Origin of the sequence: Aeromonas sp. R2-1 (genome assembly GCF_040908425.1) — a bacterium.
Classification (GTDB): domain Bacteria; phylum Pseudomonadota; class Gammaproteobacteria; order Enterobacterales; family Aeromonadaceae; genus Aeromonas; species Aeromonas caviae.
Window position 1 is genome coordinate 1 of record NZ_JBFODR010000048.1, and the last position, 54943, is coordinate 54943.

56 protein-coding genes, 1 other RNA gene and 1 pseudogene are annotated in these 54943 nt (G+C 60.0%); 38 read left to right on the forward strand and 20 right to left on the reverse strand.

The genetic code is table 11. The annotated features are described in order from the left end of the window. The 3 genes and pseudogenes from AB5Y80_RS17025 to AB5Y80_RS17035 form a co-directional block, all read left to right on the forward strand. Positions 1 to 191, forward strand: a pseudogene (locus AB5Y80_RS17025) (hypothetical protein); the annotation flags it as partial. Beyond that, entirely contained in the window at positions 188 to 610 is a 423-nt protein-coding gene (locus AB5Y80_RS17030; protein ID WP_368173212.1) for a hypothetical protein, read from the forward strand. The pseudogene AB5Y80_RS17025 and the gene AB5Y80_RS17030, both read left to right, overlap by 4 nt. 14 nt (positions 611 to 624) lie before the next feature. Further along, positions 625 to 1305, forward strand: a complete 681-nt coding sequence (locus AB5Y80_RS17035; protein WP_368173235.1) for a TIGR02642 family protein — start codon at positions 625 to 627, stop codon at positions 1303 to 1305. A gap of 1299 nt (positions 1306 to 2604) precedes the next feature. Here the strand turns inward: AB5Y80_RS17035 and umuC are convergent. Together umuC and umuD are read right to left on the reverse strand one after the other, a co-directional pair. Further along, entirely contained in the window at positions 2605 to 3885 is a 1281-nt protein-coding gene (gene umuC / locus AB5Y80_RS17040) for a translesion error-prone DNA polymerase V subunit UmuC (RefSeq protein WP_368173236.1), read from the reverse strand. Continuing rightward, a complete protein-coding gene (umuD, locus tag AB5Y80_RS17045) occupies positions 3882 to 4304 on the reverse strand; it encodes a translesion error-prone DNA polymerase V autoproteolytic subunit (protein WP_368173237.1) in 423 nt (140 codons plus the stop codon). The genes umuC and umuD overlap by 4 nt, the downstream gene beginning before the upstream one ends. Positions 4305 to 4427: 123 nt before the next feature. Here umuD and AB5Y80_RS17050 point away from each other — a divergent pair, with 123 nt between their 5' ends. The 25 genes from AB5Y80_RS17050 to AB5Y80_RS17170 all read left to right on the forward strand — a co-directional run bounded on the left by AB5Y80_RS17050 (position 4428) and on the right by AB5Y80_RS17170 (position 26708). Continuing rightward, entirely contained in the window at positions 4428 to 4622 is a 195-nt protein-coding gene (locus tag AB5Y80_RS17050; protein ID WP_201894766.1) for a DUF3283 family protein, read from the forward strand. 1 nt (position 4623) lies between these two features. Beyond that, a complete protein-coding gene (locus tag AB5Y80_RS17055; protein ID WP_368173238.1) occupies positions 4624 to 5079 on the forward strand; it encodes a hypothetical protein in 456 nt (151 codons plus the stop codon). Between the two features lie 137 nt (positions 5080 to 5216). Continuing rightward, entirely contained in the window at positions 5217 to 5531 is a 315-nt protein-coding gene (locus AB5Y80_RS17060; RefSeq protein ID WP_045789814.1) for a phage holin family protein, read from the forward strand. Beyond that, positions 5531 to 6013 (forward strand): TIGR02594 family protein, encoded by a 483-nt coding sequence (locus tag AB5Y80_RS17065; RefSeq protein WP_368173239.1) that lies wholly within the window; start codon positions 5531 to 5533, stop codon positions 6011 to 6013. The genes AB5Y80_RS17060 and AB5Y80_RS17065 overlap by 1 nt, the downstream gene beginning before the upstream one ends. A gap of 53 nt (positions 6014 to 6066) precedes the next feature. Further along, a complete protein-coding gene (locus tag AB5Y80_RS17070; protein WP_042880547.1) occupies positions 6067 to 6291 on the forward strand; it encodes a hypothetical protein in 225 nt (74 codons plus the stop codon). Between the two features lies 1 nt (position 6292). Then, positions 6293 to 6523 (forward strand): hypothetical protein, encoded by a 231-nt coding sequence (locus tag AB5Y80_RS17075; protein WP_096119258.1) that lies wholly within the window; start codon positions 6293 to 6295, stop codon positions 6521 to 6523. 233 nt (positions 6524 to 6756) lie between these two features. Further along, the gene (locus tag AB5Y80_RS17080; RefSeq protein WP_368173240.1) at positions 6757 to 7626 is read left to right on the forward strand and encodes a terminase; all 870 of its coding nucleotides are present in this window, start codon (positions 6757 to 6759) and stop codon (positions 7624 to 7626) included. A 35-nt stretch (positions 7627 to 7661) separates the two neighbouring features. Then, positions 7662 to 8309: a hypothetical protein gene (locus AB5Y80_RS17085; RefSeq protein WP_368173241.1), complete on the forward strand. Its 648-nt coding sequence runs from the start codon at positions 7662 to 7664 to the stop codon at positions 8307 to 8309. Positions 8310 to 8360: 51 nt separating this feature from the next. Then, positions 8361 to 10058 (forward strand): terminase, encoded by a 1698-nt coding sequence (locus AB5Y80_RS17090; protein WP_368173242.1) that lies wholly within the window; start codon positions 8361 to 8363, stop codon positions 10056 to 10058. Then, the gene (locus tag AB5Y80_RS17095; protein WP_368173243.1) at positions 10058 to 12184 is read left to right on the forward strand and encodes a portal protein; all 2127 of its coding nucleotides are present in this window, start codon (positions 10058 to 10060) and stop codon (positions 12182 to 12184) included. Before AB5Y80_RS17090 ends, AB5Y80_RS17095 begins: the two co-directional genes overlap by 1 nt. Before the next feature lie 239 nt (positions 12185 to 12423). Continuing rightward, positions 12424 to 13350, forward strand: coding sequence for a hypothetical protein (locus AB5Y80_RS17100; RefSeq protein WP_368173244.1), 927 nt, complete (start codon positions 12424 to 12426; stop codon positions 13348 to 13350). Positions 13351 to 13421: 71 nt separating this feature from the next. Further along, positions 13422 to 14639 (forward strand): DUF4043 family protein, encoded by a 1218-nt coding sequence (locus AB5Y80_RS17105; RefSeq protein WP_323918929.1) that lies wholly within the window; start codon positions 13422 to 13424, stop codon positions 14637 to 14639. A 65-nt stretch (positions 14640 to 14704) separates the two neighbouring features. Further along, positions 14705 to 15094 (forward strand): hypothetical protein, encoded by a 390-nt coding sequence (locus AB5Y80_RS17110; protein ID WP_323918927.1) that lies wholly within the window; start codon positions 14705 to 14707, stop codon positions 15092 to 15094. A 66-nt stretch (positions 15095 to 15160) separates the two neighbouring features. Continuing rightward, on the forward strand, positions 15161 to 15598 hold the full coding sequence (locus AB5Y80_RS17115; protein ID WP_319881570.1) for a hypothetical protein: 438 nt from the start codon (positions 15161 to 15163) through the stop codon (positions 15596 to 15598). A gap of 1 nt (position 15599) precedes the next feature. Continuing rightward, positions 15600 to 16181, forward strand: coding sequence for a hypothetical protein (locus AB5Y80_RS17120; protein WP_239053184.1), 582 nt, complete (start codon positions 15600 to 15602; stop codon positions 16179 to 16181). Between the two features lie 15 nt (positions 16182 to 16196). Beyond that, on the forward strand, positions 16197 to 16874 hold the full coding sequence (locus AB5Y80_RS17125; RefSeq protein ID WP_201891290.1) for a DUF6682 family protein: 678 nt from the start codon (positions 16197 to 16199) through the stop codon (positions 16872 to 16874). 11 nt (positions 16875 to 16885) lie between these two features. Next, positions 16886 to 18628, forward strand: a complete 1743-nt coding sequence (locus AB5Y80_RS17130; protein ID WP_368173245.1) for a hypothetical protein — start codon at positions 16886 to 16888, stop codon at positions 18626 to 18628. Next, entirely contained in the window at positions 18625 to 18939 is a 315-nt protein-coding gene (locus AB5Y80_RS17135; protein WP_368173246.1) for a hypothetical protein, read from the forward strand. Before AB5Y80_RS17130 ends, AB5Y80_RS17135 begins: the two co-directional genes overlap by 4 nt. A gap of 58 nt (positions 18940 to 18997) precedes the next feature. Next, positions 18998 to 20659: a hypothetical protein gene (locus AB5Y80_RS17140; protein ID WP_368173247.1), complete on the forward strand. Its 1662-nt coding sequence runs from the start codon at positions 18998 to 19000 to the stop codon at positions 20657 to 20659. Continuing rightward, positions 20659 to 23652: a DUF1983 domain-containing protein gene (locus tag AB5Y80_RS17145; protein WP_368173248.1), complete on the forward strand. Its 2994-nt coding sequence runs from the start codon at positions 20659 to 20661 to the stop codon at positions 23650 to 23652. Before AB5Y80_RS17140 ends, AB5Y80_RS17145 begins: the two co-directional genes overlap by 1 nt. A gap of 80 nt (positions 23653 to 23732) precedes the next feature. Beyond that, entirely contained in the window at positions 23733 to 24008 is a 276-nt protein-coding gene (locus AB5Y80_RS17150; protein WP_234929247.1) for a hypothetical protein, read from the forward strand. A gap of 76 nt (positions 24009 to 24084) precedes the next feature. After that, entirely contained in the window at positions 24085 to 24651 is a 567-nt protein-coding gene (locus AB5Y80_RS17155; RefSeq protein ID WP_323931826.1) for a hypothetical protein, read from the forward strand. 9 nt (positions 24652 to 24660) lie between these two features. Next, positions 24661 to 25041: a hypothetical protein gene (locus tag AB5Y80_RS17160; RefSeq protein WP_324046026.1), complete on the forward strand. Its 381-nt coding sequence runs from the start codon at positions 24661 to 24663 to the stop codon at positions 25039 to 25041. Continuing rightward, positions 25041 to 25298, forward strand: a complete 258-nt coding sequence (locus AB5Y80_RS17165; RefSeq protein ID WP_045525832.1) for a hypothetical protein — start codon at positions 25041 to 25043, stop codon at positions 25296 to 25298. Before AB5Y80_RS17160 ends, AB5Y80_RS17165 begins: the two co-directional genes overlap by 1 nt. A gap of 9 nt (positions 25299 to 25307) precedes the next feature. Then, entirely contained in the window at positions 25308 to 26708 is a 1401-nt protein-coding gene (locus AB5Y80_RS17170; protein WP_368173249.1) for a hypothetical protein, read from the forward strand. A gap of 21 nt (positions 26709 to 26729) precedes the next feature. On the opposite strand, the gene AB5Y80_RS17175 is transcribed toward AB5Y80_RS17170, so the two are convergent. Further along, on the reverse strand, positions 26730 to 27116 hold the full coding sequence (locus AB5Y80_RS17175) for a type II toxin-antitoxin system YafO family toxin (protein ID WP_324055959.1): 387 nt from the start codon (positions 27114 to 27116) through the stop codon (positions 26730 to 26732). Positions 27117 to 27576: 460 nt separating this feature from the next. Here AB5Y80_RS17175 and AB5Y80_RS17180 point away from each other — a divergent pair, with 460 nt between their 5' ends. Together AB5Y80_RS17180 and AB5Y80_RS17185 are read left to right on the forward strand one after the other, a co-directional pair. After that, positions 27577 to 34926, forward strand: a complete 7350-nt coding sequence (locus tag AB5Y80_RS17180) for an LPD38 domain-containing protein (RefSeq protein ID WP_368173250.1) — start codon at positions 27577 to 27579, stop codon at positions 34924 to 34926. A gap of 449 nt (positions 34927 to 35375) precedes the next feature. Beyond that, complete coding sequence (locus tag AB5Y80_RS17185) at positions 35376 to 35528, forward strand: hypothetical protein (RefSeq protein ID WP_324040911.1); 153 nt, start codon at positions 35376 to 35378, stop codon at positions 35526 to 35528. Between the two features lie 33 nt (positions 35529 to 35561). Here the strand turns inward: AB5Y80_RS17185 and AB5Y80_RS17190 are convergent, their stop codons facing one another. After that, positions 35562 to 35924, reverse strand: coding sequence for a transcriptional regulator (locus AB5Y80_RS17190; RefSeq protein ID WP_324040910.1), 363 nt, complete (start codon positions 35922 to 35924; stop codon positions 35562 to 35564). Between the two features lie 361 nt (positions 35925 to 36285). On the opposite strand from AB5Y80_RS17190, the gene AB5Y80_RS17195 reads away from it, so the two are divergent. After that, the gene (locus tag AB5Y80_RS17195; RefSeq protein WP_275424087.1) at positions 36286 to 36408 is read left to right on the forward strand and encodes a hypothetical protein; all 123 of its coding nucleotides are present in this window, start codon (positions 36286 to 36288) and stop codon (positions 36406 to 36408) included. Positions 36409 to 36616: 208 nt separating this feature from the next. On the opposite strand, the gene ssrA is transcribed toward AB5Y80_RS17195, so the two are convergent. Both ssrA and smpB read right to left on the reverse strand, forming a co-directional pair. Then, positions 36617 to 36976, reverse strand: a transfer-messenger RNA (tmRNA) gene (gene ssrA / locus AB5Y80_RS17200). 122 nt (positions 36977 to 37098) lie between these two features. Next, positions 37099 to 37587, reverse strand: coding sequence for an SsrA-binding protein SmpB (smpB, locus tag AB5Y80_RS17205; protein ID WP_010673973.1), 489 nt, complete (start codon positions 37585 to 37587; stop codon positions 37099 to 37101). Between the two features lie 248 nt (positions 37588 to 37835). Between smpB and AB5Y80_RS17210 the strand changes: the two genes are divergently transcribed. Both AB5Y80_RS17210 and AB5Y80_RS17215 read left to right on the forward strand, forming a co-directional pair. Next, positions 37836 to 38270: an SRPBCC family protein gene (locus AB5Y80_RS17210; RefSeq protein WP_010673974.1), complete on the forward strand. Its 435-nt coding sequence runs from the start codon at positions 37836 to 37838 to the stop codon at positions 38268 to 38270. Further along, positions 38263 to 38619 carry an RnfH family protein gene (locus AB5Y80_RS17215; RefSeq protein ID WP_039039886.1) on the forward strand — a complete coding sequence of 119 codons (357 nt, stop codon included), beginning with the start codon at positions 38263 to 38265 and terminating at the stop codon, positions 38617 to 38619. Before AB5Y80_RS17210 ends, AB5Y80_RS17215 begins: the two co-directional genes overlap by 8 nt. A gap of 67 nt (positions 38620 to 38686) precedes the next feature. On the opposite strand, the gene AB5Y80_RS17220 is transcribed toward AB5Y80_RS17215, so the two are convergent. The 3 genes from AB5Y80_RS17220 to yiaY all read right to left on the reverse strand — a co-directional run bounded on the left by AB5Y80_RS17220 (position 38687) and on the right by yiaY (position 41050). Beyond that, complete coding sequence (locus tag AB5Y80_RS17220) at positions 38687 to 39322, reverse strand: NAD-dependent epimerase/dehydratase family protein (RefSeq protein ID WP_368173251.1); 636 nt, start codon at positions 39320 to 39322, stop codon at positions 38687 to 38689. Between the two features lie 105 nt (positions 39323 to 39427). Further along, positions 39428 to 39766 carry an outer membrane protein assembly factor BamE gene (locus AB5Y80_RS17225; RefSeq protein WP_029314185.1) on the reverse strand — a complete coding sequence of 113 codons (339 nt, stop codon included), beginning with the start codon at positions 39764 to 39766 and terminating at the stop codon, positions 39428 to 39430. Positions 39767 to 39898: 132 nt separating this feature from the next. Next, positions 39899 to 41050: an L-threonine dehydrogenase gene (yiaY, locus tag AB5Y80_RS17230; RefSeq protein WP_182721794.1), complete on the reverse strand. Its 1152-nt coding sequence runs from the start codon at positions 41048 to 41050 to the stop codon at positions 39899 to 39901. Positions 41051 to 41442: 392 nt separating this feature from the next. On the opposite strand from yiaY, the gene udp reads away from it, so the two are divergent. After that, the gene (gene udp / locus AB5Y80_RS17235) at positions 41443 to 42198 is read left to right on the forward strand and encodes a uridine phosphorylase (RefSeq protein WP_010674037.1); all 756 of its coding nucleotides are present in this window, start codon (positions 41443 to 41445) and stop codon (positions 42196 to 42198) included. Between the two features lie 107 nt (positions 42199 to 42305). Here udp and AB5Y80_RS17240 read toward each other — a convergent pair whose 3' ends face one another. After that, entirely contained in the window at positions 42306 to 43070 is a 765-nt protein-coding gene (locus AB5Y80_RS17240) for an RluA family pseudouridine synthase (protein ID WP_368173252.1), read from the reverse strand. A gap of 161 nt (positions 43071 to 43231) precedes the next feature. Between AB5Y80_RS17240 and rihA the strand changes: the two genes are divergently transcribed. Continuing rightward, complete coding sequence (gene rihA, locus AB5Y80_RS17245; RefSeq protein WP_203762469.1) at positions 43232 to 44167, forward strand: pyrimidine-specific ribonucleoside hydrolase RihA; 936 nt, start codon at positions 43232 to 43234, stop codon at positions 44165 to 44167. A 29-nt stretch (positions 44168 to 44196) separates the two neighbouring features. Next, the gene (locus tag AB5Y80_RS17250; RefSeq protein WP_029314217.1) at positions 44197 to 44673 is read left to right on the forward strand and encodes a hypothetical protein; all 477 of its coding nucleotides are present in this window, start codon (positions 44197 to 44199) and stop codon (positions 44671 to 44673) included. A 97-nt stretch (positions 44674 to 44770) separates the two neighbouring features. Here AB5Y80_RS17250 and AB5Y80_RS17255 read toward each other — a convergent pair whose 3' ends face one another. From AB5Y80_RS17255 to AB5Y80_RS17265, 3 genes are all read right to left on the reverse strand, one after another. Continuing rightward, entirely contained in the window at positions 44771 to 45067 is a 297-nt protein-coding gene (locus AB5Y80_RS17255) for a helix-turn-helix domain-containing protein (protein WP_039039881.1), read from the reverse strand. After that, entirely contained in the window at positions 45064 to 45594 is a 531-nt protein-coding gene (locus AB5Y80_RS17260; protein ID WP_039039880.1) for a DUF1523 family protein, read from the reverse strand. Before AB5Y80_RS17260 ends, AB5Y80_RS17255 begins: the two co-directional genes overlap by 4 nt. 178 nt (positions 45595 to 45772) lie before the next feature. Beyond that, entirely contained in the window at positions 45773 to 47395 is a 1623-nt protein-coding gene (locus AB5Y80_RS17265; protein ID WP_219596750.1) for a methyl-accepting chemotaxis protein, read from the reverse strand. Positions 47396 to 47559: 164 nt separating this feature from the next. Between AB5Y80_RS17265 and AB5Y80_RS17270 the strand changes: the two genes are divergently transcribed. Further along, a complete protein-coding gene (locus tag AB5Y80_RS17270) occupies positions 47560 to 48192 on the forward strand; it encodes a LysE family translocator (RefSeq protein WP_039039878.1) in 633 nt (210 codons plus the stop codon). Positions 48193 to 48318: 126 nt separating this feature from the next. Here AB5Y80_RS17270 and AB5Y80_RS17275 read toward each other — a convergent pair whose 3' ends face one another. The 7 genes from AB5Y80_RS17275 to AB5Y80_RS17305 all read right to left on the reverse strand — a co-directional run bounded on the left by AB5Y80_RS17275 (position 48319) and on the right by AB5Y80_RS17305 (position 54325). Beyond that, positions 48319 to 49422: a beta-N-acetylglucosaminidase domain-containing protein gene (locus AB5Y80_RS17275; protein ID WP_045525256.1), complete on the reverse strand. Its 1104-nt coding sequence runs from the start codon at positions 49420 to 49422 to the stop codon at positions 48319 to 48321. A gap of 45 nt (positions 49423 to 49467) precedes the next feature. Beyond that, positions 49468 to 51195 carry a potassium/proton antiporter gene (locus tag AB5Y80_RS17280; protein WP_039039876.1) on the reverse strand — a complete coding sequence of 576 codons (1728 nt, stop codon included), beginning with the start codon at positions 51193 to 51195 and terminating at the stop codon, positions 49468 to 49470. Between the two features lie 267 nt (positions 51196 to 51462). After that, on the reverse strand, positions 51463 to 51609 hold the full coding sequence (locus AB5Y80_RS17285; RefSeq protein ID WP_010674048.1) for a hypothetical protein: 147 nt from the start codon (positions 51607 to 51609) through the stop codon (positions 51463 to 51465). Further along, positions 51609 to 52295 (reverse strand): M15 family metallopeptidase, encoded by a 687-nt coding sequence (locus AB5Y80_RS17290; RefSeq protein ID WP_368173253.1) that lies wholly within the window; start codon positions 52293 to 52295, stop codon positions 51609 to 51611. Before AB5Y80_RS17290 ends, AB5Y80_RS17285 begins: the two co-directional genes overlap by 1 nt. Positions 52296 to 52324: 29 nt before the next feature. Next, positions 52325 to 53452, reverse strand: a complete 1128-nt coding sequence (dapE, locus tag AB5Y80_RS17295) for a succinyl-diaminopimelate desuccinylase (protein WP_010674050.1) — start codon at positions 53450 to 53452, stop codon at positions 52325 to 52327. 22 nt (positions 53453 to 53474) lie between these two features. Continuing rightward, complete coding sequence (locus AB5Y80_RS17300) at positions 53475 to 53825, reverse strand: ArsC family reductase (RefSeq protein ID WP_039039874.1); 351 nt, start codon at positions 53823 to 53825, stop codon at positions 53475 to 53477. 362 nt (positions 53826 to 54187) lie between these two features. Further along, entirely contained in the window at positions 54188 to 54325 is a 138-nt protein-coding gene (locus AB5Y80_RS17305; protein WP_191967224.1) for a hypothetical protein, read from the reverse strand. A gap of 213 nt (positions 54326 to 54538) precedes the next feature. Between AB5Y80_RS17305 and AB5Y80_RS17310 the strand changes: the two genes are divergently transcribed. Then, entirely contained in the window at positions 54539 to 54901 is a 363-nt protein-coding gene (locus AB5Y80_RS17310) for a hypothetical protein (protein ID WP_368173254.1), read from the forward strand. Positions 54902 to 54943: the final 42 nt, after the last annotated feature.

Sequence of the window (54943 nt, forward strand, 5' to 3'; positions counted from 1 at the left end):
TGGCCCAGCGCGCCGAGCACACCCGGGTGCTACCGCTTTGCCCGCGACATCATCGTGCCTGCTACCCCACAGGGTTCCACGCCGCCCCGCGTTCCTGGCAGCAAGAGCACGGCAGCGAGGAGACCCTGCTGGAGCAGGTGGCCAGAGAAGTCACCGAACTGCGAAAGAACACCATCGGGAGGGCTGCATGATCCACCTCACCGCCCTCGATGCGGCCCGGTTGCTGGGTCGCAGCCCGAAGGTCAGGAGCGCAGCCAAGCTGGTGCGCAAGGCCCAGCAGGTCACTTCCCTGCACGACAAGGTGCTGGCCCAGCTTGTTGGTTTCCCTGACCCGGCCACCGAGCTGTTGTTCCACCCCAAGCGCAAATGGCGCTTCGACTACGCCTGGGAGGAGCAGAAGCTCGCCCTCGAAATCCATGGCGGGATCCACTCCGGTGGCCGGCACACCCGGGGGAGGGGGTTCGTAGAGGACCGGACCAAGATGAACGAGGCCACCTTGCTCGGGTGGACCGTGCTGGAAGTTACCCCGGAACACATCAAATCCTGCCAGTTGCGCGCTTGGCTGCTCGCCGCTTTCAATCAGGACCCAGACCAGAGGACCAAACCATGACCCACGCTATCGAAATGGCTCTGCGCCTTTTCTCGCCGAAAGGTGCACTACATGAACCCTCGTCCGGTCGCTCCAGCACGCTGGGGAGAGAGGAGTTTCTGGGAGCCCTGCAGGTGGCCGCAAAGAGCAACCCGCAAGGGCTCCAGTTCCTCATGGCCGACCACCTGGGGGACGAGCAGGCACTGGCTTCGCTGCTGACGCACTTCAGCACCACGCTGGGCTGCGAAGAGGCCGGTGGTATGGCCATGGCTATCCTGCTGCGCCGCCCCCTGTCTGAGCAGCTGGAGCACTTGGTGCTGTCTCACCCGCACTATGACAAGGAGCGCCGCCGGGCCGCCGTGGTGATGGAGAAGGCCAAGCGAGCTCACCGCGGTGGCAATGGCCACGAGTACCAGCGCCTTCTGGCCGAGCGGAACGCGATCTTGTCTCTCGCCCACGACCACTGTGTCGCCGAGATGCTGCAATCCGGCCGCTGCCCGCACTGCAAAGGGACTGGTATCCGCCCCCGCAAGGGTGACGAGTGCCCGAAGTGCCACGGCACCGGGCGAGTGGTACCCCATGCCGATATGGTCGCGCGCCGGTTCGGGCAGGAGATGCGCCGGTTCGTTGAAAAAGCGGTCGATGAAGTGATCCACCAAGCGTCAGACTTGTCCAAACTCATGGATCGGCAGGTGATGGAGATGCGAGCGGCATAGACTGGTTTCATACACCATGTGGGCTTGAGTATGTTATTTCCATACGTGAACCGAGAAGGTGTATGATGAGAATGAGATAATAAGATTTTGATTTATATGCTTTTTGTGCTTTCCGTGAGACGAGCGACAGTGTTTATTACGCAATAATTTTATTGACGTTACGGATAGCATTGGCCATGATTCACCTGCAACTCGACACCAATGGTTACCAATCCGATAGCCGTCGGTGCTAAAGAAAAAGGGCCCGAAGGCCCTTGGTTACAGCTGGTAGTATCGGACTTTGATGGCTTCTGGGTCGTTACCCCAAGAGCTATCTGGTAAGTAAGGCTGCACTACCGCAACCACAATTGATATTAGCGTTCCCACAAAAACCTCGGCCAAGGTTATGTGGAGCTTTGTTAAGAACCACCTTATCAGTTTCTGAAAGGTGGTTTTTTCATTTTGGGTTGGATTGCAGTGTCGGCCGGGTGGCCGTTTTGGTTGTGGCATGGGGAACCCCCTTTGTTTGCCGGGTTGTGGGCGGTGAGACGCCCGTGATGCGTCTATCTGTTGTTCTGCTCTTCGACATGGCTTTTCCCTCTTGGTAGTGACGGTAACGACACAATAATGTAGTGCCTTTCTCTCTTCGAAATACACGATAGTGAGGTCTGTACGGCATTGCAATCTGTGGATAACGCATTGGCTGTGGATAAAGAGTGGGTATCGGGTTGGGGGTTAGTGGGCACTCACTGTGAGTGGGTTTACACCAGATTGATTCGGTAAATGCAAGTCTGACTTTTATGTGCAGTAATTTTATTGAACATTTTTTGCTTGCAAATACCGTGTGGTTTTCGTAGCGAAATCACTCTGCGTGCCCTGTTACGTAAGGGATTCAGGGAAAACGAGTCCATTGTCAGCTAATCTGCTTTCTGTGAACTTAGCTGCGTCTCGGAGTCTGGGTCAGATTCGGGACCTTGACATCCCTCATTCATTAGGCTGCGCTCATGGAAAGCAAGTTGATACCTACCGCTCTTCAAGTCGCTGGTTGGGGGATCCTCCACGGCGATTTCTTTGACTTCCACGAGGTGGCCGAACGGTTGGGCATCCCTGTTGAGGTGGCCCGCGAGGCCGTCATTTATCTCCGGTCACTCCGCTATGTGGAGACGCAGGCGGAGTCGAGAAGCTGCAAGCGTGAGGCGGGCAAGAGAAGCTCAAAGCGTGTGTTTATCAAGGTCCTGGCGATCCACCCCGAGCCACCGGTGCTATCCCACCCCCTCAAGTTGAATGTACTGCGCTCAAAGCTGGCTCGCCTTTCCAAGGCTATGCCTTCACCTCGGGGAGCTCGTTGATGCAGGTGGTGTAGCGGGGGCTAAGCTGTTCCCTCTTCATCATCCACTCCCGGGTATCCCGGCCCCTGGCCGCGAAGTAGACCTTTCCCAACCGCCCCTGGTTGATCTTGTCGATGACCTGCATCAGTGCCTCGCTGCGGGGGGATTGCTGCTCCGCTGCGAATAGGTCGCCCTGCTGCATGTTGGCGGGGGTGAAGTCGGCCAGCATGACGCCCCCTTTCTGGTATCGCTGCTCGTCGCGCCAGATGCGCGGGAGCAGTTCCGGGATCAGAGCCAGCAGCGCCCGGGTGTCATGGGTGGGCATGGCCAGCTTGGCGCTCACCTGGTTGCCGTAATAGGGCTCCCGGTCGCTGAACGGGCTGGTGCGAATGAACAGGGTCACGTGCCGACAGCACATCCCCTCCCCCCGCAGCTTCTCGGCAGCCCGCTCCATGTAGCCCGCCAGCGCCTGGTGCATGGGGCCTATCTGGGTGATGCGCTCCCCAAACGAGCGCGAGCAGATGATCTGCTGCTTGGCCTGGGCCTCTTGCTCCAGCTCGGCGCAGGGGATCCCCCGTAGCTCCTGCACGGTACGCTCCACAACTACGCCATAGCGGCGCCGCAGTGCCTTGGGATCGGCTGCGACCAGTTCGGCCACCGTCTTGATGCCCTGAGCCTCCAGCTTGGCCGACAACAGCCTGCCAATGCCCCATATCTCGTCCACCGGGGTGATCGCCATCAGCCGAGCACGCCGCCCTTCATCTCGCAGATCCACCACACCACCGGTGGCGGGCCACTTCTTGGCGGCGTAGTTGGCGAGCTTGGCGAGGGTCTTTGTGGGGCCGATGCCGACCCCCACGGTCAGCCCGGTCCACTGCTGCACCCGCTCGCGAATCTGGCGGCCATAGGCCACCAGGTCGCCCGCCCAGGACTCGCTCAGCTCGATGAAGGCCTCGTCGATGCTGTAGACCTCCACAGCCGGGGCCATCCCCTCCAGGATGCTCATCACACGACTCGACATGTCACCGTAGAGGGCGTAGTTGGAGCTGAACCATACCCCGCCCATGGCCTCGAAGAACTGGCGGATCTGGAAGTAGGGCACGCCCATCTTGATGCCGAGCGCCTTGGCCTCTGCAGAACGGGCAACGACGCAGCCGTCGTTGTTGGAGAGCACGACGATAGGCCGCCCCTTTAAATCAGGCCGGAACAGCCGCTCGCAGGAGGCGTAGAAGTTGTTCACATCGACCAGGGCAACGGCGCAGCTCTTGTTCATGGCGCGGGCATCTTGTGGATGACGAAGGTAACCACACCGAAGATCTCCAAGTGCTGTCCGTCACTGAAGTAGATGGGGCGATAGGCAGGGTTCCCTGGGAGGAGGCAGACTGAGGGGCTGAGCTGGAGCTGCTTCACAGTGAACTCGCCATCTACGGCCGCAACAACCACGCTGCCATGCGCTGGCTTGCTGCTGCGGTCTACGACCAGCATGTCACCATCGTGGATCCCGTGCTCTACCATGCTGTCCCCGGCAGCCCGAACGTAATAAGTCGCGGCCGGGTGCGCTATGCAGAGCTGGTTCAGGTCGATGGTCTGTTCCACATAGTCCTGGGCGGGCGACGGGAAGCCGCAGGCGGCAGGGGAGAGGAACAAGGGGATTTCCAACGCCGGGGCGTCGAGGTCGGGAACTGCAAACATGGTTTTGGGCTCGTAGTGCTGTATATAAATACAGTATAGCGATGCCCGTGGTGAAGATCACCGTGGAGCGATTGACTCCGGATTCAGGTAATATCGGCAGGTGCCCTATGCGTGGAGTCGCCAATGTCATTCAATCTGTGCTCCCTGCCGAAAGAAGAGCAGGAGAAGGTCGAGGTAGAGAAGGCCGCCGCCTATGCGGTGTGGAAGGAAAGGAACCCTGAGATCAAGCAACCCGCCGAGAGCGAGGCCGGGAACTACAAGGGGGAGATGCAGGCCTACTTCCTGCAGCAGGTCGAGCGGTACCGAAAGGTGAAATAAAGTGCGTATGACTCAGGAAACTGAAGGGCTGAATGCGTTGGTAAAAAGGGCAAGTGATAAACATCACAAGCCTTACTATGACTGGATACGAAATGTCATCACCCTATCCGTCGCGGCATTGACCAGCCTGGTCGCACTTCAGCAAAGCTACATCCCCAAAGAGCCGAAGTTCATCTGGATGCTGGCGCTGTGCTGGATAGCCTTGTTGTGCACGATCCTCTCTGGAATTTATGCTCTAAGGTCAGAATTCATGTCTTATCTTGACTCGATTGATACCTTAAACAGGATGCGCAAAGAGAAAGGAGAGGCAAGGGCGATACAGGAGATTCAGAGAACAGGTTTAACTGCAAAGCCGAATCGTTGGCATCGCCTAGCAGTAATGATCATGCAGTGGTCATTTGTGATAGCACTATTCGGACTTAGCATGTTTGCAGTATTGAACCTCCCCATGCAGTAATGTCCGACAGGCGCGCGCTGGTTGAATCCCCGGCGCCCCAGCGTTAGTATTGCTCAAAGATGGCCAGAGTCTCCGTGACCCTGGCCTTTTTCATTTCTGGCCCGCCTCGTGCGGGCTTTGTCGTTTCTGGAGGGGCGATGACGCCTGACAAGGATCCACAGAACTACAGCGTGCTCGCCTATCTGGCATTCGGCGGGCTGAGCGTATGGGGAGGGCTTGTGACCTACATACAGACGGTGAAACGCGAGGGAAGGCAGTTCCGATGGGCCGAGGCGCTGCTGCAGGTGGTGGTGTCAGGGTTCGCCGGGATGTTGACCATGCTGCTGAGCTGGTACATCGCAGCCCCGCTCCCGTTGTGCGGCTTCATGGCTGGCCTGGCTGGCTTGATGGGGTCGAAAGCACTGGAGCTGTACGAACGCCGGGCAACCGGCTGGATGGGAGGGAGGGAGTGATGGTGAAAATGCGCTGGGTAGATGAAGCCCGTAGGCATATCGGGTTGACGGAGATTAAGGGGCCCCAACACAACCCCGAGATCGTGGCGATGTGGAAGGCCATCAAGAGGGGTGGCATCCGTGATGATGAAACCCCGTGGTGTGCCGCCTTTGTTGGATCGTGCCTGGAGCGGGTCGGTATTCAGTCCACCCGGTTCGAGGGTGCGCGTTCCTATGCCTCCTGGGGGGAGAAGCTGGAAAAGCCGGTGGCAGGCTGCGTAGTGGTGTTCTCCCGGGATGGTGGCGGACACGTTGGGTTCGTAGTGGGGCAGGACAAGGCAGGCAATCTGCTGGTATTGGGCGGCAACCAAGCTGACGCGGTGAACGTGAAGGCGTTCCCTCGCTCCCGGGTAACCGCATACCGCTGGCCCGCCGGTGAGCCGAAGCCTGTGGGGGAATTGCCTGTGATGGCTGCGGCAGAGTTCTCGAAGTCCGAGGCATAGGCGCAAGCCTTGCCAATATCGCCGGGTAACCGGTAACAGCAGAGGAGAGTGCGATGGAACACATCGTTGAGGTGGTCATCAACTGGATTGTCATCCTGATGGCTGTAGTGGGCGGCGCGTCCATGGTGGTGCAGGGGCTGGCCAAGATCGCGGCCGTCACCCCGTCCACCCGGGACGATGAGGTGATCGGGAAGGTGCAGGCCTTCTTGGTTGGCCTGACCAAGGTGCTGGACAAGCTGGCTATGAACCTGCCGGCTGAGAAAGCCAGGAAGCAATAACATGAACAGCTTGCTCCAACTGCTCGACATTCTAACGGCCCTTCTGGGCCGTTGGCTTAAGCGGGAGAGGGCAAGGGAGGTGCAGGAAAGCCATGACAAGAATCATGCGGACCCACAGGGGCGTTTTGCTGAGCGTTTTGGTGCTGCTTCTGGCCAGTTGCCAGACAGCTCCAAGCCAAACAGCGAACTGCCCGCCACCCACACCCAGGCTGACATGGAACCCCGCCGCTAATGGCGGGGTTTGTCTTTCTGGGGAATCCACAGCCGACCTACTGGACTATCTCGATGCACTGGAGCGATGCGGTGGTTAATGGCATTACCGTGACCGGGGTTGTTACTCAGGTGAGGGAGTATGACGGGAGTCAGGCCCTGGTCACCCTGAATACTGGCGTCTCCGTCGTAGTACCGGCTACCCATGAGCCTGTACCTGGTGATGCCATCGTCGAAGGCGAGTTATCTCTCTAAATGGCAAAGACCGACTGGGCACAGCTCAATGCAGAGTTCCTGCAGGAGCATGAAGCGACAGGCATCAGTGCGAAAGACTGGTGTGACAGCCGCGGCCTGAACTACAACTCGGCGCGTCGCTATTTGAAATCCCGGGGGCAATCCCCTGCGCAACCTGACAAATCTCGCGTAGCTGCGCAATCTGCGCATTCCGAAGTGCGCAAAACTGCGCAATCTGCGCAAAGTGCGCAAGCCAAGGGGAATGAGGCCAAGGCCAAAGGGGGAGAGCGAAGAGAGGAGAAGTCCTCCGCATCCACTCGCACCCCGGCAGACTCATCCCAGAACCCGAAAACAAACGGCCGGGACAGCAGCGGCCGCTTCACCGAGGGCAACCCTGGCAACCCCAACCCGGTCACGAAGTGGAAGCCCGGCGACCGCCCGGCGCTGACCCATGGCGGATATGCCAAGTTCCTTGATGCTGAGGAGCTGTTCGACCAGGCCCGCGAGCTGCAATTACGCGACGAGCTGGACTTCACCCGGGCTCGCGTCATCTCCGTCACCAAGCTGCTCAAGGGGCTGCAGCAGGACCTGGTCACGGCCAGCGAGATGACCGACAGGATCGCGCTCTACGACAAGATCCTGAAAGCCGAGCAGGCCCTCGACCGCAACATCCAGCGGATTGAGTCCATCGAGCGGACCCTGAGCGCCTTGCGCATTGACGAGGTGAGCGTGCCGAAGATTGAGGAAGATACTCGGCGCATCCGGGCTGCGGCCCGCAAGCTGACCGCCGAAGCCGATAGGCTGGAGAAAGATGGCGGTAGCGAGTCCACGCCTGTCAGTGAGATGGTCTCCGAGCTGCAGGGGATGGGGACTGGCGGGTTGATGTCGTGATAAAGTACACAAAAAATACTTTAGGTTTAACTGATATGGCTGAAAAGAACCAAAAAGACGTTGAGGATAGCAATGAGGTTGAGCGTCTTTATAGAAGAAACTCACTATTCGCGGCTAGCGTGATATCCATATATTCGATTGCAGGTGGCAAACTAGATAATGATGTTTCAGTTGGGTTCACCAAGGTCAGCTTTAGCAACCCTCATGCTTTAGAATATTCATTGGTTGTGGTTGCTGTTTATTTTTGTTGGCGCCATTGGCTTGTTAGTAAAGAGCTTCGTGCAAGATTTATAGAGAATGCATTTAACTCAGTCAGTGAACCCAAATGGATTGAGGTTATACTTTTTGACAAAATCAGGTCGTTGATTGAACAGGATGGTAGACGCATTCTGGATGAATCCATTGCGTTAAATAACCCATTCAAGCGACGACTAAAGGATGTTGGGTTTTTGCATTTTAAGTATGCTTTTTCATTTACGGATGATTTTAGCGATAGAATCGATAAAGTTTTTGAGATTAATGTTTATGAACACCCATTGGTATTTTTAGTTTTAAATATTAAATATAGATTTGCATGCCTAAAAAACTCTCTAAATGACACTCATTTTGGTGATGGAGTAATACCGATTTTAATGATGATCGTAGCGTTGATACTATATAGCCTAAATCTAACTCTACGATAGAGTTTATAACTAACCCGCCTCGGCGGGTTTTTTATTGCCTGAGATCCACTGATGACCGAACTCGACACCTCCGCCATGACTGAGCAGGAGCAGATGGCCTACATCCGCTCGAAGCTCAGCGATAAGTGGTGGCGAATGAACAACCTCTACATGATCGAGAACGAGCAGGGCCAGTTGGTGCGCTTCCGGCTGCGCCCAGCGCAAGAGCTGCTGTTCAAGACCATGTGGTGGCTGAACATCATCCTCAAGGCGCGCCAGCTTGGGTTCTCCACGGCCATCGACATCTATCTGCTGGACGAGGCGCTGTTCAACAAGAACCTCAAGTGCGGGATCATCGCCCAGGACCTGACGGCCGCCGGCGAGATCTACCGCACCAAGATTGAAGTCCCGTTCGATAACCTGCCCAGCTGGCTCAAGGCCCAATTCAAGGTGGTGACCCGGCGCGGCGGGGCGAATGGCGGTCACATCCTGTTCCGGCACGGCTCCAGCATCCAGGTGGCCACTTCCTTCCGGTCCGGTACAGTCCAGCGCCTGCATGTCTCCGAGCACGGGAAGATCTGCGCCAAGTACCCGGAGAAGGCCAAGGAGGTGCGAACCGGTACCCTCAACGCAATCCACCCAGGCGCTATCGCATTTATCGAGAGCACAGCGGAAGGTGTTGGTGGTGACTTCCACTCCATGAGCATGAAGTCGCTGGAGCTGTCTCGCTCAACTGGCGAGCTGACCCAGCTGGATTGGAAGTTCCACTTCTTCGCCTGGTGGCAGGATCCCAAGTATCGCGCCGACGTCCCCGCTTCCGGTGTGGTGATGAGCAAGGCACAAGCGGAATACTTCGCCGCGGTGGAGAAGGCGATGAGCTGCACCATCAGCGACGAGCAGCGGCAGTGGTACGTGCTGAAAGAAGGCACGCAGCGTGGGGAGATGAAACAGGAGTATCCCAGCACGCCGCTGGAAGCGTTCCTGACCTCCGGGCGCCGTGTGTTCGACCCCATCGCCACCATGGAGGCTGAGGGCGATTGCATGGCCCCGCTCATCGTCTACGACATCGACCCTGTGACCGGAAAGCGCGAGAAGGCTCGCAAGCCGGAGAAGCTGGACGAGCAGGGGCAGCGCTCGCTCGAGAACATGCTGCTGGTCTGGGAGCTGCCAGACCCCGACGAGGATTACGCCATCGGCGCCGACGTGGCGGAAGGGCTGGAGCACGGCGACCGTTCAAGCCTGGATGTCACGGCCAAGAGCGACGGCCGGCAGGTGGCCCACTGGTTCGGGCATCTCGACCCGGGGCTGTTTGCCCAACTGCTTGCCCACGTTGGCAGGTTCTACGGCACCGCAGAGCATGGCCCGGCCTACATCGGCCCTGAGCGCAACAACCACGGCCACGCTGTGCTGCTCAAGCTCCGTGAAATCTACCCGACCCGACGCATCTACACCCAGGAGCACATCGACCGGGACCGCGACGACGAGACCCCGCGCCTCGGCTGGCTCACCACTCGACAGTCCAAGCCGATCCTGGTTGATGGCCTCAAGGCCCTGCTGCGTGCCGGGCAGTCCGGGATCCGCTGGATCGGTACCATTTCCGAAGCCACCACCTACGTCTACGACAAGAGCGGCAGCATGAACGCCCAGGACGGCTGTTTTGATGACCAGCTCATGAGCTACATGATTGCCCAAGAGATGCGTGCCCGGATGCCGGCCCGCATCGTCAAACCTGAATCCTTCCGCAAACCCAAGCACTGGATGGCCAACTGATGATCAACGCCCAACCCAAGGCCCCTGAAAAAGGCGGCCTCGATACCCCGCGCCTGCTCAAACTGATGAGCGATATCAATGGCCAGCCGGACTGGCGAAGCCTTGCCAATCGGGCGTGCGCCTACTACGACGGCGATCAACTGCCTCCCGAGGTGGTGAGTGTGCTCAAGGCACGGGGCCAGCCCATCACCATTCACAACCTGATCGCGCCGACCATTGACGGCGTGCTAGGTATGGAGGCCAAGAGCCGCACCGATCTGATGGTGATCGCCGATGACCACGACGACGAGCTGGAGCAACTGGCCGAGGCCGTCAACGCCGAATACGCCGATATGTGCCGCCTTGGCGGACTGGACCGCGCCCGGGGCGAGGCCTACGGCGGCCAAATCAAGACCGGCCTGGGCTGGGTTGAGGTGTGTCGCCGTGATGACCCGTTCGGCCCACGATACAAGTTCAGCAACGTCCACCGCGACGAGGTCTATTGGGACTGGCACAGCCGGGAGCCTGACCTGAGCGACTGCCGCTGGCTGATGCGACGCCGCTGGGTTGATCTGGATGAGGCCAAGACCATGTTCCCGAGCAAGGCACAGGTGCTGCAGTGGGGCGTCAACGACTGGGAGGGGGTCGTGAGCCTGACCTCCATCGAGGGGCTGGACCCCAATCTGGTCAGCGCCTATGACGAGTGGAGCCAGTTCAGCGGCAAGGAGATCGAGTGGTGCAGCCGGGAGCGGGATCGGGTGCTTCTGCAGGTGGTCTACTACCGCACCTACACCATGCGTCAGGTGCTGATGCTGGACTCCGGTCGGGCACTGGAGTACGACAAGGCCAATCAACTGCACCTGGCTTCTGTGGCCATGGGGCGCGCCAAGCTGGAGCGCTGCCCGGTGGCCGTGATCCGGGAGTCCTGGTTCGTCGGCCCCCATCATCTGGTTGATCGACCCTGCTCTGCGCCCCACAACATGTATCCGCTGGTGCCGTTCTGGGGGTACCGCAAAGACCGCACCGGTGAGCCCTATGGGTTGATTGTTCGAGCCATGCCGGCGCAGGACGAGGTGAACCTGCGGCGCATCAAGCTGACGTTCCTGCTGCAGGCCAAGCGCGTCATCATGGACAAGGACGCTACCAACATGAGCCAGAGTCAGGTGCTGGAGCAGGTCGAGCGCCCTGATGGCTACATCGAGCTCAACCCGGATCGCGCCAACAAGACCAGCGTGAGCGATGCCTTCAAAGTGGAGCAGGACTTCAACGTGGCGGCCCAACAGTTTCAGGTGATGCAGGACTCGGTGAAGCTGATCCAGGACACCATGGGGGTTTATGCCGCTTTCCTGGGGCAGGGCTCCACCGGGCAGTCCGGCGTGGCGATCAGCAACCTGGTGGAGCAGGGGGCAACCACGCTTTCCGAGATCAACGACAACTACCGGATGGGCTGCCAGCAAGTGGGGCAGTTGGCGCTGGCGTACCTGCTGGAAGACATGGCCAACAAGCGCAACTACAAGGTGACCGTGAACCGGGAAGACCCCCGCCGCCGCAAGGCTGTAGTGGTCAATGTGGAGCAGGAGGATGGCAAACTCACCAATGATGTGACCCGGCTGCGGGCACATATCGCACTGGCGCCGATCCAGCAGACTGCCGCCTACAAGCAACAACTGGCCGAGCGGATGACCCAGGCCATGTCCCAACTTCCGCCCGCGGCGGCAGGTGCTTGCTTTGACCTGCTGGTCGAGCTGATGGATGTCCCGCGCAAGGCAGAGTTCGTGGAGCGGATCCGCAATGCCCTGAACATCCCAAAAGACCCGGACGAGATGAGCGACGAGGAGCGCGCGGCCGCCGAGCAGCAGGCTCAACAGGCCCAGATGCAGCAGGAGCTGGCCATGCGCGAGATGCAGGCCAAGCTGGCAGAGCTGGAGGGCAAGGCAGCCAAGTGGCAGGCAGAGGCCCAGCGCATCGCCAAGCTGACCGACTCCATCCGGTTCGAGGATGCCCTCAAGCAGGCCCAGACCGGCAAGACGCTGCAGGAGATGGAACGGCTCGCCGCCGAGCAGCAGAGCATCCAGGGGGAGCAGGCCGTGCTGCAGGCACAGCTGTTGGACACCATCCAGCAGCAGATCGACGCCATCGCGCTCTGATAGTTGCTTTCCTCACCGCCCAGCGTTACGATTTCCCCAACATGGCCCAGTCTCTCGAGATTGGGCCTTTTTCATTTCTGAGCCCAGTGCCGTGCTGCGCCAGAGCTCGAATGCGACGATGAATGAACCCGCCTTGTGCGGGTTTTTTTGTGCCCAGCTCCAGCCGGGGAGGGCTTTCACTGAGAGCTTTCCCCCGCTTGGGCAGCGATACCACCCACTGAAAACCCACGAGGACAACCATGGATACGAGCATCGACAACCTGACCGGAACTGAAAGCCTGGACGAACTGGAAGCCATGCTGGAAGCGAACGAGCGTGAGCCCGATAGCGAGCTGGATGATGGCACTGGCACCAAGCAAACGGACGTACAACCCGCGCCGTCGGCGGGCGAGGTGGCAGCCGGTAACGAACAAGCCAGCACCGAGCAGGGCGGTGAAGGGGCCGCGGAGCCTGAGAAGGTGATCCTGGCCAAGAGCGGTCAACACACCATCCCGTATGAAGTGCTGGAGCAGGCGCGCAATGAAGCCAAGCAACTGCGTGAGCAACTGGCTCAGTCGCAGCAGGCCCAAGCCGAGCGGGACAAGCTGCAGGCGCTGATGGAGAAGCACGGGATCAACCCCGATGTTGACCCTGACGACATCAGCCAAGAGGAGCTGGCACAACTGGCACAGGACTACCCGGATCTGGGCAAGTCCATCGCAGCCATTGCCAGCAAGCTCCAAAGGCTGGAGCAGCAGGCTGCACCGCGGCCGGTTCACCTCGCCATTAATCCGGTTCAGGCCGCACTGCAGGCGGTACCTGACCTGATGAGCTGGCGGGAGAAAGACCCGGACCGATTCGACTTCGCCATCATCGTCGATGAGAAGCTCCAGGCTGACCCCGCGTGGCAAGGCAAGTCGCTGGATGAGCGATTTGCAGAGGCGGCACGCCGCACCAAGCTGGCCTTTGGTGACGAGGTTACCCCTCCCACCAAGGCACCCGGCAAGGAGGCGGATAAGCCTGCCGATTTCATCCCGTCCAGCCCTTCGGCACTCGGCCAGACCCATCATGCCGCCCCCACTGGAGTGGAGCGCTTTGGCGCCATGTCTCAGACCGAACTTATCGGCGAGATGGGCGCCATGACAGACGCCCAAATGGATGCGCTGCTGGAGCAGGCCGGGTACTAACCCACCACCCATTTCAATAAGCCAACCCCGACCACTGTGTCGGGGTTTTTGTTTTCATGTAGGAGAGGACCATGACCCAAGTCACCTCGGCGCAAGCCAACAAGATTTTGCAGGCCGCACTCTTCACGGCGGCCAACCGTTCTCACTCGCTGGTGAACATGCTGACCGAAGAGGCCCCCAAGGGCGCCAAGGTCAACGGCGGCAAGCAGACCAGCGCCGGTGCCCCGGTGGTGCGTATCACCGATCTCGGAAAAGGCGCCGGGGATGCAGTTGACATGCAGCTGTTCCACCAACTGTCTGGCCGCCCGACCATGGGTGACAAGAAGCTGGCGGGGCGTCTCGAGAGCATGTCCTTCGCGGACTTCTCGCTGAAGATCAACCAGACCCGCCATGGTGTGGACGCAGGCGGCAAGATGAGCCAGAAGCGCACCAAGCACGACCTGATCAAGACAGCTCGCGTGCTGCTGGGTGATGGCTACTACGGCCGCCTGGTTGACCAGCGCGGCTTTGCTCAGCTGGCCGGTGCTCGCGGGGATTACTCTGCAACCGATATCATCCTGCCGCTGGCGGATGACCCCGAGTTTGCCGACATCATGATCAACGAGCTGACCGCACCGACCTACGAGCGCCACTTCTTCGGTGGTGATGCGACCAGCTTCGAAGCCCTCGATGCAGCGGATCGCTTCAATCTCGGCTGCGTGGACAACATGGCGCTCTATCTGTCCGAGATGGCCAACCCCATCCAGCCGATCCGCATGGTGGCGGACCCGTCCGGTGGCGAGCCGCTCTATGTGCTCTACGTCACCCCGCGCCAGTGGCACGACTTCTACACCTCCAGCTCAGGCAAGGACTGGAACGCCATGCTGGCGGCGGTGGCGGAGCGAGCCAAAGGCTGGAACCACCCCATCTTCCGCGGGGAAGGCGCCATGTGGCGCGGCATCCTGGTCAAGCCCTACAAGGGCATGCCGATCCGCTTCAACCAGGGCAGCATTGTCAAGGTGTGTGCGGCCAACTCCGCGACCGGGGCGGAAGTGGACAAGGTTGCGGGCACCCTGATCGACCGTGCCGTGCTGCTGGGTGGCCAGGCGCTGGCCAATGCCTTTGGCTCTGGCGAGCAGGGCGGCTCTTTCGGCATGCACGAAGAGAAGACCGACCACGGCAACAGCACCGAGATCTCCATCAGCTGGGTGTCCGGTCTGCAGAAGATCCGCTTCAAGCAGCGCAACGGCAACATTCAGGACCATGGCTGCATGGTGCTGGATACCGCGGTGAGCGCCATCGCCCGCTAAGCCGCTGACCCATGGGGCTTCACGGCCCCATGACATCACTATCTGACCAGACAAGGAGCCATATCATGGCCAAGACTACCCTGCTCGCCCGAGCGTACCGCTGGTTTGTCGGCGCGTTCGGCAACCTCTCTATCTCCCCGACCCTGGTGGCCAAGCTGGCTGCCGTACCCGCTGGCGATGTTGTCGCATACGGCGACAAGGTGGAGCCCAACCTGAAAGTGGTGGGTGTGACGATGTTCAGCACTGCGCTGGGCGCGAGTACCACCATCACAGCCAAGATCGGCACGACCACCATCATCAACGCCGAGAGTACGGTGGGGGCGGTGGCAAAGTATTACCCGGTCGATGACCTGATGACCGAACCCGATCAGGAACTCACCCTCACGGTTGGTGGCGGCACGGCAACGGGCACGGTCAAGCTCAAACTGCAATACGAGGTAGTCGGCAACCTGTAAGGCTGCCGATCACTGTCCGCCCGGCCCCGTGCCGGGCTTTTTCGTTTCTGAATAGGAGTCATCGCCATGAGCGACAAGATTGCCGTGGTTTACATCGGCGACAAGCCGAGCAAGAAGGATACCGTCACCGGCAGCCGCCTGGTGTTCCCGCGCCATACCGCGGTGGATGTGGAGAGTCACATCGCCATGCAACTGCTGGAGTTCCCGACCGTCTGGATCCGCCATGAGGCACTGGCTGGCGAGCTGGCGCGTCAGGAGACTGCCGCCGAGATGGAAGCCCAGGAGCTGGAGCGCCTCGCCGCTGAAGCAGCCCGCCTGGCGGAAGAGCAGAGCATGGTGGTCGGTGAGCGCGATCTGGCCAAGATGACCTCTGCCCAACTGGCCACCCTGGTGGAGGGGGAAGAACTGGATATCGAGCCGCAAGGCCCGCAAGAGAAGGTGCCAGAATACCGGGTGCGCGTGCGTGATGCCCTGAAAGCCAAGCTGGCAAAGCAGGGGGAATAGCATGCAGATGGTGCCCCGCGAGCAGTTCCTGCCCACCGTCAGGATGCACATCACCGGCCCGCTCGAGATGCTGCTGGAGGAGGCCGTTACCGAGGCGGCTGTCACCTTCTGCCGTGAGTCTGAGCTGATCACCCTCGATCGCCTGCTGCCCAGCGCGTCAGCCGGCAGCCTGGAGGTGGTGTGCAATGTGGACGGGGTTACCTCCTGTAATGTGCTGCACCTCACTGATGCGGGGGGCGTACCCCTGGATTCTGGGCGTGACTACTTCGCCATCTCTGCCAATGAGCTGAGCATCCTGACAGATCTCAGCAACGTGCGGATCTGGTATGTGGCCACCCCGGTAAAAGGCGCCAAGGAGCTCCCCGCGCAGCTTTACCACGAGCACGCCGAGGCCATCGCTCATGGTGTTGCCGCGTTGCTCTATGCCCAGCCTGATCGCCCTTGGTCTGACCCCAAGCGCGCCAGCTACCACCGTTCCGAGTTTGTCGAGGGATGGCGTCGTGCCGGGCGGTTCCGCAAGCAGCATAGCGCCCCGACTCAAGTCGAGTTCTACAACCCGCCCCGCAAGCACTGCTTTTTCTGATCCCAAGGACACATCATGGCTACCGTGACCGTTGCAACCATCCTCAAGCGGGTAAACACCTTGCTTGTCGATCCTACTTTTACCCGCTGGCCCAAGCAGGAGCTGCTGGACTACTACAACGACGCGACCAAGGCGATCGTGCTGGTGCGCCCTGACGCACACACCAAGAACACCGAGTTCACCTGTGCGGCCGGTACCAAGCAGACTCTGCCAGCCGACGCTCTTCGCCTCATTGAAGTGCTGCGGAATGCCAACGGCAAGGTGATCCGCTACGTGGTGCGCAAGGCACTGGATGACAGCTACCCCGACTGGCACTCCAGCAACACCGCGACCACGGTGGACAACTACACCTACGAGGAGCGGGATCCGAAGACCTTCTATCTGCATCCAGGCCCGGCCGCGGCGGTGAAAGTGGATGTGATCTATTCGGTTGCCCCCCAGTCCAAGGCGTTGGCCGAGGTGGAGAGTGCTCAGAGCCCGGCGCTGGCTGACCTGGACGACATCTACATAAACCCGATCATCGACTTTATGCTCTACCGCTGCTTCTCCAAGGATGCAGAGTATTCGGCCAACTCCAATCGGGCTGCTGGTCACTACAACGCCTTCTTGCAACAGCTCGGGGAGAAAACCCAAGCTGACGCGAGCATGGAGGCACGCCAGCAGGCCAGCTTTAACCGAGTCACCGGACAGTAAGGAGGCTATATATGGCTGGTTTGTGGTATCGCGCCGGCACTATCGCTGTCACCGGTGGCAGCAAAAAGGTAGTCGGCACAGGCACTACCTGGAAGAGCGGTGTCTCTAAGCCAGATAAAGGACACCTGGTATGGGGGCCGGACGGTAAACCCTATGAGCTCGATTATGTAGAGAGCGATACCGTCCTCTATCTGGTCACTGCCTATAGCGGCGTAACAGCCACAGGGATGGCCTACTCCATCGACATCACTCGCACCGGTGCGATTCCTGCCTTTAGTCGAGAGCTATCGGCCCTTGTTGCCTATCACCAGCTTCAGATGGATGGCTGGCAGCAGCTACTGACCGGCACCGGCGATGTGACGCTCACCGCTCCTGACGGGTCGAAGCTTACAGTGCCAACCTGGGACAAAGTGATGAACGCTGGCAACGGTGTGGTGGCGCAGGCCAAAACAGAAGCAGACCGCGCCAAGGCTGAGGCCGCCAACTCGGCCGCCAGTGCAGCCTCGGCTGGTAATGCGGTCGTCGCGGCCGCGACGTCCTTGCCTGATGTGTGGGCCCCCTTATCTGACAGCCTGCGGCTTATCACCGGCTACGGTCGCGAGGTGACGGTGGGGGATGATGTCGTGGCGAAGATGGTCAATTTCTCACGCAGTACCACCGCCACCTATATCGGGAAAGATGGGGCTCTGAAAACTGCGGGGGTGAACGAACCACGTTTTGAAAAAGAGGGCTTGTTGATTGAGGGGACCAGCACGAATTTACGCAGTCAACCGCTGCACCTTGGCAGTGTAGTTGGAGCTACTGGTGAATCGCTTAATGACACACTGGGCGCCATCAATGCGGCAAAATATACAATAACAGCAGATGCAGGGCTTAGGTTGACGTTTATTTGCCAGCCCGCCTCGTCAACGTCGCTGACGTTCAGCATTAAAATACATCAGTCCTCAAGTGTCAGGTCCGGGATCCTGCTTGTTCGCGATCATACCGCAGGGGCTAACCTTGATATCGTCAACTTTAATTTAGATACGGATTCTGATTCTGTTACATGTAAAAAATTCGGACAGTGGAACTGTTACACGGTTACCACCACTCGATTTACGTCAGGCTCTGTTCCATGGGTTTACTTTGGTGCAACGGGTTCCAACTCACCAGGGCAAACCATTGGCAAGTTTTTGGTAATTGGCGATTGCCAAGTTGAGCCACTGCCGTTTGCCAGCTCATACATTCCTACAAACGGGACGGCTGTAACACGTAGTGCAGATGTCGTGAGTATTCCTGCCCTTGGGAATATGACCCCCATCGGGTTCTCGATATCGGCTGAATTCGATACGCTTCGTGGCAGCGTATCTGTTCTGATGGAGAGCGGTTGTGTGGTTTCAATGGAGCAGGAGAATAAAGCCAGGATGGCGGTTATTCGCGGAAAGTATGCAAGCGCTGATGCTGATTACGGCTTTTCAACGCATTGTGGCGCGTTTGGGCAGGCCGGTTACGTCACCGCGATCTTGAAGAGTTTTAATGTGAAGGACAGCAAAGGGATCGTCGCCGTTTCTGAGGGGGGCGGGCTGTTAAAAATGCGGGTGAATTCCAGCGTGACGAGTGTGTCATCCGCTACAGCAACAGTTGCCCCCTTGCCGAACACGATCAGGGTAGGGGCATTTGGTGATGCCGGATCATTCCCACTGTTTGGCCATGTTCGAAATCTTCGTATCTGGCATAGAACTCTTACTGATGCTCAGCTCAAGGCCATCGCATGACAGACTATATCGACCTCAACCTCAAGGCGGCCGACAAGGCCGCCATGACCAGATCTCTGCTGGTTGCTGGTTTTATCAAAGACAGCGAAACCGGCACCCTATATCACCCTACCGCCTCGCTGCAACTGCTGCCGCCAGGCATGGTCACTCGCCCCACTGGCACGATGCAGACCGTCGATGGTATCGAGATTGAGGTGCGGGATGCCGTTCCCGGCTATCACGCCAACGTGCGCACCCAGGATCCTGTGTTGGCCGCAGCCCTGGCACCGGTGACGGTCGTTGTTGAAACACCTCAGTATGTCTGGGCGTAGGGCCCTTCGATATGTGAACCTTGCCTCGTGACGCTCCCAGCGTTACGATTCCCCCATCATGGCCCTGCTCTCTCGAGCGGGGCTTTTTCGTTTCTGCTTCTCTGAGATCCCCATGCCCGTACTCGATATCGTCACCATGCGAGGGACTATGCCGCGCGTGGAGCCACACCTTCTGTCTGATGAGGTCGCGGTCATTGCGCGTGACTGTCATTTTGACCATGGGGTCATATCCCCGCTTGAAGACGACATCAGCGCAGGCACCGAATTGCCTGTCGTGCCCAGCACGATTTTTCGATATGGCCAGCACTGGTTTGCCTGGAACAAGGTTGTGGAGGCCATCCGCTCTCCGATCGCCCAGGATCCCTATGGCCGGGTTTATTACACGGATGGTGAATACCCCAAGGTGACCCATGCCCAAATCGCCACTGGCGGCGCAAACAAGCCGACAGCATGGTATCGCCTTGGCGTGCCGGCACCGGGCGTGCCTGTCGGGATAGGGGCAGTTACTCCACCGATGGGTGGGACAGATGACGATCTCACTGATGATGAAACCCGCTACTACGTGGACACCTATGTGACCGCCATGGGGGAGGAGGGGGCACCAGGCCCGGTAAGTGGTAAGGTCACCATCCCTATTCCCGGCTCGACCGTCAACCTCGTGCTTTCTGCGCCGCAGTCCCAAGACAGCAACATTACGAAGCGCCGTATTTATCGCTCAGTATCAGGTGGCGGGCTGGCCGATTATCTGCTGGTTGCAGAGTTGCCGATCGCGCAGGCGGCTTTTGCTGATAACCGTGCAGACGCGCAGCTTGGTCCGGTTCTGGAGACCTATGGCTACACGCCTCCGCCTGCTTCGCTGCGTGGGTTATGCCAGATGGCGAACGGCATGTGCGCCGGCATTGCGGGCAACTCTCTCTATTTGTGCGAACCCTACTTACCCTATGCCTGGCCAGAGAAGTACCGCCTCACAACTGAGCATGACATCGTTGCGATCGCAGCCATCGACACCACTCTGGTCATCGGCACCAAGGGGTACCCGTATCTGGCACAGGGGGTCAGCCCGGCATCCGTGACCACCCAGAAGCTGAGCCAACTGCCGCAAGCGTGTATCAGCGCGCGCTCGATGGTGGCGATGGATGGGGTGGTGCTCTATGCCTCCCCAGATGGGCTGGTAGGCATTGGCGCAAATGGCGGTCAGGTGGTGACCGAACAGATCATCACTCGGAATCAGTGGCGCGCCATGAAACCTGAGACCATGCGGGCATGGCACCACGAAGGCAAGTATGTGGCCATGACGGATACCCATGGACTGATTTTTGATCCGAAAAGCGGCGACCTTCGAGAGCTGACGAATCGGTGGGATGCGGCTGTATCCGATATGGAGAGTGATTCTCTTTTCGTAACCAAGGGGCGTCACCTGCACATCTGGCGGGGAGGTAACGCCAGCAATGGTCAGTTTATCTGGCGGTCGAAGCTCTTCATGGTGCCAGAAGGTACCTCATTCAGTTGCTGTCGTGTGCTGGCAGACGAGATCGACCTGGTCGGGATCCGGCTATTTGTGGACGCAGAGATCGTGATGGATCTCCCCCCTGGAAACTTGGTCGCAGGGGCATTTCGGTTGCCACCAGTTCGCGGCCGACGCTGGCAGGTAGAGGTCTTCGGAACCTCGTTGGTGAGCCGCATCACTTTGGCGAGCAGCATGATGGAGATGGTGAACTGATGTCGAGGAAGCCTGCATATCGTGCTGGCCGGGATCAGGCCGCCACATCAGAAAACGTAGAGCTGCTGACGGGCCAGCGTGGGGATCGCCTGGATAAGGCGGTCACCTATCGGGAACTGGCAGCTCTGGGATTGTCCACCCTGCGCCAGGGGGCTGGCGGTGTGTTTGTCCCGGGCAAGAACCCGGAGCTTTTCCCGCCTGGTCAGATGGAGTTTCCCCACGCTCCGGTCAATGTGATCGCGAATGGCGCGTTTCACACGGTATTAGTGGAATGGGATCCGCCGAAGTATCGAGGGCATGCTCATGCCGAGATCTGGCGAGCAGAGGTGAACAATCAGTCCGATGCCGTTCTGGTGGGCACGACTTCCGCCAATCTCTTTTCGGATGCGATAGGGAAAGGGGCCAAGTTTTATTACTGGGTGCGCTTCGTCAATGGCGCTGATGACAAGGGGCCATTCCAGGGTGTGAATGGTGTTGTAGCCGAAACCAGTCGGGATGTGCAGGACATTCTGGATGAGTTGCAGGGGAAGATTGAGGGTAGCCATCTTGCCCAAGAGCTCCTGAAACCGATCCAGGATGTTCCCCAGCTCACAGCGATTATCAACGAGACCAAGGCCAACTTGGCTCAGCTGGACGCCAGAGAAAAGCAGGTGAATGACCTGCTCAATTCCGCACAAGCACAGCTCGGTGACAACTACATCAATGTCACGCTCATTCAAGAGCAACTTCGCAAGAAAATTGAGAAGTACAATCTCGATTTTGAGAGCTTCCGTGACGCCGTGTTCAGCGTTGACCCCGGCACCGGGGAGATCACGATGGAGGCCATCAATGCGGTTCGCTCCGAGTTGGGCGCTCAGATTTCGACAGTGAGCCAGCACCTCGATGCTGTGGAGGCCATTGTTGAAACATGCGTAACCAGAGCGGAGATTGGCGCTGAGTTTGAGCGAATCACCAACGTCGAACAGCGGATCGATGGTATCAACGGCGCCTTGGCCCAGACTGCCACTAAGTCAGAAATGGACCAGCTCGGTACCCGGGTGACGCAAGTCGGCCAGACCCTGGATGCGACCAATGCCACCCTTTCCCAGAAAGCAGGGAAGTCTGAACTCGATGCCCAAGGCCTTCGCTTGGCGCTGGCTGAGCACCAGCTCGAGGCCAACACCTCAGCCACCGAAGCCAACGCTCGCAGAATCGATCTGATGAAAGCAGAGCTGCAGCAGGCGGATGCGGCCCTTTCGGCCTCCATTACTGAGCTGTCCCAAGCGGTTGCCAATGAGAATGGAGCGCAGGCTCAGCGTCTCACTGCTCTGGAGGCGCTTACTGGTGGGCATGAGGCGGCAATCAGCGAGTTGCAGCAGGTGGTGACAAGTGACGGGCAATCACTGGCGAGCAAATTCGAGAACCTGAGTGCCAGCGTTGATCTTGCTGCTGAAGCCGAAATTGTGGGGACACTGGGGGCTGCCACCGAAGCGAACCGACAGCGCCAAGCAACCGGTGAAATCCGGCGAGAGCAGAAAGTGCTGAGCGGTCAGCAGGAGGCCATGGCCACCACGATCGAGCAGTTGGGAGCGACCTTCCAGGCGGAGTCTGCTGACCTTCGTGGGCAAATCCTCAGCGAGCAGACGGTGCGGGCCTCGGAAACGGAGGCGTTATCTCAGCGCATTACGGTAAACGAAACCAGCTTCAACGCAGCAGACCGCGCTCTCGAGGCGAGTATTGCAGAAGTTGCCAGGACTGCTGCGAACGCGACCGAGTCAACGGCAAACCAGATCCAGCAAATCACTACTGAATTTCAGGCCGCAGACCAACAGCTCTCAAGCCAAATCACTGCCGAGTCAGAGGCCAGAGCGAATGCAATCAGTGCAATGAGCAGCCAGATCGACACCGTGTCGGCGGTGGCCGGCAGCAAGAATAAAACCCACTTTCAAGCCACGGCACCCAGCTCCGGCATGGGGACTGGCGACTTGTGGTTCGATACTGCCAACAACAACAGGCCGTACCGTTACAGTGGTACGGCCTGGGTCGCCACTGACGACCCACGGATCGCCGCCAACGCCGCAGCCGTTCAACTCCAGAGCCAAGCCATTGCCGACTTGCAAAATGGTGCACAGGCCATGTGGACAGCGAAAGCCAATGCCGGTCAGATCTCTTCGGGGATCGGGTTGATTGCCAAGTCTGATGGCACGAGCCAGGTGGCTATCTCTGCCTCTCAGGTGTTCGTATTCAACCCGAATAGCTCAACGCCCATGGCGCCGCTGTTTGCCATCGACAATGGTCAGGCGGTCATTGCAGAAGCCATCATCCGCAAGGCCACTATCCAGATCCTGACGTCCGAGAAAATCACGGCGGACTACATCAAAGCGGGGGTCAGCATGTCGGCGCCTGCGATCTCGGGCGGTTCCATCGATATGGGCAATGCCTTCCTGTCTGGTGGGGCAGCAGGGTTCGGTAAAGGCGGGCCTTATGCCAGTTGGGGATTCGGCTGGTACACGATGATCTATGCGGACGGCAGCATCTATACCAATCGACTTCGTGCAGAAGGCGGTTATGTGAAGAACATGACCATCAACAACTGCACGATTGCTGCCGATTGCGTGGTGCTGGGGACGTTGGAAGCGGATCGGATTGTGGGAGATATCACAAGGATGATCAGGGCGTCAGGTAACTTCTCTTTGGCAGGTTACAAGCGAGCCAGAAACATGGTCTGTATCAAACCACTCACAGGTCTCGCAGAGGTTTCCGGAGCCGGCACGATAGGGCTTATATTGTTGTGCAAGCTCAACGGCACTGAAGTAGCCAGGGCTACGTCCACAGCCTCGTTCCCTGTGGGTACGAATAGAGCGCCAATGAGTGTGACCTTCCAAGATGCTTTTGTGATCCCCGCTGGGACTGCGACCGTCAACATTACCTTCGAAGTGGTGGCCTATCCTGGGTCATCTATCCAGAACCAGCGCCTTATCGGGGAGAGCCTATGGCTGATGGGTCTATGGTGAGGGCTGCTTTGAACCGCATCGCCAGGGATACCGGGAGTCCTAATCTCCCTCTCGAACTACAAGACGCCATCCGAAACCGGATGGCGTTTTTGTTTGTGCGTGGCGATGACGGGTTTGTGCTTAAGCCACAGGCAGAAGATGGCGTGATCGGTGTCCTGGTCTGGGCGGGGTGGGGGGATGGCGGGGCGCCTGAGCGGCACCTGCCGGAAGTGAAGCGTCTGGCGCGTCTGATTGGGGCACGCTGGCTGCGCTTCCACTCGGCGCGTATGGGGTGGCTCAAGGTCGCACCAAGAATGGGATGGGTTCGTCAGCCGGATGATGCTGACGGGTTCTATGTGTTTCAGATCAACCTGTGAGGGGTAGGTGATGGGGAAGGGCGGTTCGAACGAAATCAAGGAGACCGAGGCTCAGAGGGCTGCGGCCGGTGTAGCGATGGAACAGTGGGAGCTCTACAAGAACGACCTGCAGCAGTACGAGGACTATTTCATCGAGAAGGTGGATGACCTCAACGGTGAGGGGAAGTACGACAAACTGGCAGGCACGGCAGCGCTTGGCACTGCTCAATCCTTTGGTGAGGCGCGCGCCGGGCTGGCTGACTCCATGGCGGCCAGTGGAGTAGATCCAACCAGCGGCAGGTACCAGGAGGCTATGGAAGGTCTTGCAACCGACCAGGCATTGAGCCAGACCGATACCGCCAACCGAGCGCAGTCCAGCCAGCAGGACAAGCATGTGGCTGGGCTCAAGGATGTTGTGAGTATTGGCGCGGGGCAGAAGGCTGAATCTATGGCTGGTATGGGGGATGTGGCCACAACCAGCTTGCGCAAGGCAACCAGTGACGCACAGAGCTCTTACCAAAGCCAGCAGGCGACAGCTGGCTTGGTGGGGACTCTGGCAGGAGCTGCCACCTCGTATGGGCTGGCCAGCCTGAAAGCGCCGGCGGCAACGGAGATCAAGAAAATCAGCCCGACTGCATCAGTGCTGCAGGGCAAGGGTTACTAAGGGGGTTCCATGGGTTACGCCGCAGACACTTACGCCAAAATCACCCGAGAGCAGTACCAGGACTGGAAGACACGCTTCTACCCCAAGCAGCAGGAGCTGATGGAGTTGGCCACTAACGGCCAGTTACTGCGGGAGCAACTGGGACGGGTGGATGAGAACAACGCCAACGCGCTCCGCTCAGCTCGGCAGGCTACGGCCAACCGCAATGCGCGAATGGGGCTGGGTACCAGTAGCAATGCCAACGATAACAGCCAGGGGCTGCGGATGGCGCTGATGACGGCGGGTACCGAGAACGGCCTTCGTGAACAGGAGCAGACCCGACAAATGGGGATCCTGACCGGCGCGGATGCGGGGCTGCGTGAGGCAATCAAAACCGGAGGGGGTGTGTGATGGGGTACGGCATTTTGGATATCGGCGGCCAGACACGCCAGCAAGGTCTGGCGGGCTTGCGCGATGCAGCCAACCGAGAGTCGGAGATGGAGGCTACCAATAAGAGTCTCAAGACCGCTCGCAAGGGGCAAACCCTGAGCACAATCGGTACTGGCGCATCGATGGGCGCCGTGTTGGGCATGGCAGGTTCACTCGGTGGCCCTCTGGGCGCACTGGCAGGTGCTGGGGTTGGGTTTCTGGCAGACAGCTTGTTTTAAGGGGGCATGATGAGCGTATCGGGATTGGCGGAAGGTTTTCTGGCTGGCTTCAACACCATGGACCGCTACCAGCGGGGCCAGAAAGAAGATGAGCGGATGGATAAGGCCATGAGCCTGCGTGATGCCATGTGGCAGAACGAACAGGGCCGGCAGAAGGTGGCGGATGAGCGCTACCAGAACGAGCTGGTGTACCGCGAGGGGCGCGATAAGCTGGCTGATGCCAAGTATGACAGGCAGTTCGCCCTCACCGAGCGTCAGGTGAAATCTGCAGAGGCGCGAGCCGGTGCTGCTGAGCGGCGAGCGGCGGCACAGGAAGCTCGGCAGCAGCAGGAGTATGAGTGGCAAAAGACACTGCGGGACAAGCAGCTTTTCCAGCAGGAGAACCTGCCGATTATCCAGTCTGGCTGGCAGGCTGTGACCGAAGGCAAAGACCCGGGCCAGCAATTCTGGAGCGTGGTGCGCGACCCGCGCGCAGGCTCATTCAATCCGGAGCGCTATCTGCAGCAGGACTACGCCGAGGCTGGCAAGACTTTTGTCACCTATGCGGGCAACCTGGTGCGCCAGGCGCAGGAAGGAAAACTGGATCCAACTACGCCCGAGGGGCACGCTGCCGTCAATAACCCTGACTTCATCAAGGCGGCCGGCACCCTCTATCAGGATGAGGTCAGCAAAGGCGTGGGCGACATCGATCCGGAAAGCGGCAAGACCATCACCGGCAAGCAGTTGAACAACATCATGATCACCCCGGACGGGCGTGGTGTGGTATTGGGAGTGGAAGTCACCTATGACGACGGCAGCAAGGCCGTGCGTCCGGTCACCAACAACCGCACTTCTTCGCCCGATGATCACCCCAAAGTTATCCCCATCAACGACTTCTTGAAGCCAGCCTACCAGCGGGCGGCACTGGCCAAGCACATGATTGGCAATGCCGAGCAACTGCGGGTTTCCCTGGGGTTGTCGGCTGGTCCGGATGACGCTGGATTCAAGAAGGCGGTCACCGAGCTGGAGAAGCAGCACGGCCAGAACAAGGCGCGCATATCTGCCAGCAATGCAGAGGATAAGGACCTACAACAGGAGGCTCTGGACGCCCAGTTTGAGCGGAGCAAGGCCTCACTGGCGGACACCTACGGCAAGACCCGCATTGCCGAAGCGCCCAGGCAGGAGGCCCCCATCAAGGAGTGGACTGGCGGCGATCCCGAGCGCCTGCAGTTCGTGAAGGAGGCCAACCAGCATGGCAAGCTGAGCAGCCTGCTGGACTCCCCGGCCAGGATGAACACGGCCTTTGAGCTTTGGCGCCAGCAGGCGGCCAAACAGCGGCAGACTGAGCAGGCTACCGTCACGGCCAATCGACTCCGTGACACGGAGACCAACGCCTATCAGGCAATGAGCCTGGCCCAGGCAAGGAAATGATGAAAAAAAGGCAGCTTAATATCAGCTGCCTTTTTGTTCATTTGTTCTGTGGTACTCAGCATTGGCCACGTAATACTCCAAGTCTTTGTAGGAGTAATGATTGTGAGCGTCAAAATCCGGGTCTTCATCATGATCAAGCAGCAAGTCATGAATAACAAAACAGAACCCATCTCTTTCCCTGAAGGCTGAATAGACGACCGATTCATGGCTTGTGCAGCTCCATTGCGGCTTGTCTGGTGACCAAGTGGCATCGCCATCATAGTGAACGTGAGCTATGTTCTCATCTATGATGCCGGGAAGAAGATCTTGCGGGTGGTCAAACACCCTATCACGACCAAACTGACTGTGAATTGACGGCTCTTTTGCTTGAAGACCTTCATTCTTCGCAACAAAGTTGTCATAGCTCATGGTCAGGCTTAGCCGCTTATACTCGCAGAACTCAGCAACAACATCGTCTTGGACGGCCCTATGATGGCTGCCAGAGTCGAACTGTATGTCAGGATCTACAATGACGCGGACTGAGACGGGGGAGGCGGGAGAAGACAAGGATTACTTTTTGAACTTGTCGTAGTTGCGCTTTGCGCGAGCTTCCTCGCGCGGGATGAACACGCCAGCACGCTCCTCTTTTGTGAAGGGGCTCTTAACAACGCGACGTTGAGCGTTCATGCTGTGCCTCATGTATTTGCAGTGATTAGGTAAAGTAATTTACTGCACTAAGGCTAAATCACATAGACGCCATGGTCAACATAAATTTTATAATCCATATCGGTTTTAGCCATCTTATCTATATGATTTAAAACGTTTTTTATATATTCATTGCCATGAGAGACTACCAGCGTTAGCATCTCTCCATCGTCGATCAGTCTGCATGCTGATCGCCCCATCTCAAAAGCCCCGAACGGTTCGCCGCTCGGGGCTTTTCTTTTGCTCGAAATCCGAGGACACCATGGACAAACCTGGACTGCGTGACGCCCTGCCACAACCGCGACAATCTGACACTCGTAATGACCCCTTCTGGAGCACGCTCGATAGCAGCCTGTCTGCCGCAGCGGCTGCACCACCCCAGCCAGCCGAGCCTTTAGCCAAACGTGATCTTGATGTCAGCCTGGGCGATGTCGCCCGCGGGGTGGGCGCTGGGGCACTTGATCTGGTGGGCGGCATTGGTGAGCTGGCACGGCAGGCAAGCAACTTCGGCAAAGAGAATGCCGGGAAGCAGGGGGGCGACTACCTGGAACAGGCTCGTGCCAATATGGCCAACAAGCTGAGCCCGGTGCTGGATGTGGTCGCAGGTGCAGGTGATCTGGCCGCGTCTGGGGCGGAATCTCTGAATGATGGGATGAGTGCTGACGCCAAGGAGGCACTGGGACGCCGACTGGTCGATGAAACGCCAGAAGGCCGACTGACCCTGGGGGATGGCGCAGGGGATATCGATGTCTGGGCGATGAAAATGGCGCAGGGCGTGGGCTCTTTGCTGCCGACGCTCGCCGCTGGCGGGGTGACTGGGGTGGCCGCCAAAGCCTCTATCGGCCGCGCTGTCACTGCATCCATGGTCAAGCGTGGCGCGACCCAGGAGGTAGCCGAAGCGGTCGCCGCCAAGGCAGTATCCAAAATTGCCACCGGCGCCGCTGTGACCACTGGGGCGACAGGATCGGTGGGCAGTGCCGGGGTGAACACCCGCGAAACCGTGCTGGGCATGAGCTTTGACGAGCTGGCGGCCAGCGAAACCTTCCGCCAAGCGTTCACTCGCATCGACCAGGATCAGCAGACCTCCCATCTCTCTGATGAGGAAAAGCTGGGGCTGGCCCGGGAGGAAACGGCCAACTTGGCTAGCCGCGCCACCATGAGTGATGCCAAGGTGTGGGGAGCTGCCGCCATGGGCTCCATGATGGGCGACGCCATGTTGTTCAAGATGCTCGCTGGCAAGGCAGCAGCAGGTGGTGTGCTGAAAGGAGCAGGCAAGGGGGCGGTAGGTGAGGGGGTTGGTGAGACCCTGGAAGAGGGTTTCCAACAGTACGCCATCAACGAATCGTTGAACGAAGTGGCCGCCGCCGAGATCGACCCAATGAAGGGGGTGGTGTCGAGCGCGCTCGAGGGTGGTCTGATCGGTATGGGCACTGGCGGTGCGGTGGGGGCTGTCGGTGGAGCACGAGGCGGCAAGCATGCCAGCGCAGAGGAGGGGGGCGGGGCCGATCCGGTTTCAGAGCCTGTCGCGCCGGTGACGGAGGACGCTGCTGGCACGGTAGTGGATCCGGTCTCTGCATCCGCTCCACTGGAGGACGGCGAGCAGGCGCTCTTTGCCACAAAGGCCGAGGGAGATCTGAACCCGCTCGGCCCCAGTGGCAGCCAGTTTGACGAGCTGCGTGATGTTCCCGCCTATCTGCGTCAAGACGATACCGCCGATCGTTTCAAGGGGATGGCGCAGGATAGCGACGTTCAGCGAGCCTTGGCCGGTGAATACGGTCGGTCGGTGCAGGATCTGGTCACGGCCCAGATGCAGGCTGGGGACCAAGGCAAGAGCCTCTATGAGCTCGCCCAGGCTGGGGATCTCGGGGTTGACCCCTTCGCTGGCAACAAGAGCGCCCTGCAGGTGGCGGCAGAGGGGCAGCGTCCGGCGCTGCCACTCAAGGATGTGATCTTCGCCGGCGATGCAAATGCCAAACCCGCGGGGGAGGCTGTGGCAGCTCCTGGGGATCATGATGACCAACAGGCAGGCCCTGGCCCGCAATTCCGAGGCGGTGAGCGCACCCGGTGGCAGAGCGGACAGGAGGGGGAGCTGCTCCCGTCCGAGCCGGTTGCGGAGCAAGTCCGAACCGCGCTTCCTGGGGCGGTCATTGAGGGGGAGGGGCGCGAGGTCGGTTCCGAGCTCCCGCACCGCGATGTGGTCTACGGCGCCGATAACCGCCAGCCGGATGCAACGCCGATCAAAGATGATGTGCCTGCCAGCGCGGAGTCCGACTCCATTTTTGGCCCGCTCAGGACCCTTCGCATAACCCGCAAAGGCAAGCCGTTCGCCAGTGAGAAAGAGGCTGCCATGGCCAGCCGCAAGGGCAAGGAAACCCCGGTTCCCCTCAAGGGTGGTGGTTTCGGCGTGGCAGAGATTGCCGAGATAGAGCAGGTAAGGGCCGAACAGCCCACCCCCAGCCAGCCCCAACAACTCGCACCGGCCGTCGATACCGGCTACCGGGATGTTATCCCTTCCAGCGAACAATCCGAGGTGACCCATGACCAATCTGCCCCGATACCTGCAATCAGCAGTGAGCGACCAGGTGATCAGCCTGGCGCAGGCGATCCGGTTGCAACAGGTGTTGGACAAACCCCTGCCGAACTCGCGGAGCGAGCTGGACCCGGAGATCCGGCAGATGGTGCTTCTCTTGTACCTGTACCTGTCACCCAACCAGGAGAGGAAAATGCACTGACAACCCCGGCACCTGCCGGGGTTGCTGTATCTGAAGGAGGGCAACCTGAGCAAGCTCGCACGACTGCCGGGCCAGCGGCGGCGCCGACACCCTGGTCGGAGATGATTGATAACCCTGATGGCACCATCACCCTGAAAGGCGAAGTGCCGATCATCAAGCAGTGGGCCAAGGATAAAGGCGTGAAGGCGATCCCGGGTAAGGGTGGCTTAGTAGTGTCCACGACATCGGTGGCGAAGGTGCGACAACACACCACCTCTGTTACCAGTGAACCGGTGCGGCAGATTGAAGCGGCCCGCGCCGAGGTTGCGCCGGAGCCCACCGAGGCGCAGAAGGAGGCGGGGAACTACAAGAAGGGTCACCTCACGCTGCAGGGGTTGGACATTGCGCTCGAGAACCCCAAAGGCTCCACCAGATCCGGTACCGATCAGGATGGCAGGCCGTGGCAGTCAACCATGGCTCATGACTATGGGTACATCAAGCGCACCCAGGGGGCTGATGGCGATCATGTCGATGTGTTCATCGGCGATAAGCCGGAAAGCGAGATGGTCTACGTGGTGGACCAGGTGGACCCCAAAACCGGAAAGTTTGACGAGCACAAGGTGATGATGGGATTCGCCGACGAGCAGGCCGCCAGGGCTGGCTACCTTGGCAATTACGAGGAGGGCTGGCAAGGCCTGGGTGCCATCAAGGCGATGCCAGTGGATGCGTTCAAGCGCTGGGTGAAGGGAGGGGATACGAGGTCCTCGATTGCTGCTCAGTCTGTTGCTGGCACCGTGAACTCTGTTCGTTTCTCCAAGCAGGCGATGGCCCAGGGCGACAAGCCAATCAAGCACTTGACCCGCAAGGAGGCTGAGCTGGTTTCCCGTGGCTGGTTCAAACAGTACCGAGGGGCGAGTGGTATCAAGGTGCAGATCCACGCCACCCAAGGGGAGCTTGAGGGGGCCCTGGAACTGGAAGCCAAGGAGGGGCTTATCCGGAGAGCGGCGTTTGACGACGATGCCGGCACCCTACACGTAGCTGCGGACACCATTTCGGACCCCAAGCGGATGCGCGAGATCCTGCGCCATGAGGTGCTGGCCCACTATGGCCTGGCCAACGTCCTGGGTGACGGGGAATACACCAAGCTGATGAGCCGCCTAATCCAGTCCCAGAAGGACCCCAGCATGAAGCCGGTGTGGGACTGGGTGAACACCCATTACGCCGATGAGGACATCGGCACCCAAGCCGAGGAAGTGGTGGCTCATCTCGCAGAATTGGAGCAGGGGGCCTGGGGCCGTGGCTGGGATCGGGTTGTAGCCTGGGTGACACGGGCGCTGCGCGCCGTTGGCTTCGTGCCGGATGGCATCACTGCTGCTGAGACCCGTTCCCTTATCGAAGGGTTGGGTAAGAAGCTGAGAAAAGCAGATGCAGAGGTTGGCTCAGCTGAAGGAGAGAGGTTGTGGTTCAGCGCCGAGCGCTCTCCCTGGGGCAAGGATTTCCCCGAGGTGATCTTGCATGGGCGCCTGGCAGATGCGACCAGTCATCCTGACTATGCCGCGGCCAAAGGGGGCGATGATGCTGCCGCCCGGCGGCTGGTCCGTGATGTGCTCTCTCCCGATGCTATAGGGAAGCTCAAGGCGCTTGTTGGTGTTCGCCAGGCCATCGCCCTCGGAGTGCATGCCGAGGAGGCTGTGAGCCGCAATGCTATCCCCAGCGCCATGGCTGATATCTTGGGCAAGGTTCTGGGCATTGAGGTCGATCTAGACATCATGCAGTCCGCCAAGGTTGGGCGAACGGCGCAGGACGGATTTGGCCGACTGGCAAATCAGCCCGGATTTGATGGCCCAGTCCGAAACGACAAACCCTATCTCATCATGGATGACACACTGACCCAGGGCGGCACCCTGGCGAACTTGAAGGGATACATCGAGAACCGTGGCGGGGAGGTGCTTGCCGCGACAGCGTTGACCGGAAAGCAATATTCCGCCAAAATTGCGATTGATAGCTCAACCCTTGAGCAACTCCGAGATCAGTATGACGGCACAGGCCTTGAAGCGTGGTGGCACAACCGATTTGGATACGGCTTTGACTCTCTCACCGAGTCCGAAGGCCGATACCTCCTTCGTGCCAAGGATGCTGACAAAGTCCGAGATCGAGTCGCTGCGGCAGGACCGCAAACGTCGGCACGAAGCGAATATGAAAGCGCTCGAGACGATGGATCTCTCCCGCCTGATGGTCTGAAGTTCAGTCAAACAAATTCCGCGGCCGACGAAGCGCTGCAAAAGCTCAATCTGGGCCCCAAGCCCGACATCATCGACAAGACCAAAATCAACCTGAACAAGCTCCGTCAAGTTGACCGAGGCGTGGTCAGCTCATGGGTTGATCGCGTCATCAAAAAAGCCAATACCGAGGTGCTCGACGCGCTGGCCCCCATCAAGTACGCCGAGGAGGCTGTCGGCATTACCGATGCTGCTGACTCCGGCTATGTGGCTGCACGGATGGCGACTGGCGCAGCCTCTACGATGCAGGCGACCATGCTTTACGGTTTGCCGGAGTGGAAGGATGGGGTGATCCAGCGCAAGGCTGGCACCGGCGAGAAGGATGCGCTGCTGGGAATCTTTGCCGACCTGGGAGCTGACCTGCACAACTGGCTGGGCTGGATGGCCGGCCACCGGGCCGAGCTGTTGCTGGCCCAAGGGCGTGAGAACCTTCTCGACGCCCAGGACATCGCTGCCCTCAAGGCTCAAGGTAAAGGCAAAGAGGCCAAGTTTCTTGACGCCAAAGCGCGCTGGAATCGGCTCAATGCCGCCACCCTGGACCTGGCACAAGAAGCTGGGCTCTTCACCAAAGAGGCCCGGGTGGAGTTCGAAAGCGAGTGGTATATCCCCTTCTTCCGTGAATCCGACGATGGCGATGTGATCGCTCCCTTCAAGCCGAGGGGCATTGCCAACCAGAACGCCGGCATCAAGAAGCTCAAGGGGGGCGAGGCCAACACCAACGACCTGCTCGAGAACATCTTCACCTCCACCTCCAAGCTGATCGACGCCTCCATGAAGAACATGGCGGCCCAGAAGGCGGTTTGGAACCTGGCTGACACCGGCATCATCGAGGTCATCCCGAAGCCAAACAAGATGGATTACCAGGCCCTTGCCAATGGCAAAGACAGGATCATGGTCAAACTGGAGGGGGAGGACTACATGATCCGGGTTGAGGATCCGGACCTCTATCGCGCTATGACCTTCTTCGACCGCAAGCCGTTCGGCGCCATGGTCAATGTGGCGGCCAAGGCCAAGCGCCTGCTGACTGCTGGGGTCACGGCATCCCCCGAATTCATGCTGCGCAACTTCCTGCGCGACTCCCTCTCCAGCTGGGCCATCAGCAAGGATGGCTTCAAGCCGATGATTGATTCCATCAAGGGGGTGAGGAAAACCTGGCGCATGGACGGCAGCACCATTGACGTGATGTTCAGCGGAGCCTCCTTCCTGGGCGGCTACGTGAATGGCAATGACCCAGAGGCGATGGCCGATACCGTGCGTAAGTCGCTGCGACGCAAGGGGATGACCCCGGAGCAAATCGCCCGCTACGAGAAGAGCATCATCCGCAATGCGGCGCATGCCAAGGGCGTGGTGGCAGACGCATGGGAGAAATACAGCAGGGTGGGTGAGGCGGTTGAAAACGGGAACCGTGAAGCTGTATATGACGCTGCCATCAAGGCCGGGAAGAGCCACGCCCAGGCGGCGTTCGAGTCGAAGGACCTGATGGATTTCTCCATGCTGGGTGCCTCACGCACCATGCAGGTCATGACCCAGGTGCTGCCGTTCTTCAATGCCCGGGTGCAGGGCCTTGGCAAGCTGACCCGCGAGCTGCGAGACAACCCGCGAGCCATCGCCAAACGCGCAGGCATGATCACGGCAGCGAGCGTAGCGCTATTGGCCCACAACTGGGACGATGAGCGCTATGAAGGGTTGCCGGACTGGGATAAAGACGCCAACTGGCACTTCTGGCTTGGTGATCACCATTGGCGGATCCCCAAGCCGTTCGAGATTGGCGTGCTGTTCGGTACCATCCCCGAGCGCATGGTCCGGGCCTTGGGTGACAAGGACACCGGGGCCCAGTTCGGTAAGGCGGTGGCCAGGGCGATAGGTGATACCTTCGCCCTCAACCCGACCCCCCAGCTCGTCAAGCCGATGGTAGAGGCTGCCTTTAACTATGACAGCTTCCGAGGTGGCCCCATCGACGGTCCGCAAGACCTGAACGTCCAGGCGGAGGCACGCTACAACGAGCAGACCAGCTTGCTGATGCGCGAGCTGGGGGAGCTCACTGGCTTCTCGCCGAAGCAGCTTGAGCACCTGGTTATCGGTTACACCGGCACCATGGGCAGCTATGTGATGGCTGCAGCGGACGGTCTGATACGGGCCGCCGGGCCAGGAGAGTCAGCAAGCTGGCGCGCCGACGAGATCCCGCTTGTGAAAGCGGTGTATCGCGGCACTGGCCCTGCAAAGTCCACTCAGCACATGGAAGAGTTCTACCGAATGCTGAACGAGGTGAACCAGCTCAAGCGCACCGTTGACCAGTACCGCAGTGAGGGGCTCACAGATAAGGCCCGCGAGCTGCTGGAGGAGCAGGGTGGGATCTTGAAGGCGCGCCGCAGCCTGAGCCGCACTCAGCAGCAGGTCCGGGTGGTGCGCAACAAGATCGAGCTGATCCAGCGCGACCGCACACTGACCGCAGAAGAGAAGCGCCGGCGCATCGATGAGATGCTGGCCCGCCGTAATGACCTAGTGTATCAGGCAGTCAACAAGAACAAGTCGAACTGGGAGTAAGGGGGAACAGCGGCCCTAGCTGAGCCTCTGTGATAGGGGTAATCTGGGGCCTTTATCGCAGAGGGCCCTGACCATGTGGATTCTGTTTGCTCTGATAATGATGGTGGTGGCGCTGAAAGCGTTCAGTGTCAGCTTCACCCTGGCACTGATACCCTTTGCGGCCGGTTGTTGGTGCTTCAGTAAGTCCAATCGCGATGACCTGGACACCTTCATGGCTTTTACGTTCTTCGCAGTTTTGGTTGGATTTGCACTGAATATTCTCATTTCGATCTGGTAGATGTCCTTCATGCCGTCCTGATATGATGTTGTTTCATTCGAGTTCAGGTCTTTGCAAAGGAGGTATGAATGGAATATCTACGCCATCCTCATTAAACAGGTACTTGCCTGAGAGGTGAGCAAGGCGTGCTTGGGGATGTCACCCCATGCAACTTTGCACAATGGAGTTCGCCATGAACCCCCTGACTCTCGTAAATGAACTTGAATCCCTTCTTGAGCAGCTTGATCTCGACCTCGACTCCCGCAGCAGGATCAGCAGTATCATCCATCAGCTCAAAACTCACGGCGCCACCAATTCAAAAACTGGCAACGAAGAAGGAAGGTAGTGATTCTTCAGGGGGGCACATTGATGCCTCCCTTTACCCCACCCTGATCCCCAGAATATCTGCATAGCAGTTCAGCATTGATGCCAGGTGAGGCTTTGGCAGCATCGCCGCCCGATTTATCAGGCTCATGTGCTCATCATCAGAAACACTCCAATCAGGCTCTGCCAAGATCGCCTGGACAGAAACCCCGATCGCAGACGAAACCATCACCGCCTCAGCCAAGCCCATGAAGTCATCGTGATGAGGGGAAAGCCAGCGTGAAATGCTCGATCTTGGGATCGTCGTTATCTTGCTGATGTGGGTTTGCGTCAGCTTCCGTTCCGCCAGTAGAAGGCGAACTTTCTGCTTTGTGCGATGAACATAGGCAAGGCTAGAGCTCGTCAAGTAGCGTTTCATGGGAGTTCCTTGTTTGGCGCCAACCCGTGCTCTAGATCATGGCTTTGTTATCTGTCTCAAATCTGGGACTCCTACGGTGCAAATGCTCAGTTTTGGCACATAAGAGTCATATAGATTGTAGGTTAAAAAATGAAGTCGAACGCACAGTGAAGTCAACGCCATCACCACCAGAAGCGACGGAGTGTTCGGTTGCATGACGAGTCACAGAGAACGGGATTTTTCTTTAGCAAACAGGATGATAGGAGTAGGAGGGCAAAATTGTACTCCCGTGAGACCGCAAAAAGTGGTAAATTCATGCGATTACTGTATAGGTATACAGTGTTTCACAGTCGAGAGACTGGGAGAGCAAGGGGGAGAACGGATGGAATCACTACTAAACGAACTGGAAGAGGTTGTTGAGACGCTGGACCTGGCGCCTGAGGAGGAAAGCAAGATCGCGCGCATTCTAAAAAAACTTCGCGATGAAGCCACCGCGTCAGTGTGACGCGGAAGGATTCGGATTGGCCCGCCACTGTGCGGGCTTTTCTATGCCTGGATGGCAGAAAAGAAAAAAGCCTGCATTTCTGCAGGCTTTCTTACTCTTGGATCACCAGTGGATCATTTCGATTCCAGTTTTGGTCCAGTCACTGTCGCTATGTTTGTGCTAAGTGGCTGTTTTTTCTGGGTTTGTCCTGTCAGTGTCCTAGTTAAATTGGTGGAGCTGGGGGGATTTGAACCCCCGTCCAAAATTACTACATCCTCGGTACTACATGCTTAGTCACTCTTTACATTCGCCAACACGCTGCGGAGAGACACGCCACGCATTGACTAGCTCGATTGGTTTTAATGCTTCCGCCCCGAGCAGGACTTCCACACGATCCTGTGAAGGATGACCTTCCATTTCCCTAGGACACAGGCAAGCTAGGGGAGAAGGGCTCAGCGCAGGTTATTAAGCTGCGAGTGCGTAGTTTTCGTCGTTTGCGACTATTTTTTTGCGGTTTATTAACGAGGCCTACCGCACCTCGGCATGCACCTTGGGTTTCGTGAATCTTGTCGAATCCAGAATCAGCCCCAAGTTGTCAAAAGGGATTGTACGCAAAAATCCTGTCATGGCAAGGCGTTGATGGCAATCGACCGGCCTTGGCCGGTCGATTGCTGGTTTATTGGTCGCCGCATGGGGGCCGGCGGCGCACAATCAACCGCGGTGCTTGTTCTTCATGATGCGGGCCTTCTCACGGTCCCATTCCCGTGCCTTGGTGTCTTCCCGCTTGTCGTGCTCTTTCTTACCTTTCACCAGGCCGATCTCGACCTTGACCCAGCACGCTTTCCAGTAGAGGGCCAGCGGCACTATGGTGTAGCCCTGACGAGCGGTCAGGCTCTCGAGCTTGTCGAGTTCACGGCGACTGAGCAGCAATTTGCGGGTGCGGGTCGGATCGCATACCACGTGGCTGGAGGCGGCGTTCAGCGGCAGGAAGCTGGAGCCGAACAGGAAGGCTTCCCCCTGCATGAAGATGACATAGGCTTCGCTGATGTTGGCCTTGCCCGCCCGCAGGGACTTCACTTCCCACCCTTGCAGGGACAGGCCGGCTTCCACGCGCTCTTCGATGAAGTACTCGTGACGGGCGGTTCTGTTGAGTGCAATGGTGCTGGACCCGGCTTTGTTTTTACTGTTCTTTTTGCTCATGACGGGGGCCTTAGGCAATGTTTAGGAAGGCGCATTATACGTGGGTGGCGGCGGCTGTAAAACGCACAGCGCTCCGAGTGGCGGCTTTGTGAGCAGTTCGATGACGATTTTGAGGGAAGGGCGGGGCGAGAGCAGGCCACACTGGCCGGAAAGTGTGCGATTGCCCTGCTTGGTGACCCGCGAACAGTTTCGGCGGTGATTTTGGCTGACAAGGTGATAAAATCGGGCCGATTGGATGAGGAAAACCCATGCCCCGTATTACTCGCAGTGCCCTGGTGATGTTCAGCGCGGAACAGATGTTCCGGCTGGTCAATGATGTTGATGCCTATCCTGAGTTCCTGCCTGGCTGTGTCGGCAGCCGTGTTCACGAGTCGGGTGAAGACTACATGATGGCCTCGGTCGATGTGGCCAAGGCAGGTATCGCCAAGACCTTTACCACGCGCAACCAGCTCGATGCCAATCGCACCATCAAGATGGAGCTGGTGGAGGGGCCTTTCAGCAAGCTTGCGGGATGGTGGACCTTCACGCCCCTGGACGTGGATGCCTGCAAGGTGGAGTTTGATCTCGACTTCGAGTTCACCTCCAAGCTCATTGAGCTGGCCTTTGGCCAGATCTTCCGCGAGCTGGTGAGCTCCATGGTGCTTGCCTTCTCCAATCGTGCCAAGGTGGTTTACGGTGTCTGAGCTCCTCAATATCGAAGTGGCCTATGCCCTGCCCGAGCGGCAGACGGTGCTGTGCATCCGGGTCGCGCCCGAGACCAGCGTGCTGGCGGCCATCGAACAGTCCGGCATCCTGCAAAAGCACCCGGAGATCGACCTGTCGGTCAACAAGTTCGGTATCTACAGCCGTCCGGTGAAGGGCACAGAGTCGGTGCAGGAGGGGGATCGCATCGAGATCTACCGCCCTCTCATCGCCGACCCCAAGGAGATGCGCAAGAAGCGGGCGGAGAAAGCCAAGGAAGAGGGGCGCGCCGATGTGGTCACCGGCGGGCGACCCGATGTGCACCGCAAGCGAGACGATGCCGGCACCTGACGGGTGATGGGCTGTGACAAGGGGCGCCGTGGCGCCCCTTTGTGATCGTCTCGCCCGGCACGGGGCATCACAGGGTGAGCAGGCGCTCGTTTTCCACCGTCTCTATCCCGCTCTCCTGGATAGCAAGGCGCGCCATGGCGTGCGCCACCTGACTGGCCTCGATGGCACGCCAGCGGCGCAGCGACCCGCGCAGCAGGGGCTTTACCAGCGGATAGATGGCCTGGATGATCTGCTCCGAACGGCGCGCAGGTTCGCGATGGCCGAGCAGCATGGCCGGGCGCAGGATGACAAGCCGCTGCCACTCCTGGGCCAGCAGGGCCTGCTCCATCTCGCCTTTGGTGCGGGGATAGAGGGCAGGGGAACCCGGGTTGGCGCCCAGACTGGAGACCACCAGCAGGCGGCGGCAGCCGTGGCGACGGGCGAGCGCGGCAAAGGCCAGCACATAGTCGAGATCGACCCGGCGAAAGGCCTCGGCCGAGCCGGCATCCTTGCGGGTGGTGCCAAGGCAGCAGAAGGCAATGTCCACAGGGGAGGGCAGCGTCAATTTGTCCAGCGCGTCGAACGAGGTGGGCAGCCAGGTGCGTCCCGGAGCGGGATCGCCGGGTTTGCGGCAGAGCAGGAGGAGGTCGTGCTCCGTCCCCAGCTCGCGCAGCAAGGCTTTGCCAATCAGACCAGTGGCGCCGGCAATCAGGAATCGACTCATGATGATCTCCTCGGGGCAATGAGGCATCCAGAGTGTGGCCCGGCGACATCACCGGGGCCAGAGAGAACAAAACCGGCAGAAGCCGGTTTTGTTATGTCATGTCATCTAGAGCGGTGTGGTGAAGGCGGCAGGGAGAGGGAAATCACCGGTCACGGTGGCCAGTCTGTCACCCACGAAGTTGAGGGTCAGCTCCTTGCGCTCCTTGTCGCCCCGACCGGGCTGGAACTCATAGAGGTAGTACCAGGTGTTGGGGTCAAAGCTGTCGCGCAACATGGGAGAACCCAGCACGAACTCGACCTGTTCGCGGGTCATGCCCTGGCGCAGCTTGTCGACCTGCTTTTGTTCCACATAGTTGCCCTGGGGAATATCGATGCGATAGACCAGGCTGCAACCGGACAGGGTGAGGGCGGTCAGGGCCGCGGCAATCAGGTGTTTCATCCGCATATCGGGTTCAGATCATCCATACAGTCTTTTTAGCTCGGCAAATCATACCCACTCCCCGTGCGGAAGTAAAAAGCCATTGATCCATCAGCCAATAAAAAGGGCCGCGTGGCGGCCCTGGCAGATCTTGCCCCCTTACATGGCGGCGCGGAAGATGGCGACGATCTCCGCGTGAGTCGCCTGCCTGGGGTTGGTGAGACCACAGGCATCCTTGAGCGCATTGGTGGCCAGCACGTCGAGGTCGTCGGCCCTGACCCCGAGCTGCTCCAGACCGGCGGGGATCTTGACGTCGCGAGCCAGTTGCCGGATGGCGTCAATGGCTGCCGTCGCACCCTGCTCATCGCTCATGGCGCTCACATCCACCCCCATATGACGGGCTACATCCTTGAGCCGGCCGGCGCACACCCGGGCGTTGTAGGCCTGGACATGGGGCAGCAGCACCGCATTGCACACCCCGTGGGGCAGGTCGTAGAAGCCGCCGAGCTGGTGAGCCATGGCGTGCACATAGCCCAGGCTTGCGTTGTTGAAGGCCATGCCGGCCAGGAACTGGGCATAGGCCATCTGCTCGCGGGCATGGAGATCCTCCCCCTGATGCACGGCGGTGCGAAGGTGTTCGGCAATCAGCGCGATGGCCATCACGGCGCTGGCATCGGTGACCGGGGTGGCGGCGGTGGAGACATAGGCCTCAATGGCGTGGGTCAGGGCATCCATGCCGGTGGCGGCGGTGAGGCCGGCGGGCTTGGCCAGCATCAGTTCCGGGTCGTTGACCGACATCAGCGGCGTGACGTGCTTGTCGATGATGGCCATTTTCACCTGACGGGATTCGTCGGTAATGATGCAAAAACGGGTCATCTCGGAGGCGGTGCCGGCCGTGGTATTGATGGCGATGAGCGGCAACTGCGGCTTGGCGGAGCGATCCACCCCCTCGTAATCCTTGATGCTGCCCCCATTGGCGGCCACCAGGGCGATGCCCTTGGCGCAGTCGTGGGGTGAGCCGCCGCCGAGCGAAATGACGCAGTCACAGCCGTGGGCCCGGATCATCGCAAGACCCGCCTCGACGTTGGCCACGGTGGGATTGGGTCTGGTCTCGTCGAACACCACGGCACCGATGCCGTGCTCGGCCAGGAGGGCGGCAAGCCGGCCCACCACGCCAATCTGGCCCAGGATCTTGTCGGTGACGATGAGCGCTTTGCGATAGCCATGTCCCTGGATATCCGCTGCCGCTTCCTGCAGGCAGCCCGCCCCCATCAGGTTGATTGCGGGAATGTAGAACTTGAATGTCGCCATGATGGACTCCGTATGATTAGCCATTAAGTGGTATGCGGGCGCCAACATAACAGCGTCGGAGGGGATGAGAAGGGGTCAATGGTATCTCGTTTGCAACTTTGTGGACTCGATCGCGCTCTTTAAATGGAGGGTTGATCAAGGCTTGACAAGGGATGGGAGAGCAAAAGGAGCGTAAAAACGTTTTTCAAGAAATTCATCATCTTAGCAAACGTTTCGCGCCATTTTTGTCGGCTTTGAAGCGCAGAAGTGTGAGGCGCATCAAGGAATTGGAAAGCGCTTTCGACCATAGTTGGCGCCTCCCCGGATGAGGGGACACCGGCTTGAAAGTACCGTAAAGAATCACCTTAACTGCACTCGGCTGCCATGCGGCGGGGCGCAACCAGGAGTCCACTATGTCTGATGTATTTCACTTGGGTTTGAAAAAAGCGGATCTGCAAGGCGCCACCCTGGCGATCGTCCCCGGTGACCCCGAGCGCGTGAAGCGCATCGCAGAACTGTTGGACAACCCGGTGCACCTGGCCAGCCATCGTGAATTCACCACCTGGCGCGGCGAGATGGACGGCAAGGCCGTGATCATCTGCTCCACCGGTATTGGTGGCCCGTCCACCTCCATCGCGGTGGAAGAGCTGGCCCAGCTGGGTATCCGTACCTTCCTGCGCATCGGCACCACCGGCGCCATCCAGCCGCACCTGAACGTGGGCGACGTGATCGTCACCACCGGCTCCGTGCGCCTCGACGGTGCCAGCCTGCACTTCGCGCCGATGGAGTTCCCGGCCGTGGCCGACTTCGACTGCACCACCGCCCTGGTGAACACCGCCAAGGAGCTGGGCTCCAAGCTGCATGTGGGCGTCACTGCTTCTTCTGACACCTTCTACCCGGGTCAGGAGCGTTACGACACCGTATCCGGCCGCGTGGTACAACGTTTCCAGGGTTCCATGAAAGAGTGGCAAGCCATGGGCGTGCTGAACTACGAGATGGAGTCCGCGACCCTGCTGACCATGTGTACCAGCCAGGGCCTGCGTGCGGGCATGGTGGCCGGTGTCATCGTGAACCGTACCCAGCAGGAAATCCCGAACGCCGAAACCATGGCGAAAACCGAATCTGATGCCATCAAGATCGTGCTGGGCGCCGCCCGCAAGCTGATCTGATAGCACCACACCGAGTGGGGGGTGGGGGCCGTTGCGAAAGCGCGGCCCCTATCTTTATCCGCCGTTTGCCCTTTTTGCCTTCCTGGCCCTGCTTTCCCCCTTCTTCATTACCCCTGTTGCCCCGTCATGGCCGCCAGTGCCTGCGCAAAGGGCGCTTCACAGCGGATCTGTACCGCTTCGCCGCTCACCGGGTGCACAAAACCGAGTTCACTGGCGTGCAGCATCAGTCTGGGGGCCCGTTCGCAGCCGGGCGAGAGCAGGCCGCCATAGAGATCGCATCCCAGGATGGGATGGCCCAGCCACTGGCTGTGGATGCGCAGCTGGTGGGTGCGCCCGGTTTCCGGTACCAGCCTGACCCGGGTCAATGGCACCGGCTGGCCTGCCCCCTCCAGGGTGAGCCGCTCCATCACCCGATAGCGTGAGCGGGCGGGTTTGCCGCTGGCGGCGCAGATGCTCATCAGCGGGAACAGCGCCGGATCCTTGGCGATGGATGCGTCGATGACGCCCTCATCCGCCGCCAGATGGCCGCAGAGCAGTGCCTCGTAAGCCTTGCTCACGGTGCGCTGGCTGAACTGGTGGCAGAGCAGGGCGTTGATGCTCTTGTTTTTGGCCACCACCATGACGCCCGAGGTGCCAAAGTCGAGGCGGTGCACCAGGGTGCAGCCGGGGTAATCCTGTACCAGCCGGTAATGGACCGAATCGAGGTTCTGCGGGTTCTTGCCCGAGAGGCTCAGCAGGCCGCTCGGCTTGTTGATGAGCAGCAGATGCGCATCATCAAACAGGATCTCGATGGTGGCGGTGCAGGGCGGAGCAACAAAGGTGTCGATGATGGCGGACATGGGGCAACCGGACGATGAAGGGGGAGGGATCATACCCGAACGATGGCGGCGCGGCGAATCTGGGTGTCCGCTCCCGAAGCATATCGCCAAGTACTTGATCTCGTTGGTTGAGGCGTTTTGTGACTCCCTCCTGAGTTCATCTGGCCATCTCTTGCTAAGGTATGGCTCCCTGTCATGTTGTAAGGAGTCTGTCCATGGCGCTGCCCGTTATTCTCGATTGCGATCCCGGCCACGATGATGCCATCGCCCTCATTCTGGCGCTGGCGAGCCCCGAGCTGAAGGTGCTGGCGGTCACCACCAGCGCGGGCAACCAGACCCCGGACAAGACCCTCAACAATGCCCTGCGCATCCTCACCCTGCTCGGCCGCGACGACATCCCGGTGGCGGCGGGGGCACCCAAGCCCCTGGCCCGTGAGCTCATCATCGCCGACAACGTCCACGGCGAATCGGGGCTGGACGGCCCAGAGCTGCCGGATCCCGCCTTTGCTCCCCGGGCGATGAGCGCCCTTGAACTGATGGCAAGATGTCTGCGCGAGAGCCCGGAGCCGGTCACCTTGGTGCCGACCGGGCCGCTCACCAACATTGCCCTCTTGCTGGCGGCCCACCCCGAGCTCAAGCAGAAGATCGCCCGCATTGTGTTGATGGGGGGCGCCGCCGGTGCGGGCAACTGGACCCCTGCGGCGGAATTCAATATTTATGTGGATCCCGAAGCGGCCGATATGGTCTTCAAGTCGGGGCTGCCCATCACCATGTGCGGGCTGGACGTGACCCACGAGGCCCAGGTGATGGACGAGGATATCGAGCGGGTACGCGCCATTCCCAACCCGGTGGCACAGTGCGTGGCACAACTGCTCGACTTTTTCATGATCTATCATCGGGATCCCAAGTGGGGATTTGCTGGCGCGCCGCTCCATGACCCCTGTACCATCGCCTGGCTGCTGGCGCCCTCCCTGTTTCACGGGGTGGAGTGCCGGGTCGATATCGAAACCGGCGGAACCCATACCCTGGGCATGACGGTGGTGGATCGCTACGACCTGACCGGCAAACCGGCCAATGCCCTGGTGCTGCTGGGGCTCGACAGGGTCGGTTTCATCGAGTTGCTGGTGCAGCGACTGCGCTCATTTGGTTGACATCCTGGACATCGGATAAGGGGTTGGGAATGTGGAAAGGGACGTTGGCGCTGCTGACATGCATGCAACTGACGGGTTGCGCGACCCCGTTCGAGAAGATGTGGCAGGGGCTGGCGACCTGCGAGCTGGACACCCTTCATCTCGACATCGAGACCGGGCGCCCGGCCAATCCGCAGCTCGCCATGTATACCCCTGACAAGGTGAGCGAGGGCTTTGCCTGGTACAAGGTCCATCAGGAGCTGCACGGCCTGCCCATCGTCGGCTTCCTGGTGCCGGCCTCCACCTTCGAGGTACATGCCCTCTTCGTGGATACCCCCATCGCCAATGCCCGCAGGCTGACCCACAACGCCTATGGCAGCGAATTTTCCGACGAGAGGCTGCATGACGAGGGGATGGCCCCCCTGTTGCTGCGCGACCCCAACAATCCCAAGCGCTCCATCATCGACTGTACCAGGGGTGAGTCGGCGGAGCCGCTGCCGGAAGAGTCTTTCGGCGAAGGGGAGTGAGCTCGGGGGAGGGCAACGGGATATCAGGCCAGACAAGAAAGGGGCCAGCCGCAAGGCTGGCCCCTTCTCTATGGGAGGCAGAGCAGGGCCCGGGGTGTCAGGGATACCCCAGGGTCTGCCTGATGACGGGAAGCTGCGCGGCAATCCAGGCCGGATTGATGGGCCCCCAGTCGCTGATGCGGTAGTGCCCCTGGAGATGGCGAGCCCCCTCGGTCTGCTCGAAGGCGCACTGGATGTCGAGCTCCGCCAGGGCGCTGAGGGTGTCCTGGGCGGTGCGGCGCGGCATGCCGGTCGCCTCCATGATGGCGGGCACGGTGTCCGTGCCCTGACTGATGAGGTGAGCCACGTAGAGCCGGCGATAGAAGCTGGTGCGGGTCTTGCTCGGCTCGCTCATATCTCGTCCTCGAGGCGATCGAAGTAGCGCCAGGTGGCGATGGCCGCCTTGCCCATCACCAGGGCCCAGACACCGAACCAGAACCAGCGGAAGAAGCTCCAGGTGGAGGCATCGGGCTCGGTGCTCGCGATCTTGGTGACGTTGGGAAACATGGAGAACATGTTCACGCGCCAGCCGTAGGAGGTGATGATGGCCAGGCGTTTTTCGAACTCCATGGACTTGGCCTTGGCCTGGACGTCGGCGGCGTTGAACTTGAAGTAGAAGGGCCAGCCCCATTCGGTGTCTTCATTGCGAAACACCCGGATCTTCTCGCCGGGGCGCTCGGTGTAGATGTAATAGACGTCGGTGGTGGGGCCGTCAGCCGGGTTCTTCTGGCTGATGGGGCCATCCTTGTCGGTGCGCTTCACCTCCACCCCGGTGATGGTGGCGATGGTGTGTTCCGGCAGATAGAAATCGAGCCAGAGTGCGGAGAGCAGGGCGATGAGGCCGAGCGTGATAAAAGCGGGTTTCTTGAACTTCAGGCTCATGATGATCTCTCGATGAGGGGGAGTGACGTGCCTCTACCATACCCACATTTGCGAATGCAGCCCAGCCCCTAATGACACCTTGATGGCAAAAACCCGTTTTAAACAGGAGGCGTGAAGGGGGAGGGGCAAGTGCGGGGCCAGCGCCGGGCCCCGCGGTATCGAAGAGACCCTCTCGGGATCAGAGCTGGAACTGGGCGAGCTGCCTGCGCTGCTGCTCGGCGAGCTGTGACAGTTCGTGACTGGCGGCGGCACTCTGGCTGATGCCGGCGGCGTTCTGGTTCACGATCTCGTGGATGTTGGTGAGGTTGCGGCTGATGTCGGCGGTGACGCAGGATTGTTGTTCTGCCGCGGTCGCCACCTGGGCGTTGGCACCGTTGATCTGGTTGACCGCGTCCGTGATGCCCCCCAGCAAGGCTTGTACCTCGGCGGAGAGCTGCCGGTTGTGGCCGAGGATCTCCAGGGTCTGCTGCACGCCGCTGTTGGCGGAGAGGGACTGGCTCTGCAACTGCTCGATGATGGCCTGGATCTCCTTGGTGGAGTCCTGGGTACGGGCAGCCAGCAGGCGCACTTCGTCGGCCACCACCGCAAAGCCGCGGCCGCTTTCACCGGCGCGGGCCGCCTCGATGGCGGCGTTGAGGGCCAGCAGGTTGGTCTGCTCCGAAATGCTCTGAATGACTTCGATCACCTTGCCGATCTGCTCGGACTGGGACTTGAGCCTGGCCACCACAGTCGCGGCGTTCTCCAGACTGCCCGCCATGCGGCCGTTGGCCTCGATGCTTTCGGCAAACAGGGCCAGCCCCTGCTCGACCCGACTGTTGGCATCCCGGGCCAGCTCGTCGGCCAGGGCGGCGTTGTGGTTGACGTTGTCGGCGGTGCTGGCCAGCTCGGTGACGGCGGAGGCCACCTGTTCGGTCTCACCGCGCTGCTGCTGGGCGTTGACCTCTGCCTGGGTCATCACAGCGGCAAGCTCGGTGGCGGCGGAGGCCACATTGCCGCTGATGCCGGTCAGGGTCTGGATGGTGTTGGCAAGCTGGCTCAGGGTCCGGTTGATATCCCTGGCGAGCTGGCCCAGCTCGTTGTTGCCTTCGGCATTGGCACGCACGTTGAAGCGGCCGAGGGCGACGGCGTGCATCACCTCCTGCAACTGGCCGATGGGCTGCACGATGCGCCCGGAGATCCACCAGCCACCCAGCAGGGCCGCGATCAGGGTGCCCCCCATCAGCAGCAGGGTGCGCAGCAGGGTCGCGCGGTAGTGGGCCTGCTCCTCGGCAATCTCAGTCTGGGTCAGCTGATTGATGTGGACGGACATGGCATCGATCTGCTTGATGAGCGTCTCCCCCAGATCGCGAAAGTGCAGGCGGGCCTGCTCATAGGCGGCGGGATCGCCACTGCCTTGGTACTTGGCGGTCAGCAGGGGCAGCATGCTGCTGCGGGTATGGCCGAGGTAGGCCTGCAGGGCGGCCGCGACCTGACGGTTGTCCTGCTCGGCACCGGTGACAACCAGTCTGGTCAGGATGGCGCCAATCTCCTGTTCGGCGGCGGAGAGCTGGGCCGGCAACTGGGCGAAGAGGGCCTCATCGTACAGGCCGTAGATGGCGTTGGTGCGCAGCCGGTAGGTGGCGTGGATCAGGGCCGCGATGTCGTCCTTGTGGCGGGTGACGCTGGCGGTGGTTTCATTCATGTCCTGAATGGCACCGTCGATTTCCTGTTTGCTGATCACGGCCATCAGCAGCATCAACAGGCTGGCGAGCAGGAGAGGGATAAGCACTTGAAGACGAATGGACAGATTATTCAATGACATGAAAGATCCTAACCCGAAAGAGGAGTGAGGCGGCATCTTACACAGGCGCGACAATCCTTGTCACAGGGTTTTTAATGCTGAATTCTTGCTGAATGAAAAGGTTTTTCTTGTGTTAAAAGAGTGTGATAGGCAAGATCGTCTGCTTGTTACCCTGGAGGTGTAGTGTGTCCGACTGGATTGATCCCGCCATCTTGGCGCTCTTTATTCCCACGTTCTTTTTTGTCTCAGTAACCCCCGGTATGTGCATGACCCTGGCGATGACCCTGGGCATGAGTCTGGGGGTGCGCCGTACCCTGCACATGATGTGGGGGGAGCTTGTCGGCGTCGGCCTGGTTTCCGTGCTGTCGGTGGTCGGGGTGGCGGCAGTCATGCTCAACTACCCGGCCCTGTTCTCTGCATTCAAATATGTAGGTGGCGCCTACCTGGTCTGGCTCGGCATCCAGATGTGGCAGGCCAAGGGCAAGATGGCCATCCCAGCGGATCTCTCGGCGGGTCAGCAGACCAGCCCAATGGGACTGGCCGTGCAGGGTTTCGTGACCGCCATCGCCAACCCCAAGGGGTGGGCCTTCATGGTCTCCCTGCTGCCCCCCTTCATCAATGCGGCCAAGCCGATGGCACCCCAGATAGGGGCCCTGGTCGCGCTCATCCTGGTCATCGAGTTCTCCTGCCTGATGCTCTATGCCAGCGGTGGCCGCACCTTGCGCCATTTCCTCGCCAAGAGCGGCAATGTCACTCTGATGAACCGGATAGCGGGCTCTCTCATGCTGTTTGTCGGGGTCTGGCTGGCATTCGGCTAAACACCCGCTCAATCTGCCGCCCTATGTGACGCCATGGGGCACCTGAAGAGAGATCATGCAAAAAGGCCACCTCCCTGCCCGGGAGGTGGCCTTTTACATGTGCCCGTTTTTCATGGACTCATGGGGTCAGTCGGTCAGGCAGTCCGGATCGAACACGTATTCTCCGGCCAGCCAGCGCAGGATCTCGTTCACGCAGGCCTGATCCTGGAACGGCAGGTAGCGGCTCTTGAGGTGGATGACCTGCTCGGGGGTGAGCTGGGCCAGACCGATGTCCTGGAAGAGCGGCAGGTCGGCCTGGATCATGGCGGAGATCTGCGGCCCGCAGGTGGCGTTGAGGGAGGCGTGCAGCGCCTTGTCAGGATCGTACTGCTTGCCGAGCTTGTAGCTCATGGGCAGGGTGGCGAGCGGCAGGGCCGAGAGGGCCGCCTGCTTCATGGGATTGACCGCATGGCCGCTCACGAGATCCGCCAGCTCTGCCGGACGGTTTTCGAAGGCGCGCAGGTGCAGGAAGCTGCTCGCCTTGCTGCCGTCATTGACCGGATAGTTGTCCCACAGGAAGGGCTTGCGATGGAGCCAGTCGGCGGCCTGTTTGAGGTGGGCAGCCGGATACTCGGTGGAGCAGACTTTGGGGCCGGTCCAGAAGACATCGATGCGCCTGTCGAGCCCCTGACCCAGATCCTGCAGATAGTGGGGGGGCATGGCACCGAACACCTTCTCCAGCACCGGATCCGTGCTGTAGTAGCTGGGGCAGAACAGCAGGCGGCCTGCGTCGGTGTGGGCCGCGATGTCGTGGGCGATGGTGAGCTGCCAGTGGGCGAGATCCGGGGTGTCCCCCTTCATGTCGTCAAACAGGATCGCCAGGATATCGGGCTTGAGCGCCTCCTCGATGAGCCTCACCTTCTCCAGCAGGGCGGGTCGCTGGCGGGCATAGTCGTGATGGGCCCCCATGGGGCTCAGGCCCACCCCGAAGGCCAGACCGTTCTCCCGGCACTGGCGGGCGAGCTGGCACAGGGCTTCAAGCTGGTCGGCGGGCCAGGGGGTGGCCCAGTGCTTGCGCAGGTAGCCGTCTTCCTTGGGGGCGTAGAGGTAGAAGCCATAGCCGTGGCGGGGCAGCCACTGGGCGTAGCGGGCACGGGCTTCCCAGCTCCAGCCCTTGCCAAAGAAACCCTCGATGAGGCCCAGCTTGGGCGAGGGAGGATACAGACCGGACAACAGGGTTTGATAAGGCATGGTTCACTCCCTTCTCACACAAATGCGGGCTACGATGGCCGGCGCCTAGACGGGGTCTTCTTCCAAGAAGCGCACCCCTATCTTGCGGGGTTCACCCTCTTCCATTTCCGCCACCGTCCAGAGCAGTCCCTGCCAGGCGACATGGTCACCGACCACCAGATTATCGCCCAACTGATGGGCAATAAAATCGCCGAGGCTCTGATCCGCCACCTCGCTCACATCCAGCCCGTAGAGCGGGGCGAGATCCACCAGCCTGGCGTTGGCCTCCAGCAGGAAGTCACCGAAGAAGCGCGGGCCCAGATCCTGCTCCGGCGCCTGGCTGAAGAGCTGACCGAGGGCGGGCAGGTCGTGCTCGTGGCCGATGACGCACAGGATGTCATCGGATTGCAGGCAGGTACTGCCCGAGGGGTGGAGCAGCTCCTGGCCGCGGAACAGGGCGCAGATGCGGGTGCCCTGGGGCATGCGCAGCTCCCGCAAGGGCGAACCGATGCACCACTTCTCGGCGCTCAGGCGATAGACGAAGGTCTCCCACTGGCTGTCGAGATCGATTTCCAGCCCAGAGCGGTTGATGGGAGAGGGCGGTGCGGGCACCTCCACTCGCGCCAGCTTTGATGCAAGCGGCAGCGAGCTGCCCTGCAGGATCAGCGAAACCAGCACCACGAAGAAGGCGACATTGAAGTAGAGCTGGGCATTGGGCAGCCCCGCCATCATGGGGAAGACCGCCAGGATGATGGGCACGGCGCCGCGCAGCCCCACCCAGGAGATGAACCAGCGCTCGCGCGGCGCGAAGTTCTTGAACGGCAGCAGTCCAATCCAGACCGACACCGGACGGGCAAACAGGATCATCCACATGGCCAGGGCCAGCGCCGGCAGGGCGATGGGCAGCAGCTTGTGGGGAGAGGCGAGCAGCCCCAGCACCAGGAACATGCCGATCTGGCTGAGCCAGGTCAGGCCGTCCAGCACGGAGAGGGTGGTGCTGCGGCTGCGCAGGGAGAGGTTGCCAAGCAGCAGGCCGGTGAGGTAGATGGCGAGGATGCCGCTGCCCCCCACCGCCGTGGTGAGGGCGAAGATGAGCAGGCCGCCGCTCACCGTGAGCAGGGGATAGAGACCGGGGGCGAGCTTGGCACTGTTGATGAGCTTCCACAGCAGCCAGCCCCCCGCAAGGCCGATGCCAGCGCCCAGACCAAACTGCTTGACGAGTTGCAGTAGCAGGAAGCCGGCATCCAGCCCCTGCTGGGCGGTGGCCAGCACCTCGATCAGGGTGACGGTGAGAAAGACCGCCATGGGATCGTTGCTGCCCGATTCTATCTCCAGGGTGGCGCTGACCCGCTCGTTGAGGCTGCGCCCGCCGAGCAGGGAGAAGACCGCCGCCGCATCGGTGGAGCCGACGATGGCACCGATGAGCATCCCCTGCATCAGGTTGAGGTCGAACAGCCAGGCGGCGGCGAGGCCCGTGAGGCCGGTGGTGATGGCCACCCCGATCGTGGCCAGCGAGAGCGCGGGCCAGAGTGCGACCCGAAAGGAGGAGACCCGGGTGCGCATGCCGCCGTCCAGCAGAATGATGGCCAGTGCCAGGTTGCCCACCAGGTAGGCGACCGAGTAGTCGGCGAAGTGGATGCCGCCGGGACCATCCTCACCCGCCAGCATGCCAACGGCGAGGAAGATGACCAGGATGGGGATGCCGACTCTGGAGGAGAGTGCGCTCAACAGGACACTGGCGCCCACCAACAGGGCACCGATGAAGAAGAAACTGTTGACGGTGGTGGCATCCAATGGCGAACTCCTTATGGCGGGCTGCAAAACAGGCACATTATATGCAGATTGACCCCCTTTGTGTGGCTTAATTGTGCATTGTTTTGCAGTTTTTTACGTTTGTTGCGCAGTTTTCAAGCAGGGCGAGGGCGGAGTGCCCGCGCGGGAAAGCGCAGGGAAAGGGGGCAATGGATGGGGCTTTCAGGGCCGGCTCAGGGGGCGGCAGAGGGCGGAAAAATGCCGTGGTCGGGAAGGGGGCAGGAGCGCCGACGGGCTCCTGCGAGGGGGTCAGTCGTCCTCGTCGTCCTTGACCTCCCGGATCTTGTCCTTGTACTTGGGCAGCTGTTTCTCGAGCTGCTTCATGTCCTTGATGGCGTTGAGAAACAGGCCGAGCAAAAACAGCAGCGGCAAGCCTATCCATAACCACAAGCTCATCAGAATCTCCTTTCGTGGTGTGCCGGGGTGACGTAGCGGGCCAGGATCTCGTCGAGATGAGCCAGGATGCACTCCTTGCCTTCAATATCCGCCCGTTCCAGACAAAGCGCCAGCGCCGCCGGATCCAGTGCCAGCCCGTCGGATTCGGGCGCGAAGCTCAGGTGCCAGGGCTCGTAGGCCACCCCCTGATTCGGTTGCTCCCCTTTTGCATAGGGCAGGAAGAAGCCGAAGTCGTTCATGTGATCGTCCAGCCATTCGCGCAAATCGGCAAACCAGCCGCCCGCTTCATACTCCCAGGGTTCCAGCGCGAGCCGGGTGCCGGCGGGGAGGCAGTCCGGATCGTAGATGTCGAGATCCGTGCCCCAGTGATGGCGGCTGGTGCCGGGCAGGGCGCTCCAGTGCAGGATGGCGTGCAGTCGCTCAGTCTCGCCCAGTTGCAGGGCATCGAGGGGCTGGTTGTTCGCACCCAGCAGAGGGCGCTCCCCGCGCCACTTGCCGTTCCAGATGGCGAGCTGGCGCTCGAAGCCGCGCCAGCTGGAGGCCGCCTGCAGGTTGAAACCGGCATGGGCGGCAGCCACCTGCATGTCGTTGAAGGCCGCCGCGGTGGCGGCGGTCAGACGATGGGGGCCGCGCCCCACCAGGATGAGGTGGCTCTCATCCAGCCCAAGCAGTTGATCCTGATTCATGGTCTGGTCTCTCTTGTCCGGAGCGCCGCTCATGCCAGCAGTCGTGCCAGCACCCCTTGGTACATGTCCGCCAGCAGATCCAGATCGTCCGCCTTCACGCACTCGTTCACCTTGTGGATGGTGGCGTTGACCGGGCCGAGCTCGATGACTTCCGCCCCGGTGGGAGCGATGAAGCGCCCATCGGACGTGCCCCCCGTGGTGAGCAGGGCCGGCTGCTGGCCGTTCACTGCCGCCACGGCGGCGACGGTGGCGTCCAGCAGGGCGCCGGTGTCCGTCAGGAAGGGCTGGCCGGAGAGGGTCCACTTCAGCTCGAAGTCCAGGCCGTGACGGGTCAGCAGCGCCTCGACCCGCTCGCGGATAGCCGCATCGGTGAGCTCGGTGCTGAAGCGGAAGTTGAACTGGACCTGCAACTCCCCCGGAATGACGTTGGAGGCGCCGGTGCCGCCCTGGATGTTGGCGATCTGGAAGCTGGTGGGGGGGAAGTAGGCGTTGCCCTTGTCCCACTCGATGGCGGCGAGCTCCGCCAGCGCCGGGGCCGCCTTGTGGATGGGGTTGTCCGCCAGATGGGGGTAGGCGACGTGGCCCTGCACCCCGCGCACCAGCAGATCGCCGGTGATGGAGCCGCGACGGCCGTTCTTCACCACGTCCCCGACCTGGGCGGTGGAGGAGGGTTCGCCGACGATGCACCAGCGGATCTTCTCGTTGCGTGCCTCCAGGGTGTCGATGACGCGTACCGTGCCGTTGATGAAGGGCCCCTCTTCATCCGAGGTGATGAGAAACGCGATGGAGCCCTTGTGGTCCGGGTGCTCGGCCACGAAGCGCTCGGTCGCCACCACCATGGCGGCCAGAGACCCCTTCATGTCGGCGGCGCCCCGGCCATGGAGCATGCCGTCCTTGATGGTCGGCTCGAATGGCGGGGTGTCCCACTTCTCCAGGGGGCCGGCGGGTACCACGTCGGTGTGGCCGGCGAAGCAGAAGAGGGGACCCTCGCTGCCACGGCGTGCCCAGAGGTTGGTGGTGTCCTCAAAGACCATGGGTTCGATGACGAACCCCAGGCGTGCGAGGCGCTCCGCCATCAGGGTCTGGCACCCTTCATCCAGGGGGGTCACGGAGGGGCGGCTGATCAGATCCTTGGCCAGTGTGATGACGTCCGACATCGGTGTTCCTTAACAGAAAAAGTTAACGGGAGAAGAGGGATTGATAGAGGTCTGCCTTGAAGCCCAGGGTCAGGGTGCCGTCCTGGTCCAGCAGCGGGCGCTTGATCATGGCCGGGTGGGCCAGCAGCAGGTCACGGGCCTTGGCGGTGTCTAGCCCCTGTTTTTCTGCTTCCGGCAGGGCGCGGAAGGTGGTGCCACGGGTGTTGAGCAGGGCTTCCCAGCCCAGCTTGGCGAGCCAGAGATCGAGCTGCTCCGGGCTCAGACCGTCGGCGCGGTGATCGTGAAAGCGGTAATCGATACCCGCCTCCTCCAGCCACTTGCGGGCCTTCTTGATGGTGTCGCAGTTCTTGATGCCATAGAGGGTGGTGGCCATGGGGGATCCTTTGTCTGCGGGCCGGCGGCCCTGAAATCGTGCAAGGGCCCGATTCTGGCATTGTGGCCCCCCCATGGCAACGCTCATGGCCGGATGGGCTGGTTTTACCAGTCAGGCCGAGTGGAGAAGGGAGGGGCCGCGCGCCAGCACACGCTGGTCTGGGACGGGATGCGCTGCGGTATCAAAGGGGGAGACCGGGGGCAGGAGGCCCTTATGCTGCACGCCTGGCCGGATAGGACGACAGGGGGCAGGGCGCCTCACAGGGACACACACCTGGCCTGGGGCCGGGGAAGAAACGGTGGGGGCCAAAAACCAGAACGCGCCTGCTGGTCTGGGCGCGTTCCGGATTCAGGGGGCGGCACTTAGTGCAGGGTGGTCCACTCGTGATCGAAGACCCGTGCCCGTTCCCAGGGGGCATCCGGCAGGCTGGAGGAGAGGCCGGCGTACTTGCCCACGTCATCCATCACGATGGCGGAGAGGAGCTCTTTGGCAAAGCACAAAAGGTCTATAAGGGTTGTAGCCGATGGTGATGGATAATCAGGAAGAAATGCTAGACTTGCTTTCGCAAGCTATAGCGAAGGCATCGATGGCGAAACGACGGGTATTAGACTTTCAAATGCTCATCGTATTAGATCGACTAGATAAAGAAAAAAGAGGACATGCTTACGTCCCCCTTCTTAGGGGTTTTAGGGGTTAATGTGGAGTAATGAAAAATGAAATCATTCTTCGTTGCTATTGTGCTGTTATTGATGGGGAAAAATTCAACACTAGCTAAATATGATGTAGAAAACCATGCTATTTTAACAACAGATCTTGAGGAATGGTGTAGTGGAGAGGCTGATGAGCAGGCCTTCTGTCATGGCTTTTTGACAGGTATTTATGAAAATTCAACCTGTATGAACCCTCCACGTAAGACCTATAACTTTCAAGATCTGAAGGAAACATTTTTGGGGTGGACGAAATTTAAGGGGGATAAAGGGTATGCCTTTGCATCCGAAGGAGCTGCCATGGCGTTATATGAAAAATATGGTTGCAAAAGCTATTTACAAAAAACTTTAGTGGGACTAAAAAATTGATGAAATAAAACGTTCATGTAGTCGTTCTTTAATGGTTTATTG

What these genes read in the sequence shown, in the direction of transcription:
- AB5Y80_RS17030 (WP_368173212.1), top strand. Translation starts at nt 188, where the DNA reads ATGATCCACCTCACCGCCCTCGATGCGGCCCGGTTGCTGGGTCGCAGC.
- AB5Y80_RS17035 (WP_368173235.1), top strand. Translation starts at nt 625, where the DNA reads ATGGCTCTGCGCCTTTTCTCGCCGAAAGGTGCACTACATGAACCCTCG.
- umuC (WP_368173236.1), bottom strand. Translation starts at nt 3,885, where the DNA reads ATGAACAAGAGCTGCGCCGTTGCCCTGGTCGATGTGAACAACTTCTAC.
- umuD (WP_368173237.1), bottom strand. Translation starts at nt 4,304, where the DNA reads ATGTTTGCAGTTCCCGACCTCGACGCCCCGGCGTTGGAAATCCCCTTG.
- AB5Y80_RS17050 (WP_201894766.1), top strand. Translation starts at nt 4,428, where the DNA reads ATGTCATTCAATCTGTGCTCCCTGCCGAAAGAAGAGCAGGAGAAGGTC.
- AB5Y80_RS17060 (WP_045789814.1), top strand. Translation starts at nt 5,217, where the DNA reads ATGACGCCTGACAAGGATCCACAGAACTACAGCGTGCTCGCCTATCTG.
- AB5Y80_RS17065 (WP_368173239.1), top strand. Translation starts at nt 5,531, where the DNA reads ATGGTGAAAATGCGCTGGGTAGATGAAGCCCGTAGGCATATCGGGTTG.
- AB5Y80_RS17070 (WP_042880547.1), top strand. Translation starts at nt 6,067, where the DNA reads ATGGAACACATCGTTGAGGTGGTCATCAACTGGATTGTCATCCTGATG.
- AB5Y80_RS17075 (WP_096119258.1), top strand. Translation starts at nt 6,293, where the DNA reads ATGAACAGCTTGCTCCAACTGCTCGACATTCTAACGGCCCTTCTGGGC.
- AB5Y80_RS17080 (WP_368173240.1), top strand. Translation starts at nt 6,757, where the DNA reads ATGGCAAAGACCGACTGGGCACAGCTCAATGCAGAGTTCCTGCAGGAG.
- AB5Y80_RS17085 (WP_368173241.1), top strand. Translation starts at nt 7,662, where the DNA reads ATGGCTGAAAAGAACCAAAAAGACGTTGAGGATAGCAATGAGGTTGAG.
- AB5Y80_RS17090 (WP_368173242.1), top strand. Translation starts at nt 8,361, where the DNA reads ATGACCGAACTCGACACCTCCGCCATGACTGAGCAGGAGCAGATGGCC.
- AB5Y80_RS17095 (WP_368173243.1), top strand. Translation starts at nt 10,058, where the DNA reads ATGATCAACGCCCAACCCAAGGCCCCTGAAAAAGGCGGCCTCGATACC.
- AB5Y80_RS17100 (WP_368173244.1), top strand. Translation starts at nt 12,424, where the DNA reads ATGGATACGAGCATCGACAACCTGACCGGAACTGAAAGCCTGGACGAA.
- AB5Y80_RS17105 (WP_323918929.1), top strand. Translation starts at nt 13,422, where the DNA reads ATGACCCAAGTCACCTCGGCGCAAGCCAACAAGATTTTGCAGGCCGCA.
- AB5Y80_RS17110 (WP_323918927.1), top strand. Translation starts at nt 14,705, where the DNA reads ATGGCCAAGACTACCCTGCTCGCCCGAGCGTACCGCTGGTTTGTCGGC.
- AB5Y80_RS17115 (WP_319881570.1), top strand. Translation starts at nt 15,161, where the DNA reads ATGAGCGACAAGATTGCCGTGGTTTACATCGGCGACAAGCCGAGCAAG.
- AB5Y80_RS17120 (WP_239053184.1), top strand. Translation starts at nt 15,600, where the DNA reads ATGCAGATGGTGCCCCGCGAGCAGTTCCTGCCCACCGTCAGGATGCAC.
- AB5Y80_RS17125 (WP_201891290.1), top strand. Translation starts at nt 16,197, where the DNA reads ATGGCTACCGTGACCGTTGCAACCATCCTCAAGCGGGTAAACACCTTG.
- AB5Y80_RS17130 (WP_368173245.1), top strand. Translation starts at nt 16,886, where the DNA reads ATGGCTGGTTTGTGGTATCGCGCCGGCACTATCGCTGTCACCGGTGGC.
- AB5Y80_RS17135 (WP_368173246.1), top strand. Translation starts at nt 18,625, where the DNA reads ATGACAGACTATATCGACCTCAACCTCAAGGCGGCCGACAAGGCCGCC.
- AB5Y80_RS17140 (WP_368173247.1), top strand. Translation starts at nt 18,998, where the DNA reads ATGGCCCTGCTCTCTCGAGCGGGGCTTTTTCGTTTCTGCTTCTCTGAG.
- AB5Y80_RS17145 (WP_368173248.1), top strand. Translation starts at nt 20,659, where the DNA reads ATGTCGAGGAAGCCTGCATATCGTGCTGGCCGGGATCAGGCCGCCACA.
- AB5Y80_RS17150 (WP_234929247.1), top strand. Translation starts at nt 23,733, where the DNA reads ATGGCGTTTTTGTTTGTGCGTGGCGATGACGGGTTTGTGCTTAAGCCA.
- AB5Y80_RS17155 (WP_323931826.1), top strand. Translation starts at nt 24,085, where the DNA reads ATGGAACAGTGGGAGCTCTACAAGAACGACCTGCAGCAGTACGAGGAC.
- AB5Y80_RS17160 (WP_324046026.1), top strand. Translation starts at nt 24,661, where the DNA reads ATGGGTTACGCCGCAGACACTTACGCCAAAATCACCCGAGAGCAGTAC.
- AB5Y80_RS17165 (WP_045525832.1), top strand. Translation starts at nt 25,041, where the DNA reads ATGGGGTACGGCATTTTGGATATCGGCGGCCAGACACGCCAGCAAGGT.
- AB5Y80_RS17170 (WP_368173249.1), top strand. Translation starts at nt 25,308, where the DNA reads ATGAGCGTATCGGGATTGGCGGAAGGTTTTCTGGCTGGCTTCAACACC.
- AB5Y80_RS17175 (WP_324055959.1), bottom strand. Translation starts at nt 27,116, where the DNA reads ATGAGCTATGACAACTTTGTTGCGAAGAATGAAGGTCTTCAAGCAAAA.
- AB5Y80_RS17180 (WP_368173250.1), top strand. Translation starts at nt 27,577, where the DNA reads ATGCTGATCGCCCCATCTCAAAAGCCCCGAACGGTTCGCCGCTCGGGG.
- AB5Y80_RS17185 (WP_324040911.1), top strand. Translation starts at nt 35,376, where the DNA reads ATGAACCCCCTGACTCTCGTAAATGAACTTGAATCCCTTCTTGAGCAG.
- AB5Y80_RS17190 (WP_324040910.1), bottom strand. Translation starts at nt 35,924, where the DNA reads ATGAAACGCTACTTGACGAGCTCTAGCCTTGCCTATGTTCATCGCACA.
- AB5Y80_RS17195 (WP_275424087.1), top strand. Translation starts at nt 36,286, where the DNA reads ATGGAATCACTACTAAACGAACTGGAAGAGGTTGTTGAGACGCTGGAC.
- smpB (WP_010673973.1), bottom strand. Translation starts at nt 37,587, where the DNA reads ATGAGCAAAAAGAACAGTAAAAACAAAGCCGGGTCCAGCACCATTGCA.
- AB5Y80_RS17210 (WP_010673974.1), top strand. Translation starts at nt 37,836, where the DNA reads ATGCCCCGTATTACTCGCAGTGCCCTGGTGATGTTCAGCGCGGAACAG.
- AB5Y80_RS17220 (WP_368173251.1), bottom strand. Translation starts at nt 39,322, where the DNA reads ATGAGTCGATTCCTGATTGCCGGCGCCACTGGTCTGATTGGCAAAGCC.
- AB5Y80_RS17225 (WP_029314185.1), bottom strand. Translation starts at nt 39,766, where the DNA reads ATGCGGATGAAACACCTGATTGCCGCGGCCCTGACCGCCCTCACCCTG.
- yiaY (WP_182721794.1), bottom strand. Translation starts at nt 41,050, where the DNA reads ATGGCGACATTCAAGTTCTACATTCCCGCAATCAACCTGATGGGGGCG.
- udp (WP_010674037.1), top strand. Translation starts at nt 41,443, where the DNA reads ATGTCTGATGTATTTCACTTGGGTTTGAAAAAAGCGGATCTGCAAGGC.
- AB5Y80_RS17240 (WP_368173252.1), bottom strand. Translation starts at nt 43,070, where the DNA reads ATGATCCCTCCCCCTTCATCGTCCGGTTGCCCCATGTCCGCCATCATC.
- rihA (WP_203762469.1), top strand. Translation starts at nt 43,232, where the DNA reads ATGGCGCTGCCCGTTATTCTCGATTGCGATCCCGGCCACGATGATGCC.
- AB5Y80_RS17250 (WP_029314217.1), top strand. Translation starts at nt 44,197, where the DNA reads ATGTGGAAAGGGACGTTGGCGCTGCTGACATGCATGCAACTGACGGGT.
- AB5Y80_RS17255 (WP_039039881.1), bottom strand. Translation starts at nt 45,067, where the DNA reads ATGAGCGAGCCGAGCAAGACCCGCACCAGCTTCTATCGCCGGCTCTAC.
- AB5Y80_RS17260 (WP_039039880.1), bottom strand. Translation starts at nt 45,594, where the DNA reads ATGAGCCTGAAGTTCAAGAAACCCGCTTTTATCACGCTCGGCCTCATC.
- AB5Y80_RS17265 (WP_219596750.1), bottom strand. Translation starts at nt 47,395, where the DNA reads ATGTCATTGAATAATCTGTCCATTCGTCTTCAAGTGCTTATCCCTCTC.
- AB5Y80_RS17275 (WP_045525256.1), bottom strand. Translation starts at nt 49,422, where the DNA reads ATGCCTTATCAAACCCTGTTGTCCGGTCTGTATCCTCCCTCGCCCAAG.
- AB5Y80_RS17285 (WP_010674048.1), bottom strand. Translation starts at nt 51,609, where the DNA reads ATGAGCTTGTGGTTATGGATAGGCTTGCCGCTGCTGTTTTTGCTCGGC.
- AB5Y80_RS17290 (WP_368173253.1), bottom strand. Translation starts at nt 52,295, where the DNA reads ATGAATCAGGATCAACTGCTTGGGCTGGATGAGAGCCACCTCATCCTG.
- dapE (WP_010674050.1), bottom strand. Translation starts at nt 53,452, where the DNA reads ATGTCGGACGTCATCACACTGGCCAAGGATCTGATCAGCCGCCCCTCC.
- AB5Y80_RS17300 (WP_039039874.1), bottom strand. Translation starts at nt 53,825, where the DNA reads ATGGCCACCACCCTCTATGGCATCAAGAACTGCGACACCATCAAGAAG.
- AB5Y80_RS17310 (WP_368173254.1), top strand. Translation starts at nt 54,539, where the DNA reads ATGAAATCATTCTTCGTTGCTATTGTGCTGTTATTGATGGGGAAAAAT.